Here is a 57,671-nt window from a genome sequence, read left to right on the forward strand (position 1 = left end):
GGTGAGAGAGGGTTCGCCGGTGGGGCCCGGTGGGTGAGAGAGGGTTCGCCGGCGGGGCTCGTTAGGTGATAGAGGGTTCGCCGGGGAGACGAGGTCAGGCGGCCGTGTGAAGCCCGTCGAAGGCCATGGTGATGACATCGTCTGCGAGCTTTTCCGGGGATAGCGAGCCCCCGGGCTTGTACCACTCCACGATCGAGTTGATGGTGCCGAACAGCAGTCGCGTGACGGTGCGGGGATCGATGTCCTGGCGGAGCGAGCCGTCCTCACGGGCGGCCGAGATCAACTCGGCCACCCTGTGGTCGAACGCGCGGCGGCGTTCCAGGGCATTCCGCTCGATTTCCGTGTTGCCCCGAAGACGCAGCAGAAGCGTGACGAACGGCAGCCTGTCCACCAGCACAGCGATGGTCTGCCGCAGCACGAACTCAAGCCGCGCATCGGCGGGCCCGGAGGTAGCCGAAGGCTCTTCCAGAATCGCTTCCAGGCCGCCTAGCGCGTGGTCCAGGGCGAGCTTCAGCAGATCGCCCTTGGACGGCACATGGTGGTAGATGGCTGACTTCGAGATCCCGAGGTTTTCAGCCAGGATGCCCATGGACGTTGCGTCGTACCCGTGGCGGTTGAAGACGTCGACGGCGATGCGGAGCACCGACTGCTGGTCGTAACCGGGCCGTCCGCGCTTGGTGGTGGTCTCAGTAGGCATGCTGGCATTTTCTCACGATCTCACCCAAGGTCAGCCCTTGGGGCGCATGTCGTATATGCGGCGGAGCTTGCCGTTGGAGCGCTCAAGCGAACCCGGCTCCACAACATCAACCACACAAGAGGACCCCACGTGAATCTTGATCTGCTCGCGCAAGGTGTGTGCCGCCGTCGTACCTGCCTCGGGGGACACCGCCTCGCGCCGCTCAATACGAACGGTCAGCGAGTCCATGCGTTTGCCTTCGGGCCGGGTGATTTCGAGCTGGAAGTGCGGGCTCAGCTCGGGGATGCGGAGGGCGATCTCCTCGATCTGTGACGGGAAGAGGTTCACGCCGCGGAGGATGATCATGTCGTCACTGCGGCCGGTGATGCGTCCCATGCGGCGGTGCGCGGGGCGCGCGGTTCCGGGCAGCAGGCGCGTGAGGTCCTTGGTGCGGTAGCGGATGATGGGCAGCGCTTCCTTGGTCAACGACGTGAAGACGAGTTCGCCGGGTTCGCCGTCGGCCAGGACCGTGGAGTGATCGAAGGGGTCGATGATCTCGGGGCGGAAGTGGTCCTCCCAGATGTGGCAGCCGTCCTGCGTCTCCACCGCTTCGCCAGCGACGCCCGGGCCCATGACTTCGGAGAGTCCGTAGATGTCCGAGGCCTTGATGTTCATGGTGGTTTCGAGCTCGTGGCGCATTTCTTCGGTCCACGGCTCGGCCCCCAGGACGGCGTACTTGAGCGAGGTGGACCTGGGGTCGATGCCCTGGTGCTGCATGGCATCGGCGATGGTGAGCAAGTACGTGGGCGTGGCCAGAATGGCGTCCGGCTTGAAGTCCTGGATGAGCTGGATCTGGCGTTCGGTCTGGCCGCCGGAGATGGGGATGACCGTGCAGCCAAGTGCTTCAGCGCCTGCATGCGCGCCGAGGCCGCCGGTGAACAGGCCGTAGCCGTAAGCGTTGTGGACTTTCATGCCGGGGCGGACGCCGGAGGCGCGGAAGGAGCGGGCCACCAGGGTTGCCCAGTTGGCGAGGTCGTTCTTGGTGTAGCCCACCACCGTGGGGCGCCCGGTGGTGCCGGAGCTGGCATGGATGCGCGCCACCTGGTCCTGCGGGACGGCGAACATGCCGAACGGGTATTCCAGGCGGAGGTCCTCTTTGGTGGTGTAGGGGAACTTTCCGAGGTCGCTCAACTCGCGGAGGTCGGAGGGGTGTACGCCGATTTCATCGAACTTGCGCTTGTAGAGCGGCACGCGATCGTAGGCGTAAGCAACGGTGTGCTGGAGGCGGGTGAGCTGGAGTGCTTCCAGTTCGTCGCGGGAGATGGTTTCTTCGCGGTCCAGCACAGGGGCGCTGGCCTGGGAGGTGGCGGGCGCTGCCACGGTGTTCTGAGTCATCAGTTTCCTACTTCTTGGAGATGGTGCGGCTGCGGCCACGGAACTCTGCAATGAGTTCGCCGGGCTCGGTGTCGGGGGCGGCATCGGCATTGGCCGCATAGATCTGGATGTCATACAGGCCGCTTCGGCCGGTACTCGCGCGGCGGTTTGCGACGGCGGTGATCACCTGGCCCTGGAACGCCGGCTTGATGAAGTTGATGTCGACGCCGGAGGCCACCGTGATGTTGGCGGCTTGCTTGGGCGTGGGGTTGGCCGGGTTGCAGGCCAAGGCGAAGGCGGTGTCTCCGAAGGCGAAGATCATTCCGCCGTGGGCCATGCCGAAACCGTTGAGCATCTCCTGGCGGAGGTGCATGCGGATGGTGGCGTGGCCGTCGTCGAGCTTGAGGACCTCGATGCCCATCCATTCGGACGCGTAATCGTTCGTCAGGATGTGGTGCGATGCACCGGAGAGGGTTGTTTCAACCATGCGTCATTGCCTCCAGCTTTATTTACCGAATGTTCATTAGGTAATCCCAGATCGCGCCACGTGTCAAGACTGGGCCACGAATCGGCCGTACCTAGTAGCCTCGATGTCATGCCCGAAATTGAGCTTCCCATCATCACCGATCGACTCATCCTGCGCCGCTTCGAGGCCGAGGACCTCGATCGCTTCCACGGCTATCAGTCCCTGCCCGAAACTGCACGCTTCCTGTTGCGCAATGAGCTGACCAGGACCAAGTCCATGGAGGTCCTGGGCCGGTACGCGAACTTCGAGTTCAAACAAGAGGGGGACTGGGTTTGCCTGGCCATTGAACGCAAAGACCAGCCCGGCCTCATGGGCGAGGTTGTGCTGAAGTGGCTGGAGGGCACAGGGCAAGCCGAGGTGGGCTGGATACTCCATCCTGACGCCCAGGGCCACGGCATCGCCACGGAAGCGGCGGAAGCCGTGCTGCGGCTGGCGTTCGAGACACTGTCCTTCCACCGGGTGGACGCCAAACTGGATGCCCTCAACGAAGGCTCGGCAGGGATTGCCAAGCGGCTGGGCATGCGGCTGGAGGCCACTTTGGTGGATAACTGGCACTACAAAGGGCAGTGGGCCAGCGAGTGCATCTACGCCATTCTGGACTCGGAATGGCGCACGCGGCACCACCCGTGGACGCGGACCATCAGCTGACAGGCCACGTCTTGTGGTGCTTCAGCTGCTCCGTGAGCTGCTCTTCGGGCAGCGGCCGGCTGAAGTAGTAACCCTGTCCGCTGGTACAGCCGATGCTGAGGAGATATTCGGCCTGCTCAACGGTTTCAATGCCCTCCCATACGGCCGCCAGACCGCACGCACGGATCAGTTGCAGCACAGCAGCCAGCAGCGCGGGCTGTGACGGGTCGCTGCCCAAGGCGGAGAGCAGCGTCCGGTCCACTTTGACGGTGTCCACGGGCAGCTGGCGGAGATAGCTGATGGAGGAGTAGCCGGTGCCGAAGTCGTCAATTTCCAGTCCCACCCCCAGGCGGCGCAGGCTGTTGAGCGTGTAGCGGTCCAGGTCGTTGCCCAGAATGACCGCGCTTTCGGTTAGCTCCAGGACCAGCAGCGAGGGGTCAAGCCCGGCTGAGGCCAGGGCCTCCCGCACATCTTCGATGAATTCAAGACGCTGCAGGTCCGCGGCCGATACGTTGATGCGCATGCTGAAGTCGTGGCCCGCCGTCAGGGGGTCGGTGCGCCATTGCTTCAACTGTTCGACGGCGGTGCGGAGCACCCAGCCGCCCAGCTCTGAGATCATGCCCGTTTCCTCAGCGATGGGAATGAACTCGTCCGGCATGATCAGTCCCCGGGTGGGGTGATTCCAACGGACCAAGGCCTCCACGCCTTCAATTCCGCGGGTATCCAGCCGGATGATGGGCTGGTAGTAGAGCACCAGTTGGGATCCGGCTATTGCCTCTTTGAGCTCGCCCACCAGTTGGTTCCGCATCTGCCTCGCATGCAGCATGGCCGGCTCAAACACCTTGAGCTTGCCGCGTCCGTCAGCCTTGGACTCGTACATGGCAATGTCCGCTTCCATCATCAGCTCCTCGGCGCGATGCCCGGGATCGGCCATCCTGAGGCCCATGCTGGCCCCGCAGCGGAGATGCTGGCCCTCAACCTCCATGACGCTCACTACGGCAGCTAGGATGCGGTTGCCAATGGAAGCGGCCACTGCAGGGGTCACGTCGGGGATGAGCACGGCGAATTCATCCCCACCCATGCGGGCCACCATGTCCTGTTCCCTGACCGCGCCGCTGATCCGGTTGGCCACGGTCTCCAGGACTTTGTCCCCGATGGTGTGGCCCAGGGAGTCGTTGATGGCCTTGAAACCGTCCATGTCCAGCAGGAGGATGGCTGCCCGCCCGCCTGTCACTCCGCCGGCCTGGGCCTCGCTGAGGGCGGAGGCAAAAGCTGAGCGGTTGTTCAAACCCGTCAGGGGATCCGTCATTGCCATGTGCTGCATCGCCAAATGGGCTTCGTTGAGCTGTTGGGTCCGGGCCTGCACCCTTTGTTCCAACTCTTCGTAGACAATCTGGAGGTCCTCGGCCAGGAGGTTGGTCCCCATGATCACAGCATCAATTTCGTCGCGCGCGTCCGAAACTTCGATCCTGGTGTTGAGGTCGCCGGCGGCCAGCCTGACGATGCCTTCCAGCAGCAAACCCAAGCGGGGATCGTTGCCGGAGTACATTTTTCCTTCGGACATGCTCACTCCCCGTGTGGCCGGCCTCGTTGTGGATCGGTATGGAGCAGATGCTGCCGGACTGCCGCGCTGCGGTCAGGCAATGCTGCTTGATCGAACAGGCTTGATGCTTCCTCGAAGGTGGCCAGTGCATCATCGCGCCTGCCGGACTCAAGCAACGTTCGGGCCAAGAGGAAATGTGCCTCCGCGGAGGTTTGCGTCGCCAAAATTGAGGATCGGGCGCAGAGCGGTTCAAGGATTCCGGTGGCTTGTTCCATATCGCCGCTGAGGAAATACCAATGTGCGCGGACCAAGGACATTTCCAGATGGTCGCGTTCTGAGCCGCCCACAATGTCCGTGGCGAGTTCGGCCCTTTCAATGCAGCGGAGGGTAGCGGCGTCGCTGAGTTTCGCCTGAAGCCGCATTTCCGCGGAAGCCCGGTTGAAACGCGCCCACAAATCAACGTCCTTTGACGGTGACAGCCGTTCGGCAGCGAGATCGTGATAACGCCCGCCGTCAGCAACCCGATCGGCAAGGAAAGCAACGTTGCCAATCACCCAGTAGCCCTTTCCGGCGGTGTCTTCATCCACGTCGTCGGTCAGCAGGGTTTCCAGCACCAAGCACTCACGCCAGGCGTCGTCCAGGAGCCGGCTTTCAGCCAAGGCTGCGATCAGTGCGCGCTGGGCAAGGATCTGGACGTAGAGCAGGTCGGCGTCGCGGGCCGCCAGTTTGGCAGCGTCGGCGGCCATGGCTGCTGCCTCGGCGAGGCGGCCCAGCCCTTGGAATGCAATGGCAACCATGGTTCCTGCCTTGGCCCCCAGCTCCGGCGAAGAGGAGGTAAGGCTGTGATCGTTCAGCTCGACGGCCAGGCTGAGGTACTCCTCGATCCGGCCCTGGTCCCGGAGGCATTCGGCCTGCAGGTACCGCATGTTCCACCATGCTTCTTCGTCCCCGGCCGCCGTGGCGAGCTGTGCGGCCTCTCCTGCCAAGCGGAAGGCTTCATCGAAGTCCCGTTCCTTCCATTTGGCGCGTGCCGTGAGACCGGCAACAAGGTGGGATGCGAGATGGGGACTTTGCATGTGCCCATTATCCATGTCATTGCGGAAGAAAAGCTCGTATAGTTTGCACCGTGACTTTATTCAAGTCACACTCAACAAATTCGCATCAGTACGAAAGGGCATAGCGGATGAAAAAATTTGCGGCAACCCTGCTCATGGCGGCGGTTCTGGCAGTAACGGGATTCGCTGCTCCGGCTAATGCCGAGCCTTCGCAGGACAGCACGGCAATCGGTTGGTGGCCTAACAGCGTCACTTCCACAAAGACGAACACCACCAGCATCGGTTGGTGGCCGAACTAAACATTGGGGGAGTGCCTCTCGAGGCCATATGACGTAAATTGATGCCCTGGGCCGCCGCCCGGGGCATCAGTTTTTGTTTCGCCGGATGTCGCGCATTAGTGACCGCAGACCACATGTCCGGACGCCCGCTTGACACAACTGTCACAGGGGCAGGGGACGCAGAGGACATGGGTGCGGGAGCTCTGGTACAGCGGCATGCACACACCCGCATGCACACACCCGCGTGCCCACTACGGTCCGCCCACCGGCAGCTCTACGGACACCGTCGTCCCGGATCCCAACGTGGAGTCCAGCAGGAGGCGGCCCATGTGGCGGCTGATGATGTCGTGGGCTATTGCGAGTCCCAGGCCACTGCCGGGAACCGCAGCGGACGTGGCGTTGGAGGCACGGTAGAAGCGGGTGAAGATATGAGGCAGATCGTGCTCGGGGATGCCCAGGCCATTGTCCGCGACCCGCACCAGGGCCAGGCCGCCATGCTCGGAGGATGACACGGAGCTGGTGATGCCCACGCGGCCACCCTCGGGAGTGAACTTGATGGCGTTGGCCACGATGTTGGTGAACACCTGTTCCAGTTTTGCTTCGTCAGCGGTGACTTCGATGTCCTCGGTTCCTTCGGTAACGGACACGGAGACATGGCGGGAATCTGCCAACGGGCGGAGAGTGGCCACCACCACGTGGAGGAGTTTGGCGATATCCACCGGTTTGAGGTCCAGGTTGCTGCCGTCCTGCATGGAAACGGTGAGCATGTCCTCGATGAGCTTGCGGAGGCGGGTGGAATTCCGGGCGATCACATCAAGCATTTTGCCAATGCCTTCCGGGACCGGGCCCCCGGAACCATCCTGGATCATGTCAAGGTATGCCGTGATGGACGTCAGGGGAGTCCGAAGTTCGTGGTTCACGGTTGCCAGGAAGTCGGTTTTTGCCTTGTCCAACTGCCGTAACTGGTGCAGGACGCGCTGCTGTGCGCTGATGAGGTGGCCTTGGATGAGGCCGTGGGCCACGTTGCCGGCCACATGCTGCATCAAAGCGATCTCCGGCCGGGTCCAGTCATGTGGCTCACGCACGGTGCTCAGGAGAATGATTCCCATGGCGGATGCGCCTTCGCCCACCGGGAGGAGCACCGTGGACACAGGATGGAGTTCGTGGGACCACGTGCGCAGTTCCCGGGCAATGATGGAATCGGGATCGTCTCTATGGTCTGTGACGGCCAGGACGTCAGCTTCGGCCCATAGCTTGTTGGCCACATCCGCGATGATGTTCTCGCTGTCGCCGAGCCGGGCAGGAAGCAGCGGTAAGCCCGGGGCATTCCATTGCGCGCGGATGCTCGGGACGCGTTCGTCACGGAACGTAGCGAACCAGACGTGGTCCACACCCAGGGCCTGACCAAACCCACGGACCACGTGGTCTGCGATGAGTTGGGGCTCGTTGGTTTCCCGGACTGCGGCCGAGACGTTCCTGAGGCTTTCCCGGAGTGCTTCAATCTCGCTGCGGGAGCGTGCACGCTCCTTGGCGCGCCCGATCAGCGTTTCAACACGGTGAACAAGCTCGCCGGGCCGCACAGGACTGAGGACGTAGTCGGCTATACGCCAGGACTCCACTTCCTTAAGGTCCACACAATCCTGTGCCTCAAGGATCAACAGCACTGGAACTCCCGGACTGCGGAGCCCATGGGCCAGGGAGCTCTCGGCCACCACCACAGAGGGGCTTTGCTCCTGGACGTGCCGGACCAAGGCCGCGTGGTCCGGAGCCGGGCGCACGGTGAAACCCGCCAAGGCGAGGGCGTCCGAGGTGGCAGCCAGACGGTCCTTGTTTGAATCCGCCACCACGGCAGAGCGGGCATGCTGTATGTCGGCAACGGTCTCGCCCACTGAGCCCCTTCCGTTCCAACGTTCGTTCACGGTGTTTACGTGATGTGGCAACACCCTATCAGCGGGTTTGAGGACAAGGGTGGCCGTGCGTCAAATGGGTTGGATGAGTCGTGGCCCACACCTTTACTTTGGCCCACGGATTAGACAGCCTTGAGGGAATCAGCGACTGGGAGCCGTGTCCGCCTCCCCTGCAGTACCAAAGGCAAGAGGAGCAACGTGGACCACCCAGCAGCACCGCAGGATCATCAGCAAGTGGCGTTCCGGTTGGAACTCGAGGAATCGGGCATCCTTCGGCTGACATGGCCGCGCGGTGCGAGGATCCAGGAACCGGACGCCCAACGGGCCATGGACCGGGTCAACGAGCTCTGTGGCGAGGACCGCCATCCGATGATTGTGGACATGGCCACCACCGACGACGTCACGCGGGGTGCACGGTCCGTGTTCGCGAAGCCATGCCAGGCCAACAGGATCGCCCTCTGGGGATCATCTCCGGTGGACAGGGTCATTGCCAACTTCTTCCTGGGCATCATGAAGCCTCCGTGCCCTACCAAGTTCTTCACATCCGAAACAGAGGCGTTGGAGTGGCTGGTGGAGGCGTAGGGCCACTTATATTTGGAGAATGTTCTCCGCCCTCAGGAAGTACCTGCTGATCCCGCGCCTCATCAGGCTCTCTTCCGCTGCTCCCAAGGATCCCCGCACAGCGTGGGACCAGTTTTGGGGCAATATCCGCTCCACTGGCGCTACGGGCGATGTCCTGTGGGATTCCGGCAGCGATCACGAACTGAACGGCTACCTCCCCAAGCTGGCGCATTTGGATCCAGCCCTGCCCGTGGTGGATGTGGGGTGCGGAAACGGCAGCTTCACCCGGCTGTTGGCACAGCACTTCCCGCACGCGCTGGGGCTCGACTACTCGGCAAACGCCGTTGACCGTGCGCGGCAGGAAGCCGCGGACATCACGACGGCGTCCTTCGCCGTGTGCGACATGACGGCACCTGACGCGGCGCAGACCGTCGCAACGGCTCTCCAGGAGTCAGGCTGGACCGGAGACGCGAACGTGTTCATCCGCGGCGTTCTGCACGTCCTGGATCGCGACGGCCGTTCCGCGTTGGCGGCGAACCTGCTGCCCGTCGTCGGGACGCGCGGAAGCGTGTTCCTGGCCGAAACCAACTTCCCGGGCACGCCCGTGGACTATGTCAGCCACCTTGGAGCCACCCGGAAATCAATCCCAGGACCACTCGAGTGGGCTATTCGTGGGCTGCCGATGCCGGGACGCTTTGGTGCCAAGCAGCGCGCCAAGGCATTCCCGACGGCGGATTGGAACCTTGTGGAGGAAGGCTCAGCGAGCATCGAGACGCGCCCGCTGAGCAATCCCTCGGCCCCGGACGTGATCCCGGGCTACTACGCACTGCTGCGGGCGCGCCAGCCGTCCTGACCGGCTACTTGAGACCGGCGCCAGGGAGCAGTTCCGTGGCACCCACGGAGTCGGCCACGAAGGCATAGTCCCACGCGCGCTCACGCCACTGGACGTACCGGCCCGACGCGCCGCCATGGCCTCCGTCCATCTCGATTTTCATGACGATCGGCTCAGACCCGGTGGCCACGGAACGCAGGGCCTGGACCCACTTGGCGGGTTCAACATACAGTACCCGGGTGTCATTGAAAGAGGTCACTGCGGCGATCTTGGGATAGGCCACCGCCCCCACATTCTCGTACGGCGTATAGGACTTCATGTAGGCATAGGCCTCGGGATCCGTGATCGGGTTGCCCCATTCCTCCCATTCCAAGGCGGACAGCGGGAGCTCGGGATCGAGGATGGTGGTCAGGGCGTCGACGAACGGCACCTGGGCCACCACGGCAGCGTACTTTTCCGGGGCCATGTTGGCGATGGCACCCATGAGCAGGCCACCTGCCGAGCCGCCCATGGCAGCAATACGGGAGGGAGCAACCCAACCTGAGCCTGCCAACCAGTCCGTGGCCGCTATGAAGTCCGTGAACGTGTTCTTCTTGGTGAGCTTCTTGCCGTCCTCGTACCAGTGCCGCCCCAGTTCACCGCCGCCGCGGATGTGGGCAATCACCATGACGATTCCGCGGTCAAGGAGCGACAACCGGGCTACCCCGAAGCCGGGATCCATGCTCACCTCGTAGGAGCCGTACCCATACACGAGCCCGGCAGCCGTACCGTCCTGCTGGACCGAAGCGTGGCGCAGCACGGATAACGGGACCCTGGTGCCGTCGTCGGCCGTTGCCCATTCACGGGTGGCGACGTAGTCCGTGGAGGAGTAACCGCCCAATACGGGGCTTTCCTTGCGGAGCAACAGCTGGCCGTCAGGAAGGTCGGCGGTGGGCAGGACGAAGTCGTAGACGCGTGACGGCGTGAAGTAGGACGTGTAGCCCATACGGATCACGGGGGCCTCGTAATCCGAGCCGGAAACGCCGGCAGTGTAGAGCTCTTCAGCAAAGGCGGGCTCAACGGGTGCGCCCTGATCGGCACTGCCAAGGCCTGCCAGCGGAAGGACCTGCACGCGCTCAATGGTGTCCTTGCGGACGGAGATGACAAGGTGCGTGGACGTTACCCCTGCACCGTTGACCCGCACGTCGTCTGAATGCCCGACGACGGTGCGCCAGTGCTGCTCAGCCAGCGGCTTGCTGAGTTCGGCCGGGTCCACCAGGCTCACCATGGAGTTGATGGCGTCCTTGTTGTGGGTCAGCAGCAGGGTCTCCCGGCCGTCCAGGATGAAGGGCTCGGCCTCGTAGAGAACGTGGTGGTCGCGGGAGATGACGGTGCTGAGCCCGGCCTCGTAGTCATCGAAACGGAGCAGCCGGGTTTCGCTGAACTCCGAGCAGCCGATGCTGAGCACCAGGTGGCGGCGGTCGGAGGCGAGGTCGAAACCGAGCCACATGGCGACGTCGTCCTCTTGGTAAAGAACCTCATCCTCAGTGACGGGTGTGCCCAGGACGTGGGCCTTTACCTGGTACGGGCGCCATGAATCGTCCACCACGGTGTAGAAGAGACGGGTGCCGTCAGGGGAGAAGGCCACCCCATAGAAGATGTCCTCGATGATGTCCGGGAGAAGTTCGCCGGTGCGCAGGTCCTTGATCCGGAGAGTGAAGCGCTCGTCCCCGGAGTTGTCCACAGCGTAGGCATAGAGGTTGCCGTCCACGGTTACTGCAGCGCCGCCTACGCTGAAGAATGGCTGGCCCTCGGCTTCGATGTTGCCGTCAAGGAGCACCTGCTCACCGGGAAGGTCCACGCCGGCTTCCACAGCAGGAGGAGTCCAGTCCGCCACAGGGTCGCCAGTGTTCCGGGCCAGGACGCGGCACTGGATGCTGTACTCCTTACCCTCCACTGAACGGTTGTAATACCACCAGCCGTCCTTGCGGTTGGGCACTGACAGGTCCGTCTCCTGGGTGCGGCCCTTGATCTCCTGGAACATCGCCTCGCGCAACGGTTCCTGATGCGCTGTAACGGCTTCCTGGTAGCTGTTTTCCGCCTTGAGATGTGCCACGACCTCGGCGGACTCCTTGTCCCTGAGCCATTCGTAGTTGTCCACGAAGACGTCGCCATGGTGCTCGCGGCGAGTGGGAACCCGCTTGGCGACTGGGGGCTGGACTGCTGATTCCGGAGTAGCGGCAGGGGCCGAAGATGTGTGGCTCATGGGGCAACTCTATAGACGGGCTCTGACAGGCAACCAGTGATTTCGCTCAGAGCGCCGGGAGACTTCCCCGTCAGTCGGATCCGTGGGGGAGGGCGTTTGCCAGGGTCACCCGGTTCCGGCCTGAAGCCTTCGCGGCATACAGGGCAAGATCGGCCTCGCGCAGGAGTTGCTCAGTCCCGGCACGGTGCCCCTCGGTGGAAGCAGAGACTCCGGCGCTGATGGTCAGAACACCGTCGGGGTCACCGGAGTGTTCGATCCTCAAGGAGTGCACAGCGGACCGGACACGTTCCACCACCACCCCCGCAGTGGCCGCGGACTCCTCCTTGAGGACCAACAGGAATTCTTCGCCGCCAAAGCGGTACACGGCGTCCGTCCTCCGGACCTCGCGCGCCAACGTGGTTGCAATGGCCACCAACGCGGCGTCGCCGGCCTGGTGCCCGTAGATGTCGTTGTAGCTCTTGAAATTGTCCACATCCACCATCGCCAGGCAGTAATTGTGGTCTGTGCGGTTATGCAAAGCGCCCAGGTCCTCGGTGAGCTTCAGACGGTTGTGCAGCTTGGTCAGGGGGTCCGTGCGGGCTTCCTCTGTCAGGGCAGAGCGGTAACGGGCCAGGTCCGCATGCAAGGACGTGATCCGCTGGGCAGCCAGGAGGCGGATATGCAGGTTGAAGGGATCCAATGGCTTGGTGACGTAATCGTCCGCCCCGGCCTCCATGCCTGCCAGGACATCCTTTCGCGATCCGTGGGAGGTCACCAGGATGATGTAGGTGTAACTGTCATCCTCGGCCGCCCGGATGGTGCGGCAAAGGTCCAGACCGTTGAGGCCGGGCATCATCAGGTCGGTCACTACAGCCTCGGGCTGGTGCTCAAGGTAGAGCTGCCACGCAGAGTCGCCGTCCACTGCCACGATGCACTCGTGGCCTGATTGTTCAACGGCGGCCTTGGTGATCATCCGGGAGATCTGGTCGTCGTCGGCGATCAGGACTTTCATGAAGCTCCTAAAAGAGTGCGTTCGAGGGCCAGGTCCACACGGGCGAGTTCGGCCTGCAACTGGGCCAACACAGGGGTGGCGAGGCCGTCCCAGCCCGGGCTTGCTTCGCCACCAAGCCGTTCCAAATCCTTGCACAGGGCGGCGGCACCCACCGCGCCAATGTTCGATGCCGCGCCGGCGAGTTTATGCCCGGCTGCTCCCAGGGCCGGGCCCTGTCCGGAGTCCAATGCGGTGCGCAGCGATTCCAAGGCCAGCTGCGCTTCTTGCCGGAAAGCCCGGATAGCTTCCGGGAGCAGGCCCAGGCCGTCCGCCGGTCCAAGTTCGCGGAGGATCTGCAGCCTCGCGGAGTCCAGGACGCTGGCGTCTGCGGCTTCGGCGTCCGTATCAGCCAAGCCCACACCAACAGCGTCCGACCCGACAGCGTCCGACCCAACAGCGTCCGTATCAGCCAAGCCCACACCAACAGCGTCCGACGGCGGCGCTTCCGCAACTTGTGGCCCGACGCCACCTGCCGCTGGGTCCGCAAAGCTGCCATCCGCCGTCGGGGTTTGCCGTTGTTCCGGAACCCAGCGTCCAAGTACTGCGCCGAGTGTTGCCAGGTCCACGGGCTTGCTGATGTAGTCGTCCATGCCGGCAGCGAAGCAGCGCTCGCGGTCCTCGTTCAGTGCGCCGGCGGTCATGGCGATGATGGGAATGCGGGCCCCATGGCCGTTGCGGGCACGGATGGCCCGGGTTGCGTCAAAGCCGTCCATCACCGGCATGTGGCAGTCCATCAGCACGGCCGCGTAGCCCCCGGAGAGGGCCGCTGCTACGGCTTGGGCGCCGTCGTCCACGATGTCCACGTCGTAGCCCAGACGGTTGGCCATGCCCCGTGCCACCAGTTGGTTGACTTCATTGTCCTCGGCCACCAGGAGCTTCCCGATCCGTTGCACTGGATCTTCCGGCGCAAGGATGGCAGGGTGCGCCGCGGGGGAGGTAACCCCTGAAGTCCTGGTGGCCATGAGGCGCAGCAGCCGGTTGTAGAACTCGGAGCTGCGGACGGGCTTGGTGAGGTACTCGCGGATTCCGGCCGCGGCCAGAACGCCCTTGTCCACCATCATGGTGGAGGTCAGCAGGATGATGCCCGGCGCGCCCGAGCCATTGCTTTCGCTCTTGATGTGCCGCGCCAGTTCCAGTCCGTCGGTATCAGGCATGCACATGTCCACCACCGCAATGTCATAGGGGTGGTGCTCCACAACAGCGGCGCGGTACTCGTCCAGGGCGTCCGCGGCATTGGCGACAGCTACCGGCAGCATTCCCCAGCTGGCCAGTTGGGATTCCAGCACGAGGCGGTTGGTGGCATTGTCGTCCACCACCAGCACCTTGCGTCCAGCGAGTGTGGCAGGGAGCGTGGCGGTGTCTGATGCGGGCGGGCCAACCGGCAGATCCAGCACGAACCAGAACTTGCTGCCGACCCCGGGCTGGCTGTCCAGGCCGATTTCACCGCCCATGACCTCGGTGAGGCGCCGTGAGATGGCCAAGCCAAGCCCTGTGCCTCCGTAGCGCCGGGTGGTGGAGGCGTCCGCTTGGGCGAATGATTCGAACAGGCGGTGGTGGTCGGCGGCGCTGATGCCGATTCCGGTGTCCCGGACTTCGAACCGCAGTGACGCGTCATCGGAATCCTTGCGGACCACCGAGACCTGGATTTCGACTTCGCCGGCGGGGGTGAACTTGACCGCGTTGGAGGACAGGTTCAGGAGTATTTGCCGGATCCGCCCGGCATCGCCCATCAGTCTTTCCGGTACGTCGGGGTGGCAGTAGGAGATGAGCTCCAGATTCTTGCCCTGGGCGGTTTCCGCAACCAGTCCCGCCACCTCTTCAACCAACGCCCGGGGATCAAACGCATTCACGTCCAGATCCACTTTCCCGGCTTCCAGCTTCGAGAAGTCCAGGATGTCATTGATGAGTGTCAGGAGCACTTCGCCGGCCCCTTTGACGCCTTGGGCGTACTGCCGTTGGCCTTCGCTCAGGGGCGTGTCCATCATGAGCGAGGTCAGGCCAATCACGGCGTTGAGGGGAGTCCGGATTTCGTGGCTCATGGTGGCCAGGAACTCGGACTTGAGGCGGCTTGCCTCGAGCGCGGCTTCACGTGCTGCGAGAAGCTCGGACTCCGCTGCCTTTCGTTCGGTGATGTCGCGGGAGATGGTGGCGACGCCGCGGATCCCGGACTCGCCCCGAACGGGGGAGAGGGTGACGGACACCGGGATGGTTGCTCCGTCCCTGCGTTGACGTTCAGACTCATAGTTCTGCACGTCTCCGCTGCGCGCCGTACCTTCCAAGGCCAGACGTTCGGTTTCCAGTAGGCTCCGCGGAACGAAGAAGTCGCCCTTCCTGCCAATGGCTTCCGACGCCGGGTAACCGAAGATGCGCTCTGCTCCAGGGTTCCAACTGGTAATCACGCCGTCGGTAGTTTCGCCAATAATGGCATCCCCGGAGGAATTGACGATCGCACCGAGCCCCTCCAGTTGGGCCGTGCGTTCGGCCACCTTGGATTCAAGCTCCCGGGTGAGCGTCACATTTTCCACCACGATCAGAACCTGCCGCACGATCACAAAAGCCACCACCACCAACCCTGTGATGAGGAGGATGGGATCCTGGCCAATGGGACGGCTGCGGGAGAAGAACACGGCGCTGAACACCGGCAGGTAGGGGAGCAGTTCAAGGGCGGCGGCGTAGGCTCGGCCATCCTTCCGCGTGCTGCCTGTTTCAGGGAGCAACGGGCTGAGGCCTACCAGGAGGAAGGCGAGCACCCATCCCAAGGCCAAAGGGGATCCAGTGACACCCGAGATGCCTTCGAGGGTGAACCGCATATACGTCAGGTCAGTAATGGCCAGGATCCAGAAGCCAATTGCCATGCTCAGCCAGGGCAGCCTCCTTCCACGGGCCGCACGCATGGTCAGGACGATGATCACCGAGACCATGAAAACGTCCGCGATGGGGTAGGCCATCTGCGTTATCTGGGCGAAGGCGTCCTGATCTGTGACTCCGGCCAAGGGCCCCAGTACAGAGCTCCACGCAATGAAGAAGGTAGCGCTCGCCACCACGCCTGCGTCCAGGATGGTCCGGCGCAGGGAGAGCCGGAGTCCTTGACCGCGCAGCAGCAGCACCAGGCCGATGGAGGTTGGGAGGGCGTACCAAACGAAGCCAATGTCCGCCAAGGATGGGAAGGGGTATTGGTGGTCCATTGTGATGCCGTTGATGGTCCACACGGTTTGCCCGGCGCTCCAGACTGCCAAGCCCGCCACAATGAACCATCGCCCGGCGGTGTTGTCCTCTCGTCGCCGGGCTGCGATGGCGTGGGTGGTCAGCGCCGTGAGCGCCGCCAAGAGGATCGCCGAGTCACCGGCGAGTTGCGCCGTCGTTGTCCCTGGTCCGCTGGCCAGCCCATACGCCAGCAGCACCAAGCAGAACACCACCGGAATCAGAAAGAGGGGCCATCCATGCCGCGCCCACGAGCGCACCGGAAGAACCCCGTGCTTCACTCCTGCCACTGAACCCCTGCCTTCAAAAGTGGCCCCACCAAAAGCGAACAACGCGTCGTGACTCTGCGCTGAGGAGAGCATACGCCGAAAAGGCCCGTGGAGTAGCAGATCACGCCGTTTTGACGGGGTTGTCGTCACAGTGTGTTTCAAACAGCCGGGGGTGACCGGCGGACGACTAGCCCATGCTGATTGGCGCACCAGTCCGGTGGCCGGTTCACTTCTATAGTTGCTGTCAGGGCGATAGCTGCCTCCGGACGGCGGTGTGGACATCTGTGCGGCGTCCCGGATGTTAGGAAAGGTGAGAGGTGTTGGCTCCGAAGTACACCACGCGGTGGCTCTCAGCGCTTCTTATCGTGTACCTGGTTTCGCTGTCCTTCGTTGTGTTTCTGCCGGCGCGCGAAGCCAGCAACGTCACTGGGTTCGTGGGGGTCATTGCAGGCTGGTTGTCTGCCCTCGGTTTGCCACGCAATGCCGCCGACGTTGGTGTGGAGTTCGTTGCCAACATCGCCCTGTTTGTCCCTTTGGGACTCTTGGTCCGGCTGCTGCGGCCGACGCTGTGGAACTGGTGGCCGGTGGCGCTTCTGGCAGCCGTGTCCTCGGTGGCCATCGAAGTCCTCCAGCTGGTCATACCCGGCCGGGTGACGGCTCTGTCCGACGTCATAGCGAACACCCTTGGGGCACTGGCAGGCCTGGCACTCGCGAAGTGGCTGGCGGCTCTGCGTTCAGTGATTTAGAGGTGCACAGCGCGGCCCAGATACGGCGGCAGTGACGTGCAGTGCGCGATACACGGGCCGCCCTGCGGCGTAGCCCTTCCGACGACGACTGCTGTTGCCCTGCGTGCCGGGTGTCGTAACGTCGGACCAACTGAGCCTGCCCACCGGATGGTTCATTCCGAGTGGAAAGAAGAATCATGGCCCGCCGGATTCCGGGCGCCACGCGCCGTCGTCGTTTCCTTCGATCTCCGTGGATTCACCTGGTGCTGGCGCTGGTGATTGTGTCCTTGGTTCAAGGCTTCGTCGTGAGGGTCTATTCGGTGCCTTCGGGCTCCATGGAGCAGACCCTCAACGTCGGTGACCGGATGCTGGTGAACCGGACTGCCTATGCCGGTGCGGAGCCCAAGCGTGGGGACGTCGTCGTCTTTCGAAAGCCATCGGACTGGGGGCCCGGGCCCCAAAGAGGCGCCCTGCGGACGGCCGTCGGCTGGTTTGGGGACCTGACGGGCATCGGTCCTGGAAACACCGAGTTTTTGGTGAAGCGGGTCATTGGGCTGCCGGGGGACACCGTGGAATGCTGCGACGTCACGGGTCACGTCAAAGTCAACGGGGAAGCACGTGCGGAACCGTACGTCTTCGAGGATCTGACGTTCGCGGGCGGAGTCATGGACTGCTCGACGGCGGCGAGGTCGCCGCGCTGCTTCAGCCCCCTCATTCTGGGTGAGGACCAGTACCTGTTCCTCGGTGACCACCGCTCCAATTCGGACGACTCCGTTTCAGCCTGCCGGAGGGCCCTGGCGCCGGCCGGCTGCGCCAAGACAGCTGCCCGCTCAGACATCATTGGCCGGGTTGAGTGGTTCCTGTTCCCGTTCCACAAGTGGGGAACTGCAGGTTCCCTCCAGGTGCCGGCGCCAAGCTGAACGACCGGTGTTCAGTTTCCCTTTTCCAGGGCGTGTGCAGTCACATAGCTGTCCAGCTGATCTTTGGAGAGCGCAGCTGCAATATCGGAGATCGCAGTCGTGTCTGCCAAGACGATGGACTGACCATCCGCCGATGTCCCTGTGCCAAGGGTCGGAAGGGTAAACATGACGGTGTCCTGGGCCCGGACGTCCTTCATGCCCAAAGCGAGGTTTCCTATCGCCGCGGCATCGAAGCTCTTGTCCACGCTGACGAAGGGGGAAACAGCGGAGACCATGTTGCTGATGGTGACCGGATTGGTCAGCGTTTCGCGGGCGATGACCTTGCTCATGATGGATTTGAGGTAGGCCTGCTGGTTTCGCACGCGCTGGTAGTCTCCATCGCTGAAGGCCTTGCGCTCCCTAACGAAGGCCAGTGCTTCGTCCCCATTGAACGTCTGCTTGCCTGCCTCGTAGACGTGTCCCGCCATGGGGCCGGAGTTGGGTGCGAATGGGATCTTGACGTCAACTTCCACGCCGCCGAGGGCATCGGTGAGCCCCTTGAAGCCTTCGAAATCGATCATGGCCACGTGGTCGATGCGCTGCTGAAAGAGCGACTCCACCGTCTGAACCATCAGGGGGACGCCGCCGTAGGCAAGCGCGGCGTTGATCTTTGATTCTCCCTTTCCGGGGATGTCTATCCAGAGGTCCCGCATCAGGGAAACTGCGTAGACCTTTTTTCTGTCGGCCGGAATGTGGACCAGCATCAGCGTGTCAGCACGTTGATCAGTGGAAGCGTCGGTCTCCACATCGACTTCCGAGGAACCGCGGGTGTCGCTGCCCATCACCAGAATGTTCATGGCCGTGTTCCCGGCAGCCTTCTGCGGGCGCGTTGACTCTTCAGGGAATGCGTTATCGATCTTGGTGGTGCCTGAGTTGAAGGTCTGCGCCAGGTTAAAGACATAGGCACCGGCAACCAGGCCGACAATAAGCACAGCAGCCGCGAAGCCAAGGAGCACATTCCGGGCTGTCTTCTTACCATTCTTGGGAGGGCGTGAAGACGGTTCCGCAGAGGGATTTCGGGATTCTGTCGGGAGCGTCATGTGTTCCTTGGTTTTCGGCGGCTGCAGTGATGGTTTGGCCCAGCATACTGTGGCAATCACCGGTCAAGCTGGGTGCTGCATCAGTTTGATCCATGGAGGAGGCGCGCACATCCCGTTCATGGACAGTCCTGAACAACCCGGGAAGTGGAACTGTCAGCGCTGCGGGGTGAGCTCCTTCGAGTAGAGGACGGCCCCATTGGCGTTGCGGAGGCTTACAGTAAACGTCCCGTCGGTGGCTATGTCCACGTGCCCGAAGTATTGGTTCTCGCCGTCGCGTGGGGACTCGCCGGCGAATCGGCCGGCCTTGGTGAACAGCACCTCCGGTCCAAACGTCCCGTCCATCTCATTCGGACCAAATGATCCAGCGTTGATGGGGCCGGCCACAAACTCCCAGAAGGGGTCGAAATCCGTGAAAGCGGCGCGCTCGGGGGAGTAATGGTGGGCAGCGCAGTAGTGCACGTCCGCGGTGAGCCACACAGTGTTCTTCACCCTGTACTTCTTGAAGGCGCTGAGCACGGCGGCGATCTCCAGCTCACGGCCCAGAGGAGCACCGTGGTCCCGGTTGGCCAGGCTTTCCTGGTTGACAGGGCCATCGGGGACGATGATGCCCAACGGCAGGTCGGCGGCGATCACCTTCCACGTCGCCTTGGACTTGCGCACTTCCTTGATCAGCCAATCCACCTGCTCCTGCCCCAGGATGTTGGTGGCGTAGCTTTCCTTGCCGTCCGTGTTGGGGGACTTGAACGTCCGCATGTCCAGGCAGAAGACGTCCAGCTGCGGGCCGCGCGAAATCTTCCGGTAGATACGCGCGGGTTGGTACCGCCCGGCGTCGAACGTTCCCGGGCGCCACAGTGCCGCTGAGTCCGCGATGGGCATGTTCTCCTGCCAGGCCTGGCGGCCGCGCGCAGCGAGGACGTTGACGTTCCGCTCGGTGTAGCGGGGGTCGTCCAGGATCTCGCCGGGGTACCAGTTGTTGGTGGTCTCGTGATCGTCCCACTGTGCAATCACGGGGACCTCGGCAAACATGGCGCGCATGTTGGCGTCCAGGGAGTTATAGCGGTGCCGGCCACGGTATTCCTTGAGCGTTTCGGCCACTTTGGACACTTCCTCGGTAACGATGTTCCGCCACACCTGGCCGTCCTTTTCCGTGACGGAGGAGGTGATGGGGCCGTCGGCGTAGATGGTGTCGCCGGAGTGGATGAAGAAGTCCGGCTTTGTGGCGTGCATGGCTTTGTACCCGCGCATGCCTCCCAGGTCCTCGTTGATGCCCCAGCCCTGGCCTGCGGTATCGCCGGTCCAGACGAAGGACTGGGAGGACGACGCCGGCCCGCCGCCCCCACGCGCGTCATCAGCGGCGTCGTCCAGCTGACCCTTTGCAGAACCCGCTCCGGGTGCCGTGCTGAACGTACCGCGAACTGCTTCCCCCGCTCCATTCTCGTCCTCGAAGTTCAGTTCCAAGGCGAAGCGAGTACCAGCGGGGAGGCCTTGGGCGTGGATCTTGGCCGTGAAGTCGCTGGCCTCGGTGGCCAAGGGTCCGCGGATGGTGCGACTGAAGCCGTAACGTCCGCGGAGGATTTCGCCGGCGCTGTCTATGGCACGGAGCTGTGCCGTGAGCCGGCCGGGGCCGGACGCGCGGGACCAGAGAACGGCTGAGTCAGTGGTGACATCCCCGGTAGCGATTCCGGTGGGGAGCGTGAGGCGCTTGCGGACCAGGGGGATGGCGGAGGGGGCGGCCGATGCTGGGGCTGCGTTGGCGGCGAGGCCGGTCAGGGCCAATCCGGCCAGGGAGGTCTTAACGAGGGTGCGGCGCGAAAGGTCAGTCATACGTCCACTCTGGTGAGCCTCCGTGAACGGAAAGTGAGGCTGAGGTGAAGGATTCTGCTGGATCATTTTTGTGGGCTTGCACTTCCGCCGCGTGGTGGCGGGGGCGGCTGGCCGGGCAGATTGGAATGATCCAGCAGAATCTGTGCGGCGGCCCAAAAGCTTGACTGAAAACGTCCACTCCGCATATTCTGAACGAACGGTCGGTAATTTATTAGGAGCAACCATGGCATCGCAGAATCTGCAGTCAGTGCCCGCTGAGCTGTCCCCGGAGGAGCAGGAGCGGGAGGCAGCCGGACAGGCGTATTTTGATCGCATCATTTCGGAGGACTCGCGCATCGAACCGCGCGACTGGATGCCTGCGGCTTACCGCAAGACTTTGCTGCGCCAGATCTCGCAGCACGCACACTCGGAAATCATCGGCATGCAGCCGGAAGCCAACTGGATCACCAGGGCACCGAGCCTGAAGCGCAAGTCCATCCTGATGGCCAAGGTCCAGGACGAAGCGGGCCACGGCCTGTACCTGTACTCCGCGGCCGAGACCCTGGGCCAGTCCCGGGACCAGATGATGGAAGACCTGATTGCCGGCAAGGCCCGGTATTCGTCCATTTTCAACTACCCCACGATTTCCTGGGCAGACATGGGAGCCATCGGCTGGCTTGTTGATGGCGCCGCCATCTGCAACCAGGTGCCCCTGTGCCGTGCATCCTATGGTCCTTACGGCCGCGCAATGGTGCGCATCTGCAAGGAAGAGTCATTCCACCAGCGTCAGGGTTTCGAGATCCTGCTGGAGCTCTCCAACGGCACGCCTGCACAGAAGCAGATGGCCCAGGATGCAGTGAACCGCTGGTACGCACCGTCGCTGATGATGTTCGGCCCGCCGGATGACGATTCACCCAACTCCAAGCAGTCCATGGCCTGGAACATCAAGCGCTTCAGCAATGACGAGCTGCGCAGCCGGTTCGTCGGCATGATGGTGGAGCAGGTCCGGGTCCTCGGGCTGACGCTCCCTGACAAGGACATCCGTTTCAACGAAGAAACCAAGAAGTGGGAGCACGGACCCCTGGACTGGAACGAGTTCAAGGAAGTCCTGGCCGGCCGCGGCCCCTGCAACTCGCAGCGCGTCGAGCGCCGCCGCGAGGCACACGAAAACGGTGCCTGGGTCCGCGAAGCCGCAGTGGCGTACGCCCGCAAGCAAGCACAGAAAGAGAACGCAGCATAATGGCTCCCCACGGAAACCCGGAAGCACCTGGCAGCGCCGCCAGCCACATCAACCGCGAAGCGCCCAAAGTAGCGGCCACTACGGAACAGCACCAGGAATCCCCGTGGTCCCTTTGGGAAGTCTTTGTGCGCTCCAGCCGCGGCCTGTCCCACGTGCACGCAGGTTCCCTGCACGCACCGGATGCCGCCATGGCGCTACGGAACGCGCGGGATCTTTACACCCGCCGCAACGAGGGCGTGTCCATCTGGGTGGTCCCTGCCGAGGCTATTTCCTCCAGCGATCCTGACTCCAAGGGCTCCTTCTTCGAGTCCCCGCAGGGCAAGGATTACCGGCATGCCACGTACTACACCAAGAGCGAAGGCGTGAAGCACCTGTGACTACCAAAGACACTGACTTCGCCATCGAAGGCCACGGCGACATCTCCGTTGGCGTCCATGGAGCCGGTGCGTCCGGCGACGGCTCGGCCAGCGCCACCCGAATCACTCCGGGCAACGCACTGCGGCCCGAGGACATTGCGCTGGAAATCAGCCGCGGCCAGGTCAAGCCCACCGAAGACGTTGCCGAGTTCGCGCTGCGCATCGGCGACGACGGCCTGATCCTCGCCCAGCGCCTGGGCCACTGGATTTCCCGTGCTCCCGAGCTCGAGGAAGACATCGCCCTTGGCAACATTGCGCTGGACCAGCTGGGCCACGCGCGTTCCTTCCTCACGTACGCGGGCGCCGCATGGGACAAGTCCGAAGACGATCTCGCCTACTTCCGCCGTGAGCACGAGTTCCGTTCCGCACACCTCTTTGAGCAGCCCAACGGGGACTTCGCGGTGACCATCGCCCGCCAGTTCATTGTGAGCTTCTACCAATACGAGCTCTACACCAAGCTCATGGGGTCCACGGACGCTACCATCGCAGCCATCTCCGCGAAGGCTGTGAAGGAAGTGGATTACCACCGCGACCACAGTGCCCAGTGGGTCCTGCGTTTGGCCGGCGGCACGGATGAGTCCCGAGCACGAATCATTCAAGGCTTCAAACTGGTGTGGCCGTATGTGGACGAACTCTTCGAAGACGATGAGCTCACTACGCGCTTGGCCGAGGCCGGCGTCGCGGTTCAGCCCTCCAGCCTCCGCGCCGAATTCGACCGCCTCACCGGTGAGATCATGGCTGAGGCCGAACTGGAAATCCCCGGCGTCCCGCAGTCCCTGGGCGGCGGCCGCAAGGGTAAGCACTCCGAATTCCTGGGCTACATCCTTGCTGAAATGCAGGTCCTGGCCCGCGAGCATCCCGGCGCGAGCTGGTGACCATCATGACGACGCAGTCACGGACGCAGGAACGTACTGAAGAGCAGCGGGCGTGGGACATCGCGTCTACTGTCTGCGATCCGGAGATCCCGGTTCTCACCATTGAGGACTTGGGGATCCTGCGCGGCGTGCGCGTCTTGCCGACGCAAGCGGCAGACCAGCACGACGGCGGCGCCTCAAGTACCGCCGTCGAGGTCACCATCACGCCCACGTACTCGGGTTGCCCGGCGATGGACGCCATTGGTGACGATCTGCGGACGGCTTTTGCGAAGGAGGGCTACGCCAGCGTCCACATCAACCTGGTGTTGTCTCCGGCGTGGACCACTGACTGGATGACCGAGTCCGGCAAGGCCAAACTGGAGGAATACGGGATCGCTCCGCCCAGCGGCATGGCTGCCGCGGGTGGCCACTCCGGTCCTGTGCGCCTGAGCCTCGCCGTCAAGTGTCCCCAGTGCAACTCCTTGAACACCAAGGAACTCACCCGCTTTGGTTCCACGTCCTGCAAGGCACTGTTCGTCTGCCAGGACTGCAAGGAACCGTTCGACTACTTCAAAGTTCTCTAAGGAAGCAGCCATGACCACCGAAACACAGACGGCCAGCCGCCGTCGTGCGTCTTTCCATAACCTGACCGTGGCTGAAGTCCGGCGCCTCACGGACGATGCCATCGAGGTCACGTTCGGTGTTCCCGCCGAGCTCGCCGGCCAGTATGACTACCTTCCCGGCCAGTACGTGGCACTGCGCACCACGCTTCCTGATGACAACGGTGAGCCGCACGAGGTCCGCCGCAGCTACTCCATCTGCGCAGAGCCGCGCAGCTTCGAGGACGGCAGCAGCGAGATCCGGGTGGCCATCAAGAAGGACCTCGGCGGTATTTTTTCCACGTGGGCCAACGCTGAGCTGAAGGCCGGCGATGTCCTGGATGTCATGAGCCCGCAGGGCGCGTTCATTTCGCGTCACGGCAAGGATGGCTCGTCCGTCCAGCACAACGTCATGAACTCCATGAACCATCCGGAGGAGTTGGCGGGGGAGCCCGGCAGCTTTGTGGCCATCGCCGCAGGCTCGGGCATCACGCCGGTGATCGCGATCGCGAGGACACTGCTGGCCGCCAACTCCGAGACCCGCTTTGACCTGGTGTATGCCAACAAAGCCGCCATGGACGTGATGTTCCTGGAGGAACTGGCGGACCTGAAGGACAAGTACCCGTCGCGCCTGGCGCTGCACCACGTACTGTCCCGCGAGCAGCGCATTGCGCCGCTCATGACTGGTCGGATCGATTCGGAGAAGCTGCAAGCGCTGCTGAGCAGTGCCATTCGATCCGAGGATGTTGACGAATGGTTCCTGTGCGGGCCGTTTGAGCTGGTCCAGCTGTGCCGTGACACCCTTGCAGCGCGCGGCGTGGAGCCTGAGCACGTGCGCTTTGAATTGTTCACCACTGGCCGTCCGGACCGTCCCGAGGGCAACGCCGGCCGTCCCGTTGTGGAGGACGAGTCACAGGACACGTACAAGATCACCTTCACCCTGGACGGGTTGACCGGCGATGTCGCCAGCCCCACCCACGCCCGGGAGTCCATCCTTAACGCTGCTTTGCGCGTACGCCCGGACGTTCCCTTTGCCTGTGCAGGCGGCGTTTGCGGCACCTGCCGTGCCAAGTTGGTCACCGGTACGGTGACCATGGATGAGAACTACGCCCTTGAACAGGACGAGCTGGATAAGGGCTACGTCCTCACTTGCCAGTCCCACCCCACCAGCGAAGAAGTTACCGTCGACTTCGACGTCTAAGGAGTCCCATGATCGAGCTCTCCATTGCCAACGGCATTGCCGAAATCGTCCTCAATTACCCGGACAAGCTGAACTCGCTGAACGAGGACGCGCTTGCCCAACTGGACAAAGCGTACGACGACGCTGCTGCCGCCGCCTCCCGCGGTGAGGTGCGGGCGCTGCTGCTTCGCGGAGAGGGACGCGCCTTCTGTGCCGGCCGCGACATTTCAGGGGTGACACCGGAAACCGATGACGCCCAGGCGTACCTCGGCGGACTCGTGGAGCCATTGCTGAAGAAGATGGCTGCGTTCCCGGCACCGACGTTCGCCGCCGCGCATGGTGCCTGCCTGGGGGTTGGACTGGGATTGTTGCTTGCCACCGATGTTGTGTACGTGGCGGACAACGCCAAGTTCGGTTCACCCTTTGCCAAGCTGGGAGCCACGCTGGATTCCGGTGGGCACTGGTACTTTACGGAACGTCTGGGTGTGCACCGCACACTGGACCTGATCTACACCGCCGACCTCATGAGCGGTGCCGAAGCTGTAGCGCAGGGGATGTTCAGCAGGGCCATGCCGGCGGATGTATTGCTGGAGGAGACGCGGGCCATCGTTTCCCGTGTTGCCGTTGGTGCCACCGAAGCCTTCAATGCTTCGAAGGAACTCGTGGCACACATTCGCGATCAGCGCCTGGGCCTGTGGGCTTCCATGGCCGAGGAAAACTCGGAGCAGGCGCGGCTGTGCAAAACCGACGACTACGCCGAAGGTTTCCGTGCGTTCCAGGAGAAACGGGCGCCGGTTTTCAAAGGCTAGACGAAGTCCTTCAGGAGCTTGTACCCGGCCACTTTGCCTTCCAAGGATATGACCGCCATGTCCTGATCCGTGGTGGTTACATCGGTGAGGGCGCCATAGGTGAGTGCAGGTACGGCGGAGCCACTTTTCATGCACGGGAATGCCCAGAACGAGCCTGAACCGGGAGCATCCTTATAGGGTCCATCGGGCGGCATGGGATACGTTGCCTGCTCCAAACACACAAAGACATCTTCAAAGCTTGTGCCGCGGAATTTTCCAGTCCGGGTATCAAGGAGATTCTGACTCATCGGGACGCCGGCAATGACAAGGTCGCCATGGCTCGCTGTGGGAACAAGTTCACGGGTATTCCATCCGACATCCACGGGTTCGGTCTCCCATGAGACGTCGCCGGTGAGGGGTTCGTAGCCAACCAGCTTCGATTTGGCGCTCCGGTATTTGCCTGAGGGAAACTCGATGAAACCCTCCGTGAACTCGCACCGGACGGGAAAGGAATCCCCATCCTCCAACGTGGTGGCCTCGGTTCCGATTGTCTGTGAACAATCCAGGGTGGAGCCGTCCGCCGTCCACAACACCTGCCCGCTGGAAGCCCGGAAGCCTACCGTCTTAGTGGTTTCGCGCAGGTTCATCGACAACGATTGTTTGGTCAGATTTTGGGGTTCAACACCCGTTGGGTTGATTCCGACCGAGCCCACATAGAGGTCCAGTTTTTCGGAGTAGGCGAAGTGCCGGCCGAAATCGGTGGAGGCCCCTTTACCAAATACCTTCTCCAGCTCCAGTTCCCACAGGACCTCGCCGTAAGCGACGTGGGCCAGCTTTTCGACGCCGTCCTCCACCACTGAGTACAGTTCCTTGCCCACCGGCCCGAAGACCCCGGTAAGCGGGTTGATATCAGCCCCTCCGGACTCCTCTCCGGATTCAAGGTCCACCCAGTGCTCAACCGACTCGGACTTTTCGTCATAGGCGATAAAGCACAGATCGAAAAATCCATCGCAGGCGAAGGGGCGGGTGCTGACCACTTCCGGCCGTCCGCGGTACAGTTCCTTGCCGGTGTTCAGATCAAAGGCAACAGGCGCAGTCCACCATGCCACGTCAGTGTCGAGGCCAGCCGGTGCAGAAGCGGCCTGCAGGAAGATCGCGGCGCTCCGTCCCGCGGCTGTCCTGCTGACAACGGGTTCCAAGGGAACCGAAGGTGCCTCGTAGCCCGGATGGACGGGCTGAGTCCACAGTTGTTTGCCATCGGCAACGGAAACGGCGTGGGCAGAGACGCCTGTCGCGCTCTTGGCGTAAACCAGCGCAACACCGTCGGCAACCACAGGCTGGCCGATCGGTTCGAGCGCCACCTCCCAGGCCGCCGTCGCAATCTCCGTGTTTCGCTCCAGCGGAGGGCTGCTCGGCGCTGGTGTCGTAGCAACGGGCAGGCCGGGGATCGGGAATGCGGTGCACGACGACAGCAAGATCGCTGCACCGACGGCTACGATACCGATTCCCACAGACTTCAGGCGGGCAGAAAGAGGCGCCGTTGGAGAGTGATTCATGGTTCCCCCAGGAACATCAATGGTTCAGCACCTGCAGGGCGGAGTTCCAAACCAGAAAAGGCCAGCTAAGCGTGGCTCAGATAGAGAATACAGCTCACCGACCCGGATGAATGCGCCCGTTGCCTCACCAGCCAAAGGTGTTCGTCACGAGGAACCATCTGGTAGATCCTGGGCACCCACATTATCGGTTGCCGGCCGGGGCCGGGGCCGGGATGGCTATCCTTGGGAGATGAGTGACGTCGCGCGTTCCACTATTGCTTTCGAAGGGCAGTTCGCCCGGGACTTCCCGGAGATGGCTGTTCCTTGGCGGGCAGAAGAAGCTCCCGAACCGCGGCTGGTGGCACTCAACCGGCCACTCGCCGTCGAACTCGGTTTTGATCCTGACTTTCTCTCAAGCCCGGAGGGCATCCGCCTGCTGATCGGAAATGCCGTCCCGGAAGCTGCAACACCAGTAGCTCAGGCCTACTCAGGTCACCAGTTCGGCTGGTACTCACCGCGTCTTGGCGACGGGCGGGCTTTGCTCCTCGGCGAGATTTCCGGTGCCGACGGGAAGCTCCGCGACATCCACCTCAAAGGTTCGGGGCGTACGCCTTTCGCAAGAAACGGGGATGGCCGGGCTGTGGTCGGTCCGATGCTGCGCGAGTACATCGTCAGTGAGGCGATGCATGCTTTGAACATTCCCACTACCAGGAGCCTTGCCGTCGTCAGGACAGGGAGCCAGGTGCAGCGCGAGAGGCTCCTTCCAGGGGCGGTCCTGACCCGGGTGGCCAGCAGCCATGTGCGAGTTGGCAGTTTCCAATACGCCCGGGCCGGCAACGACCTGGGCCTGTTGCGCCGGCTGGCCGATCATGCGATCGAACGTCACCACCCGTCGTCGGACGGTGAACCCAACCGTTACTTGGGCCTTCTTCAGGATGTCGTGTCTGTCCAGGCGACACTTGTGGCGCAGTGGATGTTGGTCGGGTTCGTGCACGGGGTGATGAACACGGACAACATGACAGTGTCTGGCGAGACCATCGACTACGGTCCCTGCGCTTTCATGGAGGGCTTCGACCCGGGAGCGGTTTACAGTTCCATCGATGAAACAGGCCGCTACGCCTACCGCAATCAGCCGCTGGTAGCAGAGTGGAACCTTGCCCGTTTTGCCGAGTCACTCGCGCCTCTCATCCATGAGGATGAGGAGAAGGCGGTGTCCCTTGCCGTCGGGTCACTGAAGGGGTTCCGCGAGCAGTACAGCACTGCCTGGTTTGCGGGCATGAAAGCCAAGCTTGGGCTACCGGAGCGAATTGACGACGACGTTGCCTCACCCTTGGTGGATAACCTGCTTGAGCTGGTGCAGGAGACACGGGCGGATTACACCTCGTTCTTCCGCGTTCTGGGAAAGGCGGCCCGCGGGCAGGCTGAACCCGCACGCGGAATGATCCTTGACCTGGCGGCGTTCGACGCCTGGCTGGATCGTTGGCGGACACTGAAGCCGGATGCGGATGCCATGGACAGGGTCAACCCGATCTACATCCCACGCAACCACTTGGTGGAGGAGGCGCTCGCCGCCGCAACAGAGGGGGACGTGGTTCCATCGGAGCGGTTGCTCGAAGCCGTATCCGATCCATACAAAGAACGCCCTGGGCTGGAAAAGTTTGCCACGCCCGCGCCCGAAAGCTTCGGACCGTACCGGACTTTCTGCGGCACGTAACTGAGCGGGGGCCAGCCAGGTTGAGATTCTGCCTGCCTGTTTCCGACCCTGCCGTTCCGCTTCAACCGGTCCCTCGGAACGATGATTCATCGTGAGGACGATCTTCGTGTACCACCAAGGCAGTACATAAGTGCACACCCAGGGGTGACGCGCGCGGCTCCACTATCCACAAGGCTGGAGATAGGGGGCGCATGGTGTGCCCGTGGAGAGGCACGGTTGAAGAGGTCTGTTAGGAAAATGCTGATGGGGGCCGCTGCCGTTGGGGCGGTACTGGCGGTCGGCCTGGCGACCACCACCGTGGTGAATGTGGTTGCCAGTGAATCCGAGAGCCACCGGATTGAATCCTATGGCCAGCGCGTGGACGTTAACGGCGGCAAGATGAACGTCTTCATGAGCGGGACAGGGGAGAACATTGTGCTCTTGCCCGGGTTTGGTACCTCTTCTCCCGTCCTCGATTTTGCGCCGTTGGTCAGGGACCTCGCCACAGATCATCGTGTGATTGTTGTTGAACCCTTCGGCTACGGCCTCAGCGACGGCACTGATCGGGAACGGACCACGGAGAATATCGTCGCGGAGGTCCACACGGCCCTTGAGGCGCTGGGTGTTGACCGGTACGTCCTGATGGGACACTCCATCGCAGGTATTTACGGCATTGAGTACGCAGCCCGCTATCCGCAGGAAGTATCAGCGTTCGTGGGCATCGACTCCAGCGTTCCCGGACAGCCCGGTATGGACGCCGGGTTCCCTACCGGGTTGCTCTCCGCCGCGAAGAATCTCGGTCTGCTCCGCATTGTCGCCGCGCTAAATGACGGCTACAGCGACGTGTACTCGGAACATGCCCGTGAGCAGATGCGGATGCTCAGCAACCGCAACTCCATCACTCCCACTTACCTCAACGAAATGACCCACATAGCCACCAATTTCGAACGTGCCCAGGGAACGGTCTTCCCCGAGGCGCTGCCCCTTCTTCTCTTTGCTGTGTCTGAGAACGCACAGAACCCGGACTGGCTGGGACTTCATGAGAGGCAAGCAGAGAGCGTCCGGGACGGTACCGTGGTGCCCCTCCCGGGTGAGCACTACCTCCATCACACGCACGCCACGGATATCGCTGAGGGGTTCCGGAGTTGGAAAGCCGGCCGGAGCCTTTAGGCCAAGACCCGGCGACAACGCAAGTGTCCCGCCTGATGGGGGATCAGGCGGGACACTTCAACTCTAATGCCGCTAGCTGGTAATTGACCGAGTGCCTTGCTTGGTGCGTGCGCCCGGCCCGTTACCACGGCGGGCCCTGCTCTCGAAGCCAGGGACCGCCGTCGTGCTTTCCGCTACGGGTGACCCGGGCGATTCTCGCAGGCGATGCGGTCGCCGTCGCTGTCAAGACCTGCTATGTCGCCGTACCACGGGTAGTAGTAGTCGAACCAGTCCTGGGCCTGACGCCATGTGGCAAAGTCCGTGCAGTTCTTGGTGTTGCCAGGGTTCGCCGGCGGCTGCGGGGTGACCGGGGGAGTCACGGGCGGCTGCGGCGTGGGCGGGGGTGTTACAACGGGCGGAGGGGGAGGAGAGCACGTGTTGCCTGTGATTCCACCTGTGCCGCCGTTGACGAAGCGGTACATGAACGCTGCCATGGCGTCACGTGCCACTGGCTGGAGCGGGTTATACGCGCGGCAGCCATAGCCGATGTCCCAACCTGTCGAGATGCCCTGCGCGGCAAGCCAGGTGATCTGCTTGTAGAACTGGGTTCCCACAGGGACATCCTCGAACGGGGAAGTGCCCGGCTCGGAGAAGTCCGGGTTGCCGCCGAAGCGGTACAGGAACGCTGCCATGGCGTCACGGTTGACGGGCGTGAGGGGGCGGAAAGTCTTGGAACCGTTCGATTCGGTCCAGCCCGTTGAGATGCCGCTCGTTGCCAGCCAGGTGATTTCCTTGTAGAACTGGCTCGACGGCGTCACGTCAGTGAACGGCGACGTCGCCGGGGGAGTGAAGGCAGGTTTGCCGGCCAGGCGGTACAGGAACGCTGCCATGGCGTCACGGTTTACGGGGCTGAGCGGACGGTAGGTGCGCGTCCCGTTGGCTTCTACCCAACCCGTGGAGATCCCTTGCGATGCGAGCCAAGAGATCTCTGCGTTGAACTGGGTGGAACTGTTGACGTCGCTGAACGTGATCGGCTCTGTGGGAGCTGCGTCAATGGCGATTGTGGGAATGGTGACCTGCGTGGTTGCACAGGAGCCTTGGATGGCCGATGAGATGGCCGCCGATTCAGCTTGGTCGATTGCCAGCTGCCAACGGTATTTCACCAGTACCCAGTCTGTTGCGTATCGGCACGCTGTTCCTGCCAGCGGCGGCATCCACTCGGCCGGGTCGCGATCGCTCTTGGACTGGTTCACGTTGTCGGTCACAGCTTCGAGGGCCACGTCCAAGGTGAGGTCGTTGGCGTAGTCGCGGCGCTGTTCGGCCGTCCAGGCGCTTGCGCCGGAACCCCACACTTCGGCGAGTGGGACCAAGTGGTCGATGTCGACGTCGGAGGCGTTTGTCCATGTCGCGCCGTCATACCAAGAGGTCCACTTACCTGTTGCCACAGTGCAGTTACCGGGATTGAACGTCACGGGTGTCAAGGATTCGAGTTGAAGGACCTCGGAGCGTGTATCGCAACCGTCCTGATCGGAGTCCACCCAATGCTGGAAGAGGTCGCGGTTGTAGCCGGTATTTGATTCGGCCGCGACGGTCAATGATGAGAGAAGAGAAGCGACGCTTGCTTTGTCCGAAGCGATCGCGGTTTGCGGCAAAAAGACAGCCGCCGACGTGGTCAGCGATAGGATCGCCAACCACGAAAGTGCCTTGGGCATCTGGGTTCCCCATATTCGATTAGAGCGCTCTGAGCAGCGCATACATCATGGGATCGTACAGGCGGGATGGCTTCCGTCAGGAACCTTGTCACCTCGTGACTCCGGCGTGGCGGGCGTACTCTGGGTCCATGGAGTCCGAGGTCAGGACTGTAGCTCTGCGGACCGGCATCAGTGTTCCCTGTTTTGTCCGAGGTCACCTTGAGCAAACGGTCGACGACGGCGGCACGCCGTTGGTTATGTTGCACGCCTGGGGTGAGTCCTGGCGGAGTTTCGAGCGGTTGATTGCCGCACTCCCGGATGTGGTTGTGGTGGCACCGGACCTGCGTGGACATGGTCTTGCTGAGAAACCTCCGGGCGGTTATTCGTTGGTGGAGGTAGCCGAAGACGTCGTGGCCCTGTTTGATGCCCTGGGCCTTGTTCGTGCCCACGTGCTGGGTTCGTCCAGCGGGGGGTATGTGGCGCAGCAACTGGCGGTGGCGCGGCCCGATCTTGTGGCATCGCTGATTTTGGTGGGGGCGCCGTTGAGCCTCCACGGCAAGCCGGCGTTTGCCGCCGAAGTGGATTCTCTGACTGATCCGATCTCGGAGGAGTGGGTGCGCGTGTCATTGTCTTGGTACCGGCTGCTGCACACCGTTCCCGCGTCCTATATAGAGGACCGTGTGCAGGACGGTCTGGCCATGCCCGCGTCTGTTTGGAAGGAATCGCTGCGAGGCTTCTACGAAGCCGTCCCGCCGACGGAAGCCGGCAGTATTTCAGCGCCCACTCTGATTCTCTGGGGCGCCTACGACCACCTGGTGCCACGGAACCATGAAGAGACCCTGACACGGCGCATCCAGGGATCCCGTCTCAAGATCTATGAGGAGACCGGGCACCTGGTGCTGTGGGAATGTCCGGAGCGGGTGGCGGGGGATGTGGTGGGGTTTCTTGGGTGATGTACGGGGTGGCCCTCGTCGATTCCCCCTACAGGTGCACCTGTTACGGTGCTCCTGTTCCGGAGGTAAAGCAGCAAGCCCCTGCACCTCTGATATTCAGTGCAGGGGCTTGCTACATTCGGACGCGTTCTACTCGACTATCAGTTGCCCTTTTCGAGTGCGTGTGCGGTCACGTAGGCGCCCAGCTGGTCCTTTGATAGAGCCGTTGCGATCTCCGAGATGGCTGTGGTGTCTGCGACGACGATCGACTGACCATCCGTCGAAGTTCCCGTCCCGAGGGTTGGCAAAGTAAACATAACGGTGTCGTTCGCTCGAAGGTCCTTCATGCCCAAAGCGAGGCTACCGATGGCTGCGGCGTCGAAACTCTTGTCGACGCTGATAAATGGAGAAACTGCGCTGACCATGCTGTTGACAGTCACGGGGTTGGTTAGTGTCTCACGAGCGATTGTCTTGCTGATGATCGCCTTCATGTACGCCTGTTGGTTTCGCACGCGCTGGTAGTCGCCGTCATTGAACGACATTCGTTCCCTCACAAATGCAAGGGCCTCGTCGCCGTTCAGGGTCTGCTTGCCTGCTTCGTAATAATGGCCCTTCATGGGGCCCTTGGCCGGAGCAAACGGAATCTTCACGTCAACTTCTACGCCGCCCAAGGCATCGGTGAGGCCTTTGAATCCTTCGAAGTCGACCATGGCTACGTGGTCAATGCGCTGCTGGAAAAGCGACTCCACAGTCTGGACCATGAGCGGGACACCGCCCTGGGCGAGAGCCGAGTTGATCTTGGACTCTCCCTTGCCGGGGATGTCCACCCATAAGTCACGCATAAGGGATACGGCGTAGACGTTCTTACGGTCTGCCGGAATGTGAACCAGCATAAGGGTGTCGGCCCGCTGGTCAGTAGATACAGGGGTGTCGACATCGAGTTCAGCAGATCCACGGGTGTCACTGCCCATCACCAGGATGTTCATCGCAGCGGTGCCGTTGACAGGTTCCGCCTTCTGCGGTCGTGTCGATTCTTCAGGAAATGCAGTTTCGATCTTCGTAGTGCCCGAGTTGAAAGTCTGCGCCAGATTGAAAACGTAGGCGCCTCCTATGAGGCCAGCAACCAGCACGGCGGCGGCGAAGCCAAGGAGTACATTCCGCGCAGTTTTCTTGCTGCTTTTCTGACGTCGGGGACGGGACTCAGCAGAGGGAGTTTGGGTGTCTGTCGGGAGCGTCATGTGTTCCTTGATGTTGGCATCAGCAGTGATGATTCTATCAAGGTGCAGAAGTTGCAGGCTTAGCGGACGTCCCGGTGCATACGCCTGACGGGGTAGCTAGCGGATCTGCGAATGGAATTCCGTCGATTTGACCTCCCATGCATTGATGACTTGTACGGAATAGTTCATGGGGCTGGCGAGCGAACTGGCACCAATATTTACGGTGATCATCTCCAGTTGGGGGTTCATGCCGTGCTGAGCACCGTAGGCAGAATCTCTTGTGCTGGCCCGTACCTGTTTCTTGTGGACCGATCCATCTGTAGTGGTCCACTTTAGCGAGGCCGTACTTCCCCGAAGGTTGAAGCCGAGAATTTCGAGCTGACCGGTTTCTGGGAGGAGGGCTGTGTCAGTGATGATTGGTGTTCCAAGGCCTGACTCAATTTGTTCTTTCAGGGGAGTACCAGTCCCCTTGCAGGTGAAGTATGAATCCCACATGAAGGAAACGACTTTCCTCGCGGCGCTCATCTGTTGGAGCTGTCGGTCAAGCCGAGCCTTTGTAGTCTGTCCTCGACGACTGTCTGCGCAGCCATTCCATTTCGTGGCCGGTGCCATCCCCTCCAGATTGGCCCACAACACAGCTCCTGTTCCTGAAATTCCGACCGCCGCGGCGGAAAAGTAGTCCTTGTTGGGTGCGAGGTACTTACTGCCCCAGGTCCCATCGCCTACGATGGTTGCCGCTTGGGGATCAACCGCGGAGTTAGCTTCGCGGCTATGGAAGGCTCCGCCCTTGCCGGTGCCCATTCCGTCCTGAATTGCAATGTTAAGAACGAGACCACCGGAAGTTTGGGCGATTCTGCGGATCCCTTTGCTCGCCTTGTCAGGACTGATGCCCGTACCGACGCGAGCGTCGATGAAAGGACTTACGACTGCCTGCCGCGTGGGAAGAATGCGATGGATAGCGCTGTTTTGCGTACTGTACAGGGCTAGAACAGAGTCGAATGCTGGGCTATCCGTTAAAGGCATCTCTGTGTGATGGTAGAAACCGGCCAGACCGGGTAGGTCATTCGTCTTGGCCTGGTAGGTCAGGAACCGCTCGGTAAACAGGGCGAGCGTTCCCTGGTACGAGACATCTGGCAGATACGGAAGCTCAGCACTCTTAATGGGAGCGGGCATGCCCGCAAAAAACTTCATACCCAGTTTGGTTGCCGCAAGTGCCAAAGATCGCGATGGGTCCACTGCAGAAGAACTGGCTCCTCCAACCACCACAACGTCATACTTGCCATTGGAAGAAGAACAGCCCGTGCCCACTTTCGGCAGAACCAAAACGGAGTAAGACTGCCCGTTGTTCGATACTTTGCGGTCCCTTGGGCACTGGAGCGCTGAAGCTGCCCAGTTGCTGCCGTCTAAAAATGTGAAATAACGATCGACGCTGACTGAACCGGCTGCTGCTCGAGCACAATTCTTCCCATCAATTTCGCAGTCATCGGGAAGCGATTCCAGGGTGGCCGGCTGGAGCAGCGTACCAAAAGTGATGACCGTGTCGCCGCCAGATGCTTTGATGTCCGTCAGCTTCTTGATATTGGTGCTATCGCGGGAACTGGCTGCTATGAAGTAGCCGCCAATAGGGTAGCGGGGCTCGGCCTTTTCTGGGCCGAGCACGCTACCGGGCTCGGGGCTCTGTGCTTGAGTTGCTTGGACGCCTGTTTCAGGCCTTTGGAATGAGCTGACTCCAATGGCGAGAAGGACCGTGATCGTGAGCACAACGATACATGCCACAGAGCGCTTGGACACTCTGATGAAGCACTGCCTTAGGAACGAACTGGGAGGCAATTCAGTCTTGGGCAACTTCCAGAGCGGCATGTCATCCTTGGTATCGGTTGGGCAAGAACGACTCTAGCAAGGCACATGAAGTCTACGAACATGGGGTGTGGATCCCGCCTGCAGACCGATGCCCGAACGTCCGACCGCAGGGCCGACTCTAATCCATACGATAAACTAATCCGGGTCGCCCTCCGATGGTGGACGTCCGTGCGCCGCCAAGTCTCAGGCGGTTGCGTTCGACAGGACACTGACAGCGTTCTGAAACATATTCAACGGGGGGAAAGTTGGGCACCGGAATCAAACGTGTTCGAGCCGCGCTTGTGGTTTTGATGCTGGCCATTCTTGGGTTCCTTGGAACCCAGCCTGCAATCGCTACCGAAACGGAACCCGGACCTGGGCAGGAAACCGGGCAACCAGTCGACCCGGGAACGCCTACGACGCCGCCGGTCATACCTCCAGTAGTTGTCCCTCCCATTGTTGAACCAGTTCCGACCCCGACGCCCTTGGACCCAGAGCCTACGCCTGCACCGGTTCAGCCTTCCGAGGAGCCCGCACCTGTCGTTCCGGCTGTCACGCAGCCCCCGGTTCCGCCTGTCGTTGAACCAGTCGTTCCAGTCGCGCCGGCTCAAAACTCACCAGTTCCTGTCACTCCCAGCGATGCTGACGTCCAAGGCTACTTCGTCGAACCGGAAGCGCCGGCAGAGACCATAACGCCTTCCGCTGAGCCCACGCCCACTCCCACACCCGAGCCCACAAAGACGGCCGCTCCGCCGGTTGTCAGCGCGGACATCGCGGGCCCCCTGAAGGTAGCTTTGGCACCGGTTGCTGATAATAACCCTATTGTCCAAGGCCTTACCGTCCTCGTGTTGATCCTTCTGGGTGTTGCCTACTTCCGCGCTCTGCGATCCAAGGGAGTCCCCGGACCCCGCCTCAACGGCAAGTAGGCCGATGGGTTACTCCCTCCCCGGGAACAAGGCCGCGGAAAATCCTGCATTCGCGATGCGCCTCATGCTCCTCACACACTCGTACTGGCCCGAACACAGTCCTCCACAGCGCCGGTGGATGTCCTTGGCACGGGAGTTTCGGCGGGCTGGGTGGGATGTCGATGTCGTGGCTCCGGTGGCGCATTATCCCAACGGCCGACGCAACCTGCCCCGCCGGGAGGCTGGGATTGCCTTTTCACATCAAAACGGACCCCACGGGGAAACTATCCGCCGTGTTCCGTACTTGCGACACTTGGGCACATCGTCCTTGGCGCGTTTCATAGATCAGCTTTTTTCGGCCGTCATGTCCGTTCCCGCAGGGCTGGGTGGCAAGAAACCAGATGCAATTCTTGCCACTGCGCCGAGTCTCCCTACCTTGGCTACTGGATATGTCCTCTCCAAGTTGCGGCGGGTGCCCCTAATCGTCGAGATGCGTGATGCCTGGCCAGATCTGGCGCGGGACGCCCGCATGGTCCAAGGCAGTGTAAAGAGCCTCGTGGAGCGAGCTGTGGAATTCGTGCAGCAACGGGCCGATCTGGTGGTGACCGTAACTGAAGGTTTCGCCGATACCTTGCGCGAACGAGGCCTCCAAAACGTGGTCACCGTCAGCAACGGACTCGATTTGAACTCGATACCATTTCTGGAGCCGCCGGCAATGGATAGAAAGGTTTTCCGGGCTTTGTATCTGGGAAATCATGGGAAGAGCCAAAGGCTAGACATTCTGGTCCGGGCCAGCGCGCTTTTGGGGGATGACTTTCAACTTACGCTCGTGGGGCACGGCACGGCCCGACCGCAGCTTGTGAAGCTGGCCAGGGAGTTGAATGCGCCAGTCACGTTCTTTCCCTCTGTTCAGGGGCCAGAAGTCGTGGACAAGTACCGCGAAGCGGACACGTGTATCGTCTCCCTCCGTGACGACTGGAAGTCATTCGAGACCACAGTGCCGTCCAAGACCTACGAGGTTCTTGCAATTGGCAGGCACGTTACCGCCATAGTGAGAGGCGAGGCTGAGCGGATAGTTCTGGAGGCTGGTGGCGGTGATGTTGTGGCGGCTAACCCCGAAGCCGTTGCAGAGCTCTGGCGAGAACTAGCGGCTGACCGAGGCCGGCTTGCGTCGGGTGCCAGCGGACGTGAGTGGGTGCGAGACAACGCTGACTACGCGCAATTGGCGGTCAAGTACATGGACACGATCTCTGCGATGGTACGTCCGGATCCGCTTCCTCGCAGGGAGCATACGTCGTGATGCAACTTCTTCGGAATGTCAGGCTTACGGCTGGAACCATTTCTGAGCACTTGACCGAGGCTCCATTTGTTTTGGCCCTTCAAGTCTTGAGAAAACTGCCGACCGGGATCGTCAGGCCTTTCGCCCGCCTCGTCTCGTCGTTAGCACCTTCGTCTCATGGCCCGTTGTTCTTGCTGGCCAGCCTCGCGTCGGGACAGGAGAGCACCCTCATTCGACGCTTTGAAAGATTGCAGATTTCGGGTGTCAAGGGTGAGTCTGCCCGGAAGGCTGCTGAAGTTGCAGTCGCGGCAGGGCAACCTCATTGGGCTGACACTCTCCTGAGGCAGGCCGGAAGTTCGTCCAGAACACCGGCCACTATGGCCAGGCGTAAGTGGTACGACGGGGACATGAGCGGGGCCATCGCTGTTCTGCAAGACCGAAGAGGCAACATGGAGAAACAACGACGGCGGCTGGCGTCGGAGCTCAAGGTGTTCAGCGGGTGGAACCCAGCGCTGCCGGCGGCGCCGGTGAAAGCGGAACCGCGTCGAGTGCTCCACCTGCTCACAAATTCGGTACCTCACACGGGAAGCGGATACGCGCGGCGTGCCCACTCCATCCTGTGTGCACAGCAGGAAATTGGCTGGGAAACGCTGGCGGTCACTCGTTTGGGGTATCCCGTTCAAATCGGCGCACTCAATGCCAGGAAACGCGACGTCGTGGATGGGGTGCGTTACGAGCGGATTCTTCCCGCCAGTATGGCCGCCACCATGGACGGGCGCTTACAGCAACAGGCTTCTGAGCTACTCGATATTGCCAGGGATTTCAGGCCGTCGATCATCCATACCACTACCCACTTTGTGAATGGCCTTGTCGCCCGCGAAGTGGCCAAAGCTCTGGATGTTCCTTGGGTCTACGAGGTTCGTGGCCAGTTGGCAGATACTTGGGCATCCAGCCGCGAGGAGGCGGCTAGGAGCAGTGAGCGGTACGAGCTCTTTACGGCACGTGAAGCGGAAGTCATGTGCACAGCTGACCTGGTGGTGACACTGGGAGAGTCCATGAAGCGGAACATCGCTGCGCTTGGTGTACCAGACCACAAAATCCTTATTAGTCCCAATGCCGTTGGAGGTTCCTACCTGGAACCTCCGTTGGGGCATCGGGACGCACGACAAGCGCTTGGGCTCGATCCCAACGCCCTATACATGGGGACAGTCAGTAGCCTTGTTGGCTACGAGGGCCTTGACGACCTCGTCACAGCATTTGCGCTGCTTGCACCGAGGCTGCCAAAGTTGAAGTTGGTCTTCGTGGGCGATGGTGCTGCTGCGCCAGCTCTACGTGACCAAGTCCAGCGTTTGGGACTTTCATCTCGGACCATCTTTACTGGGCGAGTCCTTCCCGAACAAGCGCGACTGTATCACTTAGCACTAGATGTTTTTGTTGTGCCCCGAAAGGATTCGGCAGTTACCCAGGCAGTAACGCCGCTGAAGCCCGTCGAGGCACTCGCCTGCGGTCGGCCGGTTGTGGCCAGTGACCTGGGCGCACTTGGTGAGATAGTGCATGACGGCATCAACGGCCGACTGACCAAAGCCGAAGATCCGGGGCAGTTGGCCGAGGTGTTGCTGGAGTTGCTGCAGGATGAAGGTTTGTGCCGGCAGTTGGGTGCTGCGGGCAGGGAATACGTATTAGCCACGAGGACGTGGCAGGCAAATGCCCAAGCTTTCGGCGGGGCTTATGAAAATTTGGTGTCTAACTATAGAAGGAGGGTCAGCTGATGTCGGCCAAAAAGGCACTTTTGCCTGAGCCAGCAGTGGTGCAACCGCTGGCTGTGGATATGAGACGCTTGACGCGCGTCGGCGCGCGCCCTGGTTTCTTGGACTACCTCGTTCAGCTCTGGGACTTTAGAGAGTTCATCTACTACGACGCCCGGGCACGGGTCCAGAGTGGTACTCGTCGTGACCGCTTGGGAAGTGCCTGGCTGCTGCTCAACCCGATTTTCAATGGGCTTACGTATTACGTGATCTTCGGTGTCCTCCTCCAGACGAGCGGGGGAATCGAGAACTACATTGGCTACCTGGTCATCGGCATCTTCGTATTCCAAGGGACTTCAGGGGCCATCACAAGCGGAGCTCGCTCCATTCACAGCAACAAATCCGTAGTCCAAGCGTTCAACTTTCCACGAGCCACGCTGCCCATCGGCATGAATATCAGGGAAATGATGTCCAATGTGCCCTTGATACTGGCGATGTTGCTGATCATCATCTTGATTCCACCTGTGGAAAAGATAACTTGGTTGTGGTTGTTGATCATCCCTGCGCTGGCTCTGCAGTCCGTTTTCAATCTGGGGATCGGACTCATCCTTGCCAGGGTCATTTCACGCGTCCACGATGCCACTCACCTTCTGCCGTTCTTCATGCGTGCATGGATGTACGGTTCGGCCATCTTTTACTCTTACGAGAAGTTCGTAACCCACCCGGGAGTCCTTGCAGTCCTGAAGGTGAATCCGTTGTTCAACGTCATCGACATAATTCGAAACTGCGTTTTGTATGCGCAGCCTCCAACATGGCAATCCTGGGCAATTCTGTCGGTTTGGGCGTTGGGGGCGCTCATAGTCGGGTTGCTCTTCTTCTGGCAAGGGGAGGAATCTTATGGTCGCGAATGAACAGGTTCTTGACGTCGAAGGGCACCCTTGCGTCGTAGTGGATCGCGCAGTTATGGAATATCGCGTTGTCACCACTGACTCTGATGCCGTTGCTGCGGAGCGCCGCGATACAAGTTTTATGAGCCGACTGGGCCGCCGTCCCAATACCGTCACTGTACGGGCACTATATGAGCTTTCACTGGTCGTTGAACGTGGTGAGTCCGTGGGGATCATCGGGAGAAACGGCTCGGGAAAAAGTACGCTCATGAAACTCATAAGCGGGCAGATGAGACCGACCTCTGGAGCGATTTTTGCATCAAGTACACCGATCATGCTTGGCGTCAACGCTGCTTTGATGCCAGACCTGTCAGGTCATCAGAACGTGGTTCTAGGCTGTTTGGCGATGGGGATGAGCCGGCAGGAAATCGATGAAAAATTTGCGAGCATTGTCGAACTCTGTGGACTTGAGGACTTCATCTATCTCCCAATGAAGTCGTATTCCTCTGGGATGGCGTCAAGATTGCGGTTCGCCATCGCAGCGAGCATAGATCCCGAAATTCTTCTGGTGGATGAGGCTCTCAACACCGGTGACGCTCAGTTTGGTGACCGTAGTAAGCGCCGTATGGATCAGCTGCGAGAGCAGGCTGGCTGTGTGTTCTTGGTGAGCCACTCGCTCGACACCATCACAAAAATGTGCAGCCGCGTTATTTGGCTAGACAAAGGTCACCTGATCATGGACGGCGGCGCCACGGAAACCGTCAAGGCTTATCAGGACTTTACGGGCCATCTGGCGAAGGGCAACAACTTGTCCGCCGCTCGGATCAGGGATGAGGCACGAGGCAGTCTCCAGATGACTGAGGTCCTGGCCCGAAGCAAGATGCGCCGGAGCCGGCTCTGATGCGGCAAGTTTCTGACATCCGGAAGGCCGTCTGGCACTTCCGGCAAGGAGGCCTTGCCCAGTTTCGAAAGTGGTACAGGCGAACGAAGGCTCGTCGTGGCGGTTCGGTCGGCACCGCGAATGGGATCATGCGCCGCACTCAAGGCGGCCGCGCTCTCAGCTTCCAACCGTTCGACTATCCAGATGTTCCTCCCCGTAGGGGCGACCTCACCGTGGGTGTCATCCTGGACGACTTTTCGGCACGGGCCTTCTCTTATGAGTGGAGGCTGCTGGCACTGGACAAGGACACTTGGCGCCAACAGCTCGAAGAGCAGCGAGTCGACTTCCTATTCATAGAGTCGGCGTGGAACGGCAACTCTGGTTCATGGAAATACCAGCTGGTAGGTACCAGCGGACCAAAGGAAGAATTCCGGAATCTGCTTCAATTCTGCCGTGATCGTGGTGTTCCAACCGTTTTCTGGAACAAAGAAGATCCGCCGCACTTCGAAGACTTCCTGCCGACAGCACGTGAGTTCGATGTGGTCTTCACTTCGGACGAGAACAAGGTGCTCGATTACCGTCGCGAACTCGGGCACGACCGCATCGCGGTCCTGCCGTTCGCTGCCCAGCCAGCAATCCATAATCCGATTCGTCCATCAGACGGTCGACACTCGCGGGATGTTGCTTTCGCAGGGATGTACTTCGCCCATAAGTATCCTGAACGGCGCGACCAGTTGCAGCTGCTGTTGGACGGCGCCATCTCGGGAACAGAAATGTTCAAGAACGGTCTTGAGATCTTTTCCCGTCAGCTCGGTGGGGATCCGGAATATCAGTTCCCCGCGCCTTACGACGAACATGTCATGGGCTCGTTGAGCTATGACCAGATGCTGACCGCGTATAAGGCCTACAGGGTCTTCCTCAACGTTAATTCTGTTGTGGACTCTCCGAGCATGTGTGCTCGGCGTATCTTCGAGATAACAGCTTCCGGGACACCCGTTGTGACCACGGATAGCCCTGCACTTCCTCGCTTTTTTCCCGATGGAGAAATAAGCAGCGTAGGCACTTCTGACCAAGCCGCAGATGTCATCAAAGCTTTGATTCGGAGTCATGAGCTCAATGACCGCATGGTTCATCTAGCCCAAAGACGTATATGGACCGAGCATACATATGCGCACCGAGCCGAAAAAGTCATTAGCTGGATCCTCCCGGAGCGTCAACGACCTGTAAAGCAGGCCGCAGTAAGCGCCTTGGTGTCGACCATCAGGCCGCGCCAACTTGAACACATCTTCAAGACGTTCGGGTCGCAACGCGGTGTCGAGGCTGAATTGGTGTTGCTGACGCACGGATTCAGTCCCAGCCCCGACGAGATCAATCGCTTGCGCGAGAAGTACGCAGTCAAGCAGTTGATCCTTCTGGAAGAGCCGGCGGCAAGCAGTTTGGGAACTTGCCTCAATAGGTGTGTTGAGTCTTCCAGCAATCCTGTGCTGACCAAAATGGATGACGATGACTACTATGGGCCGAACTATTTGGCAGACCAGATGAATGCGCTGTCTTATTCCAACGCCGATGTCGTTGGAAAGCTAGCCCACTTCATGTATATCGCCGCAAAAAATGCTGCCGTGTTGAGGTTTGACCATATGGAACACCGTTTTGGCCACATGGTCATGGGACCCACGATTATGGCTCACCGCGAAGTCTTTGAGCAGCATCCTTTCGAAAATCGGAGCCGTGGCGAGGACACTGAATTTCTTAGGGCTGTCACGAATTCCGGCGGAAGGATTTATTCCTCAGACCGATACAACTACTACCAATACCGGGGTGGTTCAGGCCATACCTGGACCGCATCCGACGACGAACTCCTCGCCTCCGGGGAAATTCAGTTCTGGGGAAATCCCGCAGAACACGTCACACTCTAGACAAACTGAAACTCAAATGTGGGGAGCATTGCGTTGAACACTATTAATCGCGTAGCAGTAATCGGATTGGGCTACATTGGCCTGCCAACGGCCGCCATCTTGGCAACCAATGGCGTCGAGGTCATCGGCGTCGACGTCAACCAGCGCACAGTAGACGCCGTGAATGCCGGTCAGGTTCCTTTCGTCGAGCCAGACCTGGGCGTTCACGTGGCGGGTGCCGTCAGCCAAGGCCACCTGAGCGCTAGCACGTCCACGCCTCAAGCCGAGGCATACATCGTGGCAGTGCCTACGCCATTCAAGGAAGACCGTTCAGCAGACCTGAGCTACATCGAGGCCGCCGCGCGCGGTATTGCCCCCCAGCTCCAGGGTGGCGAGCTTTTGATACTTGAATCCACTTCTCCTCCAGGCGCCACCGAGCACATGGCCAACTACATTCTGAACCTGCGCCCTGACCTGAGCATCGACGGGGCAGATTCCAAGCCGGCGATTTTGGTGGCTCACTGCCCCGAACGTGTGCTTCCGGGCCGAGTCATGATCGAACTCGTCACGAACGACAGGATTGTCGGCGGGATGACATCAGAGGCGGCTGAAACTGCCAAGAACCTCTACGCGGTGTTCTGCCAAGGCGAGATTCTCACCACGGATGCCGTAACGGCGGAAATGGCGAAGCTTGTCGAGAACTCTTACCGGGACGTCAACATCGCCTTTGCAAATGAGCTGTCTGTGATCAGCGACAAGCTGGGTATTGACGTGTGGGAGCTCATCCGGTTGGCCAACCACCACCCCCGCGTGAACATCCTGCAGCCGGGTCCGGGCGTTGGCGGACACTGCATTGCTGTTGATCCTTGGTTCATTGTTGCTGCCGCGCCGGAGGAGTCCAGGCTTATTCGGACTGCCCGCGAGGTCAATGACGCCAAGCCAGAGTGGGTGTTCCAGCAGGTTGTAACGTCACTCGAGTCACTTCCCAGTACTGCAGAAGTATCGGTTCTAGGGCTTGCATTCAAAGCCAACATTGATGATCTCCGTGAATCGCCTGCCATTGAGATTGCTGCTCACCTGGCCGAGGCTCTAGCGGACCGCCGTATCAACGTTGCTGAACCTCACGTGGAGGAGCTGCCGAAGCAGCTCGCGGGTCGTGCCAACGTGGAGCTCGTCTCCATCGAGGAATCGATCGAACGATCACACGTTGTGGTTGTGCTGGTCGACCACGACGATGTAAAGGCTGTTGACCCCGCACTTCTCGCTGGGAAGACAGTTATTGATACTCGGGGTGCCCTGACACTTGAAGGCGAGACGTTGTATGCCCAGTGAAATGACGCCTGCAGCGAGCGGACGACGCGATCCCGCCGCAGTGGCCCGACTCCGTCAACGAGTGTCCGAAGGAAAACTGCCGGCCGACGCAGTGGCCGGCATTGAAGCTGCGATCCAAGAAGTGGAGTGGCTACTTCAGGATGCAAGCCGTTGGCAGCGGCAGATCGATTTCGAGCTGCCGCCTGCTGTTCCTTCGACTTCTGCACCAAAGACCCAAATTCAGGCCCCTACGATACCAAGGGTTGTTCCGAAAACGCCCGTGGCAACTAAGGCACCAACAACTTCGGCAGCCCAAGCGGATCGAGCGAAATTCCCGGCGATGAAAGTTATCGGGGCTGCGGCACGCGGAACCGATATCACAGTCGCTTCGATTCTTGACCCGTTTTCGCAAACAGCGTTCTCCTATGAATGGAACAACATTGCGGTTGAGCCCAAGACGTGGAAGAAGCAACTCGGAGAGTCAAAGCCGGACCTCTTGTTCGTGGAATCCGCTTGGCAGGGCAATAATAGTTCTTGGCTCTACCAACTGACCGGAAGCCTAGCTCCCCGAGCGGAGATTTCGGAACTCGTTGCCTGGTGCAAGGAGAACGGAATTCCGACCGTCTTTTGGAACAAGGAAGATCCACCTCACTTTGAAGACTTCCTAAAGAGTGCCAAGCTTTTTGACGTTGTCTTCACATCGGATGTGAATTGTGTTCCGCGCTATAGAGATGCACTCGGGCATGACCGTATTCATGTTTTGCCGTTTGCGGCCCAGCCACGTATGCACAACCCGGCGAGACCTCAAAATATTAAGAGAGACCGCGAAATTGCGTTCGGAGGCATGTACTTCCGGCACAAGTATCCTGAGCGTCGACAGCAGATGGACTATCTGCTGCCTGCAGCTCAGAAGTTCGGACTGGATATCTTCTCCAGACAGCTAGGTGCGGATGCCAACTACCAGTTCCCTGAACCGTTTGATAAAAATGTGGTTGGTTCGCTGCCTTACGAGGAAATGGTTACCGCCTACCATGCGTACAAGGTTTTTCTGAACGTTAACTCGGTCATAGACTCACCGAGCATGTGCGCGAGGCGAATCTTCGAAATAACGGCCTGCGGAGCTTCCGTTGTTAGCCCACCTAGCCCGGCCATCGAACGGTTTTTTCCGGACGGGTCCATCCTGACAGCTGCCGACGAGAAGGAAACGCATGCACACTTGCGGGCACTGATGCGTAGCGAGTCCTATCGCCAACGGTTGGTACATCGAGCACAGCGGGAAATCTGGAAAAATCACACATACGCTTCTCGTGTCGACCAAATTCTGGACAGCGTGAACTTGCCGGTTCCAGCACGCGAGCGTTCTGTCTCCATCCTGGCACCGACGTATCGGCCTCATGCTCTCGAATCTATTCTCGAAAATGCGGCACGTCAGGTTGGTCTGGAGAAGGAGCTCGTAATCCTAACGCACGGCTTTGAAGCCAATGCTGCTGAGGTCAAAGCGCGAGCCAATGACATGGGTCTGGGGAATGTCAGCATCATCTCCGCGAAGAGATCAGTGACCTTGGGTGAATGCCTGAACCTGCTTGTGGATGCAGCGGACGGCGACATTCTGACAAAAATGGACGACGACGATTACTACGGTAAGAATTACCTACCGGACCTTGTTCAGGCTCTGACATTTTCGGGGGCTGATCTTGTGGGCAAGGCGGCTACCTACTTCTACTTTGAGAGCAAGGACGCGACCATCCTTTCTTACGGCGCGCACGAACACCGGTTCACAGACTTTGTGCGCGGTGCGACGCTTACAGCCCCGGCAGATGTTTTCCGTGAGCATCGTTTCGAGGCTCTTGGCCGCTCAGAAGACTCGACTTTCCTCAAGAGCGTGAAGGCTGCTGGTGGTCGTATCTACGCGGCAGATCGCTTTAATTACTTCGTCCGCCGTTCTGCGGACGTCAGCAGCCACACATGGCAAGTCGCCGATGATGAACTTTTCGCTACAGGCGACGCCGAGGTTTTCGGGGATCCCGTTGCCCATGTTTCGGTTTAGGAAAGCAGCATGAAACTTATCCAAGTAGCAAAACGACTCTTGAGCCGTAGGATCACCCTCCTCCACACAGTGCTGCTCGCCCTGGCAATGATTGGCCTGCTTGCATGGCTGCTCGGCTCCAACGAGAAGTGGTTGGTGCTCCCTGCAGCATCCTTTGCTTTTGCTTTCCTTCTGCTAGGCATCCAACTGCAGTTCTCTGTGGATTCGACTCAGACGCTGAAGAATAACTCTCAACGACGACACACAGCACTTAAAGTTGCCAACGATCGATTGGTGTCACAGACGGAACAGCTGGTTGCGTCATCAAGTGCTCAAGCAGATACCGTCGGTCGTCAACTCAAAGCCGTTTCCCAGGACTTGGCCAGAATAGAATCAACTCTGCAAAGCTCCGACATCGAACAACCGTTGGCATCCATGCGAGCTGACTTGGCCCGAATTGCATCTGGTAGTCAGATTCTTAGTGATCAGCAGAGATTCCGATTTGCTGAAGTGATTGATCTCTATCAAGATCAGGCGGATCGACAGCAGGCATTCGAACTGCGCTTACGTCATCTCCTTAAAGATGTTGTCGAAACTGCTATCGACAGCTCGTCGGAGAGTGAACCGTTGGAGGTCGAGGTTCTCGACGAAGTTGAGCCGACAACGGGCGATCAGTCCAAAGAGGAACCGCCGACCGCAGCAGGTGTCATTGGTGTCGACGCGCTAATAGAGGCAGTCTGGCCCTCCGTTCAGAATCATATTTGGTTGCGCGATCTGTATTCACGCTCGGGTTCTATTGCTCCTCGAAATTTCTTGGCGTCACCCGAGAACATGAAAGCGGGATCTTTTCTCGGCAATTCGCAAAGGCTGTTGATCGATTGGGGCATCGACAGTTTGACTTTCCATCTAGCTGAAGAGCGCTCTCGCGTCGGCATGATCACAGTCGCCGTTGAATCCGATGATCGGTTGGCTGACCTTGCTGCACAGGCACTAGGAGGTAGTCTAAAGACCGTCTCGACGGCCACCTTGGCAACCAATGAACTCGGCTACGAGTTGGCCGGGTTGATTGACGGGCCAGCCGGCGTCCTTGTCAGCAATCGACTTGAGGACAAGGAGCTTCAGCGATTCGCTGGCATGCTCGACGCCCTTACCTTCGTAGAGTGCGTCTACTTGACGGCCGCCATGACATTCGACGGGGGATGCACAGCAGATGTACTCACGAGCGCTGGATTTTCCTTGTCCGAGCAAGATGAAACGAGCGAGATTGACAAGGCAGGCCTGGAACTCTGGGAGCGTGTCAGTTGATGTCTAAGATCACTGCCCCGCTGCACATTCGGATCCAAAAGCCTAAGGCAGACGGATCCAGAGTTGTTTTTTCCTTCTCCGCTTCCCGTGATATTGGCCTTCAATCCCGCAACCGCTGGTACATCGATTACCAAGGCCTCGACGTAACTCACGTGGCCGCCGAGATGTTTACTATGGTTTTTCTCGCCTGGCAGTTGCCTGTATTTCTCCAGTCTCGAGCACAGAGCATTAGCATTTCTGCAGAATTCCCGGTCTCAGAGGATGTATGGCTGTTTGTAGAACGCTTGATGCGAAACAAGGGAATCTCGCTTAAGCGGGTCCAATTCGATGGGCTGGTTGCTCGTCGACCAGAAGCAACGGACGGAACCCCTGGATACGGATATCGTCAGCGCAAAACGTTGAGCGTCGTTCCGGACGGTTTGCCGCGTGGCGTGGTCCGCGAAATCCTGACAAAGTTCACCGACCCCAAGGACCTCTCATTTCGCTCCTTGGACGTCATCTTTGATGCCAAAGCTGAGGCTGCTTGGACGGAAAGTAAATCAGAACTTTCATCAAGTGCCCGGTTCAGCTCGGACTTTGGCGTGACGCTCAGGCGAGTGGCCCTCGGCGCGGCTCCACGCGCATTCAGTGCCTACGTCCTGGCGGCGGTACCTGGTCTCATTGCTGGCGGTTTTACGAGATATGCAACCTTCCTTGGTGGTAACCGTTTCTGGCAGCACGTAGGCGACTCCGCATCCATAGGAAACAGCGGTCAGAGAACTGAGAACTTTCAGGCACTTTCCGATTTCTTGGCAACCGCAGTCAATTACCCGGTTCAGTTCGCCAACGTCGGGCGTTCACTCTCCGGCCTTGGAGCCGTCAAGGCGCTCAATCGCCTTGCGCCTGAGTGGTCCTCATGGCACTCAGCCGCGATTGCAGGATCTGAGGTGTGGGCGACGCGTACCGCGGGTGTGCTCGCTTTCTTTGCCGCATCCGTAGAGCGGGACGGCCAGTTGAGTGCAGGCGCCAAAGCTCTGTTGAAGGGCAGCCGGATCTACTCGAGCATGCTTGCAACTGTACGTGGGAATGCCTTGATTGGATGGGACGGCAACATTGGGTGGGAATCGAGACTCGGCATTCCCGACTTTGAACTGATGGAGTTGCACGAATTGTGCAATAACCTGTGCAGCCGGTCCGTGTCGACGGTTGAATCTGATGACTCTACGTTTTGGGATGTAATCGCGCCATTTGGGAAGCGGGGATACCCAGATCTATGGAACCTGCGGCAACTGCGGCCCGATGAGTATCGGAATGGATTTGAGGAGTGCATCTCGGTAGTGCTCAACGGCGTCCTGGAGACTTCGGACTGGCGTGGTGAATACCCGCTGCGGAGCGAAGCCGTGAAATTTACTGAAACCGTAGAGTTGCCCCGTCCGTGGCCGATGTCCTTCCGGGTGCAGCGGGTGTCAGTTGGCTAAGCTGCTGACGTTGGTGACCTACCAAGCCGAATGGGGCGGTTTGCATGAGAATGTCGCATATGCCGTTCGAGCTTCCATTCGTGCTGGCCACACGATCGACGTCGCTTGCCCACCCTCGCGTCTCACAGATCACCTTCTGGCGCTCGGAGCTGGGGTCATAGATCTGCTGCCCTCTGCCTCATCTGAGGAGCTTGAGCCGTTGCTGCGAGATCGCGCTTATGACCTTGTTCACGCACACCCTTTCCGCTCGCGTGAGATAGGGCTGCAATTGGCCGCTTCATGGGGCGCGCCGTTCATGGCAACTTTCCACGGGTCCTACCTTGATGCGGTGTCAACCTGGCACGAGCGGGCCGCACTGATTGGGGCTGTGTCACCGGCTGTTGCCGAGAACTTGGTGAAAAGTGCCGGGGTGCCAGCACACAAGATTGCCTTGATCCGGAACGGTGTTGAGGACGAACTCTTCGAGCACCCCATAACGCCCGTTCAGGAACGCCTGGAACGAGGCCGTGCAGACATCGTCGTCCTCGCCAGAATGGATAAAGACAAGCTGGCCCTTGTCGAGAGCGTTGTCCCTACCGCACTGATGCTTGCTGAGGAGTTCCCCCAACTCGAATGGAGGCTTAGGATAGTGGGTTCCGGCTCTGCCGTCGGGGACTTCCAGGAGCACCTTCGGGGACGCCTCGCCGTGGCGCCTAACATCTCGACCGACTGGATGGGTTGGGTTAACTCGCACGAGACCAGCAGGGTTCTGAGCCGGGCTGTACTGGCTTTTGCTTCCGGCCGTGGAGCAGCTCAGGCTTTGGCTTTAGGCACTCCCGTTGTCGCTGCGGGTTCGCAGGGTGTGGTTGGCCTACAAGAAGGTGAGAACCTGCAACTGGGTTACTGGGGCAACTTTGGTGGGCAACGGTCTGAATTACATCCCGGGAACGAAGAGATTGCAGAACGAGTGATAGAGCTCCTTCGCGATCCAAAGGCTTGGCATGCAAAATCGGTGCGGGGCAGACAGTCCATATATGCCGGAAGCTCGCAGTCATCTGTTGATGCAGCGTACCTTTCCGCTGTGCAACTGGCCCTTGAGCACGGTTAGAGATGATGATGTAGCAACGATGGGTCGGGTCCACATTGTCCACAGCCTAAGTCTTCGGATGCAACGCCGAGCACGACGGATGGCAGCGTCACTAAGTTTCTTAAAAAAATTGATTTGGAGTCACCATGCAAAGTGCGTTTGTTCGCGGGTATGTCATATCCGACACCGAGTTAGACCTGCCTGACCAATGCAGTGACTGGCAGAGCTCCTCGATAGGTGGCTACAGCTTCTACTTCCACCCGCTGACGAAGTGGGCCCGGTTCTCCGATGCCCAAGGTGACAACTGGGCAGTATTCATCGGCCAAGCCGTCGACCTCGAGTCAGGGGAGACCAGCATGCCTGAACTCGCCAAACGAACATGTGAGATCCTCGGGCAGCAGGACGAACAAGCAGCAGTGGAGTACTTGGCCTACTTAGGGGGTCGCTTCATTTGCGCCTTCGGCAAGAAGGACGAAGTTACTGTTATCCCGGACTGCCATGCAACCATCGCCGCCTTTTGGACGGAGAAGGATGGGAAATTTGTTGCGTCATCCCATAGCCGGCTGACGGCAATCATCGCGGGTTGCGAACAGAGCTCAAAGTCCGCAGGCATCATGGAATCGCCTCTTTATACAGATGCTGGCGGAAAGTACTACCCCGGTGTTCTGACACCCTTTGAGTCAGTTCTGCCGCTCATAGCAAACTGCTTACTGCGCAATGAAAAACGACAGGGAACAACCCGTCACACACGGTTTTATCCGTGGGCAGATGTACAACCCCTTGGCGATACCGGGCTGGTTCTGGACGCATTCGGGAAGGTACTTGAGCGGCACGTCGAATTGCTCACAAGCTTGGGAAAGACGAACATATCACTGACGGCAGGTCTGGACTCTAGAGCAGCAGCGTTCGCAGCTGCCGACCAAGTACAGGAAGGATCGTATGCCTACACTTATTTCCGCTTTGAGGGTGCCGTAACCGAGACGGTGCAAGACCTGATGGGAGCGTCTGACTGGGCACGTGTACTCGGCCTCCCTCACAGAATTATTCGGCTCCACCCATACGACCCGGGTGCAGACTGGGTGAAAATGTATGTCCAGTCATTTCCGCGAGGAGCCCGCTTTCCTGCGCTGGCACAGTGCTATGACGAGAACTTCTCGGACGATGACATTTCATTGGTCTCCACGATCGCGGAGACCGGAACCGCCTTTTACAAACTTCGTGATTCACCGGACCCTACACCCGAAGTGCTCGCAGGGAAGTTCAGCCGGAGCCCTATTGGCAGATCCGAAGACATGGTCGAGGTTTTCAAGGAATACGTGGAGTTTTCAGAGTTCACGTCGAGCAGGATACACAACCTCGACTGGCATGACCTGTTTTACTGGGAGCACCGAAACAGCAAGTGGGCGTCCTTGTGGTACTCCGAGTTGGACCTGTCCCACAGGGTCTTCCTGCCGTTCAACAGTCGTGCACTGATCGAAATTATGTTGAGCCTTGACTACTCGCTAAGGGAATCTCGGTTCCTGCTCACGGAGTATTGTGCCAGGAAGGCCGCAGAGTTGGGCGTATCAGCAACTTTGATTAACTCGTAACGAAGTTGGGCTCGCATCCAGTAGCTGGATGCGAGCCCTTTTACCAACAGTTGCTAGACGTTGCTGGAGATCGGAACTTCGGAAGAGGGTTCTTCAGAGAACTCCCGAATGACGTCCGGAATACTCTCCTCCCAGGGTTCGGGGCTGGTCATCCTAGCCAGAAAGCCGGCCAAGATAGTTTTAGGCGGGGGAGTGTGCCCTGGGGCCCATGAGTCCATCATCACGTGGAGCTTGTTATCCGGATGGTTCACTGCAAGGAACGGTTCCATGTGCCGCTCAATATGGAAAGTGTCGTTAGTGTTTTGAATGTAGAGGACGGTGTTATCCACGGGCTGCCCATAGACTGCACAAAGGTCCAAGACGGGTGTATTGGGTATCTCCGCGATGGGATCATACTCATCCTCGGAAATTCCGAAAGCATGCGTCGCGAATGCTCGCACACTGCGATTAATGTAGCGCGTTACTTTTGTCTGGGGGTTGAAGGCAATTGCCAAGGATCCAGGGGTGACAGATGAATAGTACATGCTGGCATAGCCGCCACCTGATCCTCCGAAGAAGATCACTCGCTGCGCTCCGTGCTGACGGATTATTCGACCGATGACCTGAGGCAGAAGCTTCTGAAGAGGCTGCTTGCTGTTACCTGCAAACCACGCCAACGCGAGCTTGTCCGTTAGGTAGAGGCTTGGATCGGAAATAAAAATTCTGTTTGCGATGAGACCACCGGAAATGCCTTGTCCGGAGAGAACGGGAAGGTTATGCGTGGGCTCTATTGCTCCGTGGAAAAAGACGATGGTTACGTCGGCCCCGACGTCGCTATTGAGGATATCAATGGGGATACCCTGCTCATTGATGGAGAGAATGCCGACCGGTATCGATTCTGCTGCCAGAAACGTCTCCACATCGGGAAAGTGCGTTACGACATTAGCTGAAGTGTCGATTTTTTGTAGCCGCATGAGCCGTCCTTCGGTGATGTAATCCTCTTGTTCAAAGCATACTTGGACTAGGATGGATGATCGCGAAGACTGACCATGTTACGGTGCCCAGGTTGCTGGAATCTCGAATTCCAAAACCCGGGCACCGAATGACTGTAAGTAGAGGTGATCAGCCGCGATCAGAGTAGAACGCGTCGTTCTTTACTCCTGCGCCGTTGACCACGTTGATCATGTAGTCCTTGCCGACTCCGAGCGATGTGCTTCCGAGGTTTGCAGTGACTGACTCAAGCAGCGGGTTGATGCCGAGTTGCTTCCCGTAATTGGGGTTGTAATTAGTAGCGGGAACTGTCTTTTCATATGTTCGCCCGTTGGCGTCAGTCCACGCCACATGAACAGTGCCACCGCTTAGGTTATGGCCTGTCACCAGAACCCCGCCGCTGCCGTAAAAGATGGAATCAGTAATGACAGGCGTCATGTTGAATGTCTTCATACGCTCTGCCATGGGTGCCCACGTTCCGGTGCAGGAGTAGTAGGTATCCCAATTGTAGGAAATCGTCTTCATGGAGTAGTTGCCGAGGTTCTGGAGCTGGCGATCAATACGGCCCTTCGTGGTCTGCCCTCGCCCATTGGTGTCGCAGGGGTTCTGGCTTGTCTTCGGCGCCATTCCTTCCATGTTGGCCCATAGCTCGGCACCGGTTCCATCGATACCAATTGCCGCAGCGAGGAAGTAGTCACGGATGGGGGCGAGATACTTGCTTCCCCAGGAGCCGCTTCCAACTATGGCAGCAGCAAACGGGTCCACCGCCGAGTTCTCTTCGTTCTTAAAATAGGCGCCAGCCTTACCAGTTCCCATTCCGTCCTGAATCGCAACGGAAAGATGTACGCCGCTAGCGGTTAGCGCAATCTTTTCTGCTCCGTCGCGGACCCGGGTGGTCGTGTAACTTCCTGTGCTGCGACGGGCATCCAGGTAGGGGCTGACTACGGCATCGCGGCCCGGGAGGATACGTGCAATGGCTTGGTTTGCCATACGATACAGGCTCAGCACGGGGTCGTAGTGTGCGACGTCCGTGACCGGCATCTCGTATGAGTGGTAGAAACCCGCCAAACCGGGCAGATTGATGGCAGCCTTTTGGTAGCGGAGAAAACGATCCGTGAACTGCGTCAATGCTGAGAAGTATGAGACGTCCGGGAGCCATGGCGTGTCCAGGTTGTTCGCAGGTACGGGTAGGCCAGCGTAGTAGTGCATTCCCAACGAAGTAGCCGCATTGGCGACCGAGACATTGATGCCGGCGGTCCCAGGGTTAGTAGCGCCGGTAACCACGACGACGTCGTAAAGGCCGTTAGAGGAAGTGCAACTACTGCCTTGGTTGGGTAGGACGAAGACTGTAAAGGGTTGTCCATTGTTGGTGATTGAGAGATCGCGGGGGCACACCAAGGCTTTGCTTCCCCAAAGGCTGTAGTCGTAATAGGTGAAATATCGGTTGACCTTCACTCCGGAAGCGGCCGCCTGGGCACAATTGACGCCGCTAACCTTGCAGTCAGCGGGAATCTCGGCCAATGTCGCGGGCTTGAGTCGCGAACCGAAGGTGATGACGGTATCTCCACCAACGGCCTTGATGTCTGACAATTTCTTCGCGTTAGTCGCATCGCTGGTACTGCCATAGATGAAGTAGCCGCTGACCGGATAGACCGGTGCTGCGGCCGCTTGGGCGGTTGAACCTTGGAGGGACGCGACTATCAGCGCGCAAACAGCCATTAGGCCTGCGACGATGTGCCCGACGCTGTAGGGGTGGGATGTAGGTGTCTCTGCTTTAAAAGTTGCCACGGAGGATCCTTGGGCTCGTAGGGCTGAGACCTTGGACCTATGGCAAAAGACTGGCTGTTGCGGCTCCCAAACTCAAGAACTTGACAAGAACTTTCAAGCACAAAAAAGGGCCGTCAATACTCGTGGGAGTATGTGACGGCCCTGTTGCTGGGGAGCGTAGGCTAAACAGAAACTGTCAAACCAAATTCATCAATACGCTCGCCCACGCCGAGGAGCTCAGCTATTGCGGCCACAGTGCGTTCTGATGCGCGGCCGTCGCCATAAGGGTTTACGGCGTTGGCCATAGCATCGAAGTGGCTGGGTTCGTTGAGGAGACGATCCACTTCAGCGACAATCTTCTCCTCATCAGTGCCGATGAGTGTGACGGTACCTGCTACGACAGCCTCCGGCCGTTCAGTATTTTCGCGCATCACTAGAACGGGCTTACCGAGGCTGGGCGCCTCCTCTTGAACTCCACCGGAGTCAGTCAGGACGATGTGAGCCAGAGAGAGCATTCGGGTAAATTCCCCGTAGGCGAGAGGTTCTGTTACCACCACATTCGGCTTGCCGGCCAGCGCTGGCAGGACGGCCTCCCGAACGACTGGGTTTTTATGCGCTGGCAGCACGATGACGAGGTCGGGCTCGGCATCTGCAATGCGGGCCAGGGCGCGGCCGACGCCGCGCATGGCATCGCCTTGGTTCTCTCGTCGATGTGTAGTGACTAGGAGGATCTTTCGTCCGCTGGCTGCAAGCTCCTCCAGCTGAGGATCAGTGAACGGGATCTGCTTGTCGACGGTTGTGAACAAGGCGTCGATAACAGAGTTGCCGGTTACAACGATGTCCTTCGCTGCGACTCCCTCCGCCAGAAGATTTGCGCGGCTGGTCGAAGTCGGCGCTAGATGCAGGGTGGTGATCTGGGTAGTGATCTTTCGATTCGCTTCCTCCGGGAATGGGGAAAGCAAATTGCCGCTCCGGAGTCCCGCCTCAACGTGGACCACGGGAATCCCGTGATAGAACGCAGCGATGGCGCCAGCCGTTGACGTGGTTGTATCGCCCTGGACGATGACTGCGTCGGGCTTATTGACAGAGAAAAGCTTGTCGAGGCCCGTAATGGTTCGAGTCATGATGTCTGAGAGAGACTGTCCCGGCTGCAGGATGTCGAGATCATGATCAGGAGTGATCCCGAAAAGTTGATTAACTTGGTCCAGCATTTCGCGGTGCTGCCCAGTGACCGTCACAACACAGTCGAAGTCAGACGATTCGTGCAGTGCATGAACAATCGGAGCCATTTTGATGGCTTCCGGGCGAGTGCCGAAAATGGGCATGATGCTGGGCACAATTTCCCCCAAGGAGCAAGCTGACGAAGACAGAGACGTCTATATCCTACCGGAGCCGGGGGAGCGCAGCGGACGCTAAGGCCCTTAGCTGATGTGCCCAGCAATTGGTGGCCTTCTGGGTACTAGCTTATTCCGGCTTTAAAGGAGGGGGACTTCACATACTGTACGACTTCCGCAATATCCATCGGCCAACTGGCCACGGCGGCTACCCCGGCCAGGACCTCAGTCAACAGCGGCTTCGGCGGTGGCGCGTGACCGGGCCCCCAAAAATCCTCAAGCAGGAACACGGGATTGTCTGGATGTACTGCCTCGAGGAACGGCTGCATGTGATTTTCGGTATGGAACAAGTCGTTCAAGTTTTGAAGATATACGACGGCACCTCCCAGGGGCTGAGCGTACAACCCGCACAAATCTGTTACAGCCAGCTGCGGCAGGTAAGACAAGGGTTCTTGTACGTCGTCCGGGGCATCGTAGGCGATCTGCGCGTAGTCCAAGACCGTACTTGGCTGATACCTCGCTATGTTCGTTTGAGGGTTGAACACAACTGCTGCTGAGCCTGCAAACCGTGCAGCGAAATACAGGCTGGCGAAACCGCCGCCGGAACCCCCAAAAAACATCACGCGTCGGGAACCATGAGAGGTCACGATACGCCGGATGATCTTCTCTAAATCACTCTGAAGGCCGGGCTGCGCTTTGTTGCCCGCGAACCATCCGAGTTGAAGCCCTTCCGATATGTAGAGGCTCGGATCCGAGATGAAGATTCGATTAACCCCAATGCCTGTCGATAGCCCTTGGCCGGACAGAACAGGAAGTTGGCTCGTCGACTCCACAGCGCCATGGAACACAACCATGGTGGTGTCAGATCCGACATCACTGTTGAGTAGATCTATGGGAAGGCCTGCTTCACTGATGGAAAGGATCCCTTGTGGGATGCTGTCTGCTTCGATGAATGAAGCGACTCCCGAATACCAAGTGACCTGATTCGCGGTCGCGTCGATGACCTGTTGGCGCACGCCATTTCCCCTGTCTTCCGCTAATTTGCCCATGTAAGACTACCGGACGGTGGGCTGGTGATGTTGGAGCTGCTGGCCCCTGCGTACTACCCGGCGAAAATTAGTGCTGCGAGCAAAACGGGGATGCTCAGCACCACAAGCACAACAAGAACAAGAGCTACACGACGTTTGAACTGCCGCTCGCCGGCCTCTTTGCTTTGAACGATTGGAATGGCCGCTGACGAAGGCCGACGGTACTCCATAGGCTCCGCGGGAGCCGCTGGATTGCGTCGGGATGGCATGCTGAAGTTGAACCGGCGCCGCTTGAAATGGCGACCGGCCGGAAGCGGACGCGCGGGTTCTTGATTCACCGTTTGTACCTTCCATGGATGGCCGCTGTAAGGCCGGTTGTCTAACTCTTCCTCCCACTACCTTAGTGAGAAGTGCACTCCGGTCGCATCCAGATGTCGATCAACC

Annotated in this window: 46 protein-coding genes (1 of these 46 cut by a window edge); 26 read left to right on the forward strand and 20 right to left on the reverse strand. The window is 60.0% G+C overall.

All coding sequences use genetic code 11. From position 1 onward, the window contains the following. Positions 1–94 precede the first annotated feature (94 nt). The 3 genes from BMY91_RS00730 to BMY91_RS00740 are packed head-to-tail and all read right to left on the reverse strand — an operon-like array spanning position 95 to position 2,537. Entirely contained in the window at positions 95–697 is a 603-nt protein-coding gene (locus BMY91_RS00730; RefSeq protein WP_090816954.1) for a TetR/AcrR family transcriptional regulator, read from the reverse strand. A 30-nt stretch (positions 698–727) separates the two neighbouring features. Further along, positions 728–2,071, reverse strand: coding sequence for a phenylacetate--CoA ligase PaaK (paaK, locus tag BMY91_RS00735; protein ID WP_090816957.1), 1,344 nt, complete (start codon positions 2,069–2,071; stop codon positions 728–730). Positions 2,072–2,078: 7 nt separating this feature from the next. Next, entirely contained in the window at positions 2,079–2,537 is a 459-nt protein-coding gene (locus tag BMY91_RS00740) for a hotdog fold thioesterase (RefSeq protein WP_090816959.1), read from the reverse strand. Between the two features lie 108 nt (positions 2,538–2,645). Between BMY91_RS00740 and BMY91_RS00745 the strand changes: the two genes are divergently transcribed. Next, entirely contained in the window at positions 2,646–3,224 is a 579-nt protein-coding gene (locus tag BMY91_RS00745) for a GNAT family N-acetyltransferase (protein WP_090816962.1), read from the forward strand. On the opposite strand, the gene BMY91_RS00750 is transcribed toward BMY91_RS00745, so the two are convergent. Further along, a complete protein-coding gene (locus tag BMY91_RS00750; protein WP_090816965.1) occupies positions 3,217–4,767 on the reverse strand; it encodes a putative bifunctional diguanylate cyclase/phosphodiesterase in 1,551 nt (516 codons plus the stop codon). The two genes, BMY91_RS00745 and BMY91_RS00750, sit on opposite strands and share 8 nt — an antisense overlap. Positions 4,768–4,769: 2 nt before the next feature. After that, positions 4,770–5,822: a hypothetical protein gene (locus tag BMY91_RS00755; RefSeq protein ID WP_090816968.1), complete on the reverse strand. Its 1,053-nt coding sequence runs from the start codon at positions 5,820–5,822 to the stop codon at positions 4,770–4,772. Positions 5,823–5,929: 107 nt separating this feature from the next. Here BMY91_RS00755 and BMY91_RS23035 point away from each other — a divergent pair, with 107 nt between their 5' ends. Then, positions 5,930–6,100 (forward strand): hypothetical protein, encoded by a 171-nt coding sequence (locus BMY91_RS23035; protein ID WP_175538735.1) that lies wholly within the window; start codon positions 5,930–5,932, stop codon positions 6,098–6,100. A 230-nt stretch (positions 6,101–6,330) separates the two neighbouring features. Here the strand turns inward: BMY91_RS23035 and BMY91_RS00760 are convergent, their stop codons facing one another. Beyond that, complete coding sequence (locus BMY91_RS00760) at positions 6,331–7,968, reverse strand: ATP-binding protein (protein ID WP_090816971.1); 1,638 nt, start codon at positions 7,966–7,968, stop codon at positions 6,331–6,333. A gap of 216 nt (positions 7,969–8,184) precedes the next feature. Here BMY91_RS00760 and BMY91_RS00765 point away from each other — a divergent pair, with 216 nt between their 5' ends. Further along, positions 8,185–8,568 carry a DUF7793 family protein gene (locus tag BMY91_RS00765; RefSeq protein WP_090816974.1) on the forward strand — a complete coding sequence of 128 codons (384 nt, stop codon included), beginning with the start codon at positions 8,185–8,187 and terminating at the stop codon, positions 8,566–8,568. A gap of 19 nt (positions 8,569–8,587) precedes the next feature. After that, on the forward strand, positions 8,588–9,400 hold the full coding sequence (locus BMY91_RS00770; protein ID WP_090816978.1) for a class I SAM-dependent methyltransferase: 813 nt from the start codon (positions 8,588–8,590) through the stop codon (positions 9,398–9,400). Between the two features lie 4 nt (positions 9,401–9,404). Here the strand turns inward: BMY91_RS00770 and BMY91_RS00775 are convergent, their stop codons facing one another. From BMY91_RS00775 to BMY91_RS00785, 3 genes are all read right to left on the reverse strand, one after another. Continuing rightward, entirely contained in the window at positions 9,405–11,624 is a 2,220-nt protein-coding gene (locus BMY91_RS00775) for a S9 family peptidase (RefSeq protein WP_090816981.1), read from the reverse strand. A 70-nt stretch (positions 11,625–11,694) separates the two neighbouring features. Next, on the reverse strand, positions 11,695–12,615 hold the full coding sequence (locus BMY91_RS00780) for a GGDEF domain-containing protein (protein WP_090816984.1): 921 nt from the start codon (positions 12,613–12,615) through the stop codon (positions 11,695–11,697). Continuing rightward, the gene (locus BMY91_RS00785) at positions 12,612–16,145 is read right to left on the reverse strand and encodes a hybrid sensor histidine kinase/response regulator (protein ID WP_090816986.1); all 3,534 of its coding nucleotides are present in this window, start codon (positions 16,143–16,145) and stop codon (positions 12,612–12,614) included. Before BMY91_RS00785 ends, BMY91_RS00780 begins: the two co-directional genes overlap by 4 nt. A 296-nt stretch (positions 16,146–16,441) precedes the next feature. On the opposite strand from BMY91_RS00785, the gene BMY91_RS00790 reads away from it, so the two are divergent. Continuing rightward, the gene (locus tag BMY91_RS00790; protein ID WP_090816989.1) at positions 16,442–16,870 is read left to right on the forward strand and encodes a VanZ family protein; all 429 of its coding nucleotides are present in this window, start codon (positions 16,442–16,444) and stop codon (positions 16,868–16,870) included. A gap of 176 nt (positions 16,871–17,046) precedes the next feature. After that, positions 17,047–17,769, forward strand: a complete 723-nt coding sequence (gene lepB / locus BMY91_RS00795; RefSeq protein ID WP_090816992.1) for a signal peptidase I — start codon at positions 17,047–17,049, stop codon at positions 17,767–17,769. A gap of 11 nt (positions 17,770–17,780) precedes the next feature. On the opposite strand, the gene BMY91_RS00800 is transcribed toward lepB, so the two are convergent. Together BMY91_RS00800 and BMY91_RS00805 are read right to left on the reverse strand one after the other, a co-directional pair. Next, on the reverse strand, positions 17,781–18,848 hold the full coding sequence (locus tag BMY91_RS00800) for an LCP family protein (protein WP_090816995.1): 1,068 nt from the start codon (positions 18,846–18,848) through the stop codon (positions 17,781–17,783). A 153-nt stretch (positions 18,849–19,001) separates the two neighbouring features. Next, the gene (locus BMY91_RS00805; RefSeq protein ID WP_090816998.1) at positions 19,002–20,672 is read right to left on the reverse strand and encodes an alkaline phosphatase D family protein; all 1,671 of its coding nucleotides are present in this window, start codon (positions 20,670–20,672) and stop codon (positions 19,002–19,004) included. A 223-nt stretch (positions 20,673–20,895) separates the two neighbouring features. Here BMY91_RS00805 and paaA point away from each other — a divergent pair, with 223 nt between their 5' ends. Genes paaA through BMY91_RS00835 form a run of 6 tightly spaced genes read left to right on the forward strand, consistent with a single transcriptional unit; the run spans position 20,896 to position 25,749 of the window. Continuing rightward, the gene (paaA, locus tag BMY91_RS00810) at positions 20,896–21,891 is read left to right on the forward strand and encodes a 1,2-phenylacetyl-CoA epoxidase subunit PaaA (RefSeq protein WP_024817856.1); all 996 of its coding nucleotides are present in this window, start codon (positions 20,896–20,898) and stop codon (positions 21,889–21,891) included. After that, positions 21,891–22,268, forward strand: a complete 378-nt coding sequence (paaB, locus tag BMY91_RS00815; protein ID WP_090817001.1) for a 1,2-phenylacetyl-CoA epoxidase subunit PaaB — start codon at positions 21,891–21,893, stop codon at positions 22,266–22,268. Before paaA ends, paaB begins: the two co-directional genes overlap by 1 nt. Then, on the forward strand, positions 22,265–23,182 hold the full coding sequence (gene paaC, locus BMY91_RS00820) for a 1,2-phenylacetyl-CoA epoxidase subunit PaaC (RefSeq protein ID WP_090817005.1): 918 nt from the start codon (positions 22,265–22,267) through the stop codon (positions 23,180–23,182). Before paaB ends, paaC begins: the two co-directional genes overlap by 4 nt. 5 nt (positions 23,183–23,187) lie before the next feature. Beyond that, complete coding sequence (gene paaD / locus BMY91_RS00825) at positions 23,188–23,745, forward strand: 1,2-phenylacetyl-CoA epoxidase subunit PaaD (protein WP_177179816.1); 558 nt, start codon at positions 23,188–23,190, stop codon at positions 23,743–23,745. A gap of 10 nt (positions 23,746–23,755) precedes the next feature. Next, a complete protein-coding gene (paaE, locus tag BMY91_RS00830; RefSeq protein WP_090817010.1) occupies positions 23,756–24,961 on the forward strand; it encodes a 1,2-phenylacetyl-CoA epoxidase subunit PaaE in 1,206 nt (401 codons plus the stop codon). Between the two features lie 8 nt (positions 24,962–24,969). Next, the gene (locus BMY91_RS00835) at positions 24,970–25,749 is read left to right on the forward strand and encodes an enoyl-CoA hydratase/isomerase family protein (protein ID WP_090817013.1); all 780 of its coding nucleotides are present in this window, start codon (positions 24,970–24,972) and stop codon (positions 25,747–25,749) included. Here the strand turns inward: BMY91_RS00835 and BMY91_RS00840 are convergent. Then, positions 25,746–27,284 (reverse strand): PQQ-binding-like beta-propeller repeat protein, encoded by a 1,539-nt coding sequence (locus tag BMY91_RS00840; RefSeq protein ID WP_090817016.1) that lies wholly within the window; start codon positions 27,282–27,284, stop codon positions 25,746–25,748. The genes BMY91_RS00835 and BMY91_RS00840 overlap by 4 nt on opposite strands. 229 nt (positions 27,285–27,513) lie before the next feature. Between BMY91_RS00840 and BMY91_RS00845 the strand changes: the two genes are divergently transcribed. Together BMY91_RS00845 and BMY91_RS00850 are read left to right on the forward strand one after the other, a co-directional pair. Continuing rightward, positions 27,514–28,977, forward strand: coding sequence for a protein adenylyltransferase SelO (locus tag BMY91_RS00845; RefSeq protein ID WP_090817020.1), 1,464 nt, complete (start codon positions 27,514–27,516; stop codon positions 28,975–28,977). Between the two features lie 243 nt (positions 28,978–29,220). Beyond that, complete coding sequence (locus BMY91_RS00850; RefSeq protein WP_090817023.1) at positions 29,221–30,126, forward strand: alpha/beta hydrolase; 906 nt, start codon at positions 29,221–29,223, stop codon at positions 30,124–30,126. A 173-nt stretch (positions 30,127–30,299) separates the two neighbouring features. Here the strand turns inward: BMY91_RS00850 and BMY91_RS00855 are convergent, their stop codons facing one another. Continuing rightward, entirely contained in the window at positions 30,300–31,817 is a 1,518-nt protein-coding gene (locus BMY91_RS00855; protein ID WP_090817027.1) for an S-layer homology domain-containing protein, read from the reverse strand. A 128-nt stretch (positions 31,818–31,945) separates the two neighbouring features. Between BMY91_RS00855 and BMY91_RS00860 the strand changes: the two genes are divergently transcribed. After that, on the forward strand, positions 31,946–32,749 hold the full coding sequence (locus tag BMY91_RS00860) for an alpha/beta fold hydrolase (RefSeq protein ID WP_090819020.1): 804 nt from the start codon (positions 31,946–31,948) through the stop codon (positions 32,747–32,749). Positions 32,750–32,889: 140 nt separating this feature from the next. On the opposite strand, the gene BMY91_RS00865 is transcribed toward BMY91_RS00860, so the two are convergent. Together BMY91_RS00865 and BMY91_RS00870 are read right to left on the reverse strand one after the other, a co-directional pair. Continuing rightward, complete coding sequence (locus BMY91_RS00865) at positions 32,890–33,966, reverse strand: LCP family protein (RefSeq protein ID WP_090817030.1); 1,077 nt, start codon at positions 33,964–33,966, stop codon at positions 32,890–32,892. A 96-nt stretch (positions 33,967–34,062) separates the two neighbouring features. Continuing rightward, positions 34,063–35,805: a hypothetical protein gene (locus tag BMY91_RS00870; RefSeq protein ID WP_090817033.1), complete on the reverse strand. Its 1,743-nt coding sequence runs from the start codon at positions 35,803–35,805 to the stop codon at positions 34,063–34,065. Positions 35,806–36,828: 1,023 nt separating this feature from the next. Between BMY91_RS00870 and BMY91_RS00880 the strand changes: the two genes are divergently transcribed. The 11 genes from BMY91_RS00880 to BMY91_RS00930 all read left to right on the forward strand — a co-directional run bounded on the left by BMY91_RS00880 (position 36,829) and on the right by BMY91_RS00930 (position 52,129). After that, positions 36,829–37,989, forward strand: coding sequence for a glycosyltransferase family 4 protein (locus BMY91_RS00880; protein ID WP_256212507.1), 1,161 nt, complete (start codon positions 36,829–36,831; stop codon positions 37,987–37,989). Between the two features lie 428 nt (positions 37,990–38,417). Further along, on the forward strand, positions 38,418–39,737 hold the full coding sequence (locus BMY91_RS00885; protein ID WP_256212508.1) for a glycosyltransferase family 4 protein: 1,320 nt from the start codon (positions 38,418–38,420) through the stop codon (positions 39,735–39,737). Then, positions 39,737–40,624, forward strand: a complete 888-nt coding sequence (locus BMY91_RS00890; RefSeq protein WP_177179817.1) for an ABC transporter permease — start codon at positions 39,737–39,739, stop codon at positions 40,622–40,624. Before BMY91_RS00885 ends, BMY91_RS00890 begins: the two co-directional genes overlap by 1 nt. Continuing rightward, a complete protein-coding gene (locus tag BMY91_RS00895; RefSeq protein ID WP_090817043.1) occupies positions 40,611–41,501 on the forward strand; it encodes an ABC transporter ATP-binding protein in 891 nt (296 codons plus the stop codon). Before BMY91_RS00890 ends, BMY91_RS00895 begins: the two co-directional genes overlap by 14 nt. A 128-nt stretch (positions 41,502–41,629) precedes the next feature. Continuing rightward, positions 41,630–43,396 carry a glycosyltransferase family protein gene (locus tag BMY91_RS00900; RefSeq protein WP_256212509.1) on the forward strand — a complete coding sequence of 589 codons (1,767 nt, stop codon included), beginning with the start codon at positions 41,630–41,632 and terminating at the stop codon, positions 43,394–43,396. Between the two features lie 33 nt (positions 43,397–43,429). After that, positions 43,430–44,707 (forward strand): UDP-N-acetyl-D-mannosamine dehydrogenase, encoded by a 1,278-nt coding sequence (gene wecC / locus BMY91_RS00905; protein WP_090819026.1) that lies wholly within the window; start codon positions 43,430–43,432, stop codon positions 44,705–44,707. A 61-nt stretch (positions 44,708–44,768) separates the two neighbouring features. Next, positions 44,769–46,733: a glycosyltransferase family protein gene (locus tag BMY91_RS00910; RefSeq protein WP_256212510.1), complete on the forward strand. Its 1,965-nt coding sequence runs from the start codon at positions 44,769–44,771 to the stop codon at positions 46,731–46,733. A gap of 9 nt (positions 46,734–46,742) precedes the next feature. Beyond that, positions 46,743–48,017 carry a hypothetical protein gene (locus BMY91_RS00915; RefSeq protein ID WP_090817049.1) on the forward strand — a complete coding sequence of 425 codons (1,275 nt, stop codon included), beginning with the start codon at positions 46,743–46,745 and terminating at the stop codon, positions 48,015–48,017. Next, on the forward strand, positions 48,017–49,474 hold the full coding sequence (locus BMY91_RS00920; RefSeq protein ID WP_090817052.1) for a hypothetical protein: 1,458 nt from the start codon (positions 48,017–48,019) through the stop codon (positions 49,472–49,474). The genes BMY91_RS00915 and BMY91_RS00920 overlap by 1 nt, the downstream gene beginning before the upstream one ends. A 13-nt stretch (positions 49,475–49,487) precedes the next feature. Beyond that, positions 49,488–50,561, forward strand: coding sequence for a glycosyltransferase family 4 protein (locus tag BMY91_RS00925; protein WP_177179818.1), 1,074 nt, complete (start codon positions 49,488–49,490; stop codon positions 50,559–50,561). A 125-nt stretch (positions 50,562–50,686) separates the two neighbouring features. Then, a complete protein-coding gene (locus BMY91_RS00930; RefSeq protein ID WP_090817061.1) occupies positions 50,687–52,129 on the forward strand; it encodes a hypothetical protein in 1,443 nt (480 codons plus the stop codon). A gap of 53 nt (positions 52,130–52,182) precedes the next feature. On the opposite strand, the gene BMY91_RS00935 is transcribed toward BMY91_RS00930, so the two are convergent. The 5 genes from BMY91_RS00935 to BMY91_RS00955 all read right to left on the reverse strand — a co-directional run. After that, on the reverse strand, positions 52,183–53,082 hold the full coding sequence (locus BMY91_RS00935; protein WP_090817064.1) for a hypothetical protein: 900 nt from the start codon (positions 53,080–53,082) through the stop codon (positions 52,183–52,185). Positions 53,083–53,230: 148 nt separating this feature from the next. Then, a complete protein-coding gene (locus BMY91_RS00940) occupies positions 53,231–54,886 on the reverse strand; it encodes a hypothetical protein (RefSeq protein WP_143054021.1) in 1,656 nt (551 codons plus the stop codon). A gap of 161 nt (positions 54,887–55,047) precedes the next feature. Next, the gene (wecB, locus tag BMY91_RS00945; RefSeq protein ID WP_371261014.1) at positions 55,048–56,190 is read right to left on the reverse strand and encodes a non-hydrolyzing UDP-N-acetylglucosamine 2-epimerase; all 1,143 of its coding nucleotides are present in this window, start codon (positions 56,188–56,190) and stop codon (positions 55,048–55,050) included. Between the two features lie 134 nt (positions 56,191–56,324). Further along, the gene (locus BMY91_RS00950; protein ID WP_143054022.1) at positions 56,325–57,248 is read right to left on the reverse strand and encodes a hypothetical protein; all 924 of its coding nucleotides are present in this window, start codon (positions 57,246–57,248) and stop codon (positions 56,325–56,327) included. Positions 57,249–57,627: 379 nt separating this feature from the next. Further along, positions 57,628–57,671, reverse strand: partial view of a YdcF family protein gene (locus tag BMY91_RS00955; protein ID WP_256212511.1) — the 3' portion only. The gene runs 535 nt beyond the window's last position; 44 of the gene's 579 nt are visible here — the last part of the coding sequence; its start codon lies off the right edge, out of view; the stop codon is at positions 57,628–57,630.

This window comes from Arthrobacter sp. yr096 (assembly GCF_900108925.1).
Lineage (GTDB): Bacteria > Actinomycetota > Actinomycetes > Actinomycetales > Micrococcaceae > Arthrobacter.

Bases quoted from the DNA above. Each gene is read 5' to 3' on its own strand.
- wecB (WP_371261014.1), bottom strand. From the start codon at position 56,190: ATGCCCATTTTCGGCACTCGCCCGGAAGCCATCAAAATGGCTCCGATT.
- BMY91_RS00750 (WP_090816965.1), bottom strand. From the start codon at position 4,767: ATGTCCGAAGGAAAAATGTACTCCGGCAACGATCCCCGCTTGGGTTTG.
- BMY91_RS00840 (WP_090817016.1), bottom strand. From the start codon at position 27,284: ATGAATCACTCTCCAACGGCGCCTCTTTCTGCCCGCCTGAAGTCTGTG.
- BMY91_RS00800 (WP_090816995.1), bottom strand. From the start codon at position 18,848: ATGACGCTCCCGACAGAATCCCGAAATCCCTCTGCGGAACCGTCTTCA.
- BMY91_RS00845 (WP_090817020.1), top strand. From the start codon at position 27,514: ATGAGTGACGTCGCGCGTTCCACTATTGCTTTCGAAGGGCAGTTCGCC.
- BMY91_RS00855 (WP_090817027.1), bottom strand. From the start codon at position 31,817: ATGCCCAAGGCACTTTCGTGGTTGGCGATCCTATCGCTGACCACGTCG.
- BMY91_RS00740 (WP_090816959.1), bottom strand. From the start codon at position 2,537: ATGGTTGAAACAACCCTCTCCGGTGCATCGCACCACATCCTGACGAAC.
- paaD (WP_177179816.1), top strand. From the start codon at position 23,188: ATGACGACGCAGTCACGGACGCAGGAACGTACTGAAGAGCAGCGGGCG.
- paaA (WP_024817856.1), top strand. From the start codon at position 20,896: ATGGCATCGCAGAATCTGCAGTCAGTGCCCGCTGAGCTGTCCCCGGAG.
- BMY91_RS00850 (WP_090817023.1), top strand. From the start codon at position 29,221: ATGGGGGCCGCTGCCGTTGGGGCGGTACTGGCGGTCGGCCTGGCGACC.
- BMY91_RS00835 (WP_090817013.1), top strand. From the start codon at position 24,970: ATGATCGAGCTCTCCATTGCCAACGGCATTGCCGAAATCGTCCTCAAT.
- BMY91_RS00895 (WP_090817043.1), top strand. From the start codon at position 40,611: ATGGTCGCGAATGAACAGGTTCTTGACGTCGAAGGGCACCCTTGCGTC.
- BMY91_RS23035 (WP_175538735.1), top strand. From the start codon at position 5,930: ATGAAAAAATTTGCGGCAACCCTGCTCATGGCGGCGGTTCTGGCAGTA.
- lepB (WP_090816992.1), top strand. From the start codon at position 17,047: ATGGCCCGCCGGATTCCGGGCGCCACGCGCCGTCGTCGTTTCCTTCGA.
- BMY91_RS00730 (WP_090816954.1), bottom strand. From the start codon at position 697: ATGCCTACTGAGACCACCACCAAGCGCGGACGGCCCGGTTACGACCAG.
- BMY91_RS00865 (WP_090817030.1), bottom strand. From the start codon at position 33,966: ATGACGCTCCCGACAGACACCCAAACTCCCTCTGCTGAGTCCCGTCCC.
- BMY91_RS00860 (WP_090819020.1), top strand. From the start codon at position 31,946: ATGGAGTCCGAGGTCAGGACTGTAGCTCTGCGGACCGGCATCAGTGTT.
- paaK (WP_090816957.1), bottom strand. From the start codon at position 2,071: ATGACTCAGAACACCGTGGCAGCGCCCGCCACCTCCCAGGCCAGCGCC.
- BMY91_RS00880 (WP_256212507.1), top strand. From the start codon at position 36,829: ATGTCCTTGGCACGGGAGTTTCGGCGGGCTGGGTGGGATGTCGATGTC.
- BMY91_RS00950 (WP_143054022.1), bottom strand. From the start codon at position 57,248: ATGGGCAAATTAGCGGAAGACAGGGGAAATGGCGTGCGCCAACAGGTC.
- BMY91_RS00930 (WP_090817061.1), top strand. From the start codon at position 50,687: ATGCAAAGTGCGTTTGTTCGCGGGTATGTCATATCCGACACCGAGTTA.
- BMY91_RS00935 (WP_090817064.1), bottom strand. From the start codon at position 53,082: ATGCGGCTACAAAAAATCGACACTTCAGCTAATGTCGTAACGCACTTT.
- BMY91_RS00780 (WP_090816984.1), bottom strand. From the start codon at position 12,615: ATGAAAGTCCTGATCGCCGACGACGACCAGATCTCCCGGATGATCACC.
- BMY91_RS00890 (WP_177179817.1), top strand. From the start codon at position 39,737: ATGTCGGCCAAAAAGGCACTTTTGCCTGAGCCAGCAGTGGTGCAACCG.
- BMY91_RS00745 (WP_090816962.1), top strand. From the start codon at position 2,646: ATGCCCGAAATTGAGCTTCCCATCATCACCGATCGACTCATCCTGCGC.
- BMY91_RS00805 (WP_090816998.1), bottom strand. From the start codon at position 20,672: ATGACTGACCTTTCGCGCCGCACCCTCGTTAAGACCTCCCTGGCCGGA.
- paaB (WP_090817001.1), top strand. From the start codon at position 21,891: ATGGCTCCCCACGGAAACCCGGAAGCACCTGGCAGCGCCGCCAGCCAC.
- BMY91_RS00900 (WP_256212509.1), top strand. From the start codon at position 41,630: ATGCGCCGCACTCAAGGCGGCCGCGCTCTCAGCTTCCAACCGTTCGAC.
- BMY91_RS00915 (WP_090817049.1), top strand. From the start codon at position 46,743: ATGAAACTTATCCAAGTAGCAAAACGACTCTTGAGCCGTAGGATCACC.
- BMY91_RS00870 (WP_090817033.1), bottom strand. From the start codon at position 35,805: ATGCCGCTCTGGAAGTTGCCCAAGACTGAATTGCCTCCCAGTTCGTTC.
- BMY91_RS00770 (WP_090816978.1), top strand. From the start codon at position 8,588: ATGTTCTCCGCCCTCAGGAAGTACCTGCTGATCCCGCGCCTCATCAGG.
- paaE (WP_090817010.1), top strand. From the start codon at position 23,756: ATGACCACCGAAACACAGACGGCCAGCCGCCGTCGTGCGTCTTTCCAT.
- BMY91_RS00920 (WP_090817052.1), top strand. From the start codon at position 48,017: ATGTCTAAGATCACTGCCCCGCTGCACATTCGGATCCAAAAGCCTAAG.
- BMY91_RS00885 (WP_256212508.1), top strand. From the start codon at position 38,418: ATGGAGAAACAACGACGGCGGCTGGCGTCGGAGCTCAAGGTGTTCAGC.
- BMY91_RS00775 (WP_090816981.1), bottom strand. From the start codon at position 11,624: ATGAGCCACACATCTTCGGCCCCTGCCGCTACTCCGGAATCAGCAGTC.
- BMY91_RS00755 (WP_090816968.1), bottom strand. From the start codon at position 5,822: ATGCAAAGTCCCCATCTCGCATCCCACCTTGTTGCCGGTCTCACGGCA.